The sequence below is a fragment of the Streptomyces sp. ADI95-17 genome (assembly GCF_003846175.1).
In the GTDB taxonomy this organism is placed as follows: domain Bacteria; phylum Actinomycetota; class Actinomycetes; order Streptomycetales; family Streptomycetaceae; genus Streptomyces; species Streptomyces sanglieri.
Window position 1 is genome coordinate 596274 of the sequence record NZ_ML123047.1, and the last position, 57671, is coordinate 653944.

The following is a 57671-nucleotide window of genomic DNA, read 5'->3' on the forward strand; positions in this document are numbered from 1 at the left end:
GCCATCAGGCTCCAGAGCGAGAGGATGATCTGGTGCGCGGCGATCTCGGTGTCGCCGAGGCGGGCGGCAACGGCCGTGGCGATCATCAGCACTGCGCGGAGCGACAGCGTGCGGACCAGCAGTGGTACGCCGGCCTGGGCGCTGGCCCTGATACCTGCGGCATCGGGACGCAGTGAGGCGCCGTGACGTCTGGCTCCCCGTACCACCACGATCAGATAGGCGACGGCCATCGAGACCTGTGCGATCACGGTGCCCCAGGCCGATCCGGCGATCCCGAGGCCGGCGCCGTAGACCAGTCCCGCGTTGAGGGCGCCGTTGGCGGCGAAGCCTCCGATGGCGACGTAGAGCGGGGTCCTGGTGTCCTGGAGCCCGCGGAGAACGCCGGTCGCTGCCAGCACCACGAGCATGGCCGGGATGCCGAGGCTGGAGATCCGCAGATATGTGATCGCGTAGGGGGCTGCTGTGTCGGAGGCGCCGAAGACATCCACCAGCCAGGGGGCCGTGGGGAGGGTGACGGCGATGACGGCGATGCCCAGCAGGATCGCCAGCCAGATGCCGTCCATGCCCTGCCGGATCGCGGAGGCCAGATCACCCGCCCCGACCCGCCGTGCCACTGCCGCGGTGGTGGCGTAGGCGAGGAAGACGAAGATGCTGACGGCAGTGGTCAGCAGGGCGGCGGCGACGGCCAGGCCGGCCAGCTGCGGGGTACCGAGATGTCCGACGATGGCGCTGTCGACCATGACGAAGAGCGGCTCGGCGACGAGTGCGCCGAAGGCGGGTACGGCGAGCGAGATGATCTCGCGGTCGTGCCGTCGACGACTGGGTGGCGGGGGCGCCGGGGCCTGGGCCATGGGGGTCAATCTAATCTTCCACAGGTAATAGATGCAATGGCTTAGTAGTCCTTACATTTGCTCACGCTCGGCGTTCTCCCGTGGGCCGTTTGTCGTGATCTTGTGCTGACTCGGAAAGTTTTTCTCCCCCACAGGCCGTGGATGGGGAAAGGCCAGGTCAGAGCGGTGATGGTGTAGGTGTTATGAGTTTGTCCACAGCGCTGTCCCCCGCTCCGTGCACAGGATCTGCGGAGTTCTCCACAGCATCTGGTCGGTCGTCCACATGCCCTGTGGATAACCAGATTGGCTGACGGTGCCGAGCGGCCTACCGTGGACCGGCGCCCGCACCCCGTTCCGGACCCGGAACCACTCAGAACTCGACCCGCCGGAACCGGAGTCGGGCGTCTTGTTTGTCGGTGCTGTGCCGTAAGAAAGAGTGGCATGGCGAGGTCCGCGGAGCGGACGGGAGGAGGTGGCCCGGTGAGCATTCCCGAGCCTTTGGACGACCCCTGGGCCGAGACCGGTCCCAGCGACCGTCTGCCCGTTTCCCGGCAGCGCCGCGGCGAGGGCAGGGACCGCGGCGAGCAGCACGAACGCGGCAGGGAGAGTGGCGGCTGGGAGGGCGGATCGCCCGGTTTCGAGCGGGTGCCGCCCCAGGACCTCGATGCCGAGCAGTCGGTCCTCGGTGGCATGCTCCTGTCCAAGGACGCCATCGCCGATGTCGTGGAGATCATCAAGGGCCACGACTTCTACCGCCCCGCGCACGAGACCGTCTACCAGGCGATCCTCGACCTCTACGCCAAGGGCGAGCCGGCCGACCCGATCACGGTGGCGGCCGAACTGGTCAAGCGCGGCGAGATCACCAAGGTGGGCGGGGCGCCGTATCTGCACACCCTCGTCCAGTCCGTACCGACCGCGGCCAACGCTTCGTACTACGCGGAGATCGTCCATGAGCGGGCGGTCCTGCGGCGGCTCGTCGAGGCCGGCACGAAGATCACGCAGATGGGATACGCGGCGGACGGCGATGTCGACGACATCGTGAACTCCGCGCAGGCCGAGATCTACGCGGTCACCGAGCAGCGCACCAGCGAGGACTATCTGCCGCTCGGCGACATCATGGAGGGCGCGCTCGACGAGATCGAGGCGATCGGTTCGCGCAGCGGCGAGATGACCGGAGTGCCGACCGGCTTCACCGACCTCGATGCCCTGACGAACGGCCTGCACCCGGGCCAGATGGTCGTCATCGCCGCCCGTCCCGCCATGGGTAAGTCCACGCTGGCTCTCGACTTCGCGCGGGCCTGTTCGATCAAGAGCAATCTGCCCAGCGTGATCTTCTCCCTCGAAATGGGGCGCAACGAGATCGCGATGCGTCTGCTCTCCGCCGAGGCCCGGGTGGCGCTGCACCACATGCGCTCCGGCACCATGACCGACGAGGACTGGACGCGGCTGGCCCGCAGGATGCCTGATGTCTCGGCCGCACCGCTCTACATCGACGACTCCCCGAACCTCTCCATGATGGAGATCCGGGCGAAGTGCCGTCGTCTCAAGCAGCGCAACGACCTCAAGCTCGTGGTCATCGACTATCTGCAGCTGATGCAGTCCGGCGGCTCCAAGCGAGCCGAGAGCCGCCAGCAGGAAGTCTCGGACATGTCCCGAAACCTCAAGCTGCTGGCCAAGGAGCTTCAGCTTCCGGTCATCGCGCTCTCTCAGCTGAACCGTGGTCCCGAACAGCGCACGGACAAGAAGCCGATGGTCTCCGACCTGCGTGAATCCGGGTCCATCGAGCAGGACGCCGACATGGTGATCCTGCTGCACCGCGAGGACGCGTACGAGAAGGAGTCCCCCCGTGCCGGCGAGGCCGACCTGATCGTGGCCAAGCACCGTAACGGTCCGACGGCGACGATCACGGTGGCCTTCCAGGGCCACTACTCGCGCTTCGTGGACATGGCGCAGACCTGACCGCGCCTGGAGTCGGCGAGGCTGCTCTTCGCCGATTTCGATCCCGCCCTGCGGTCCATCGTTGCCCAGAGGTCGTTTTCTCCCAGTGTTTTGTCCCGGGATCTGCTGTTTGGTCTGTGGTGTCGGGTCGCGCCAGGAGATGGCGGCTTCGCCGGTGAGGCGGCGGGCCATGAGGCCGGTCATGGCGAGGTGGATCATGGCTTCGGAGCGGGTGGGCAGGGTTTCGTAGTCGCGGGCCAGGCGGCGGCAGAGCATGAGCCGGCCGTAGGTCCGCTCGACCGCCCGCCGTCTTGGTATGGGGGTGGGCCCCTGTTCCGGGGGTGCGGGAACTGCTCGCCGATGAGTTCGGGGAGAGAGGAAGCACCTCGGGTGAAACATCCCGCCGTCCCCACCGCATCTAAATGGTGTAGGTGACTGGCCAAGGGGGAGGGCGGCGGATGAGACGGTCCCAGGAGAGTGCCTTCCGGGAGTTCGCGGCGGCCCGCATGGGGCATCTCTTCCGTTCGGCGTGCCTGTTGACCAGCGGCGACACCTATCTCGCCGAGGATCTGGTGCAGGAGACGCTGGGGCGGATGTATGTGGTGTGGGGTAGGTCGTCGAAGCTCGGCAATCCGGCGGCGTACGCGCAGACCGTTCTTGTGCGTGTCTTTCTGGCGCACCAGCGGCGGCGTTCGTCGGGAGAGCGGCCGAGCGACGAGATTCCCGAGGTCTCGGAGACGGCCGCGCAGGGTGACGCCTCGCTGCGGCTCATGCTCCTGGACGCGCTGCGGAAGCTGCCGGCGAAGGACCGGGCGGTGGTCGTACTGCGGTACTGGGAGGACCGGTCCGTCACGGAGACTGCGGACGTCCTCAACGTCAGCTCCGCAGCCGTACGCACCCGCAGCACCCGTGCACTCGCCCGACTGAGGGCGCAACTGGGCGACAACATCGGAGAGTTCGCCGCGCACTGATCAGCCCGACTGACTATTACGAGAAATGGTGGTGGTTTGGCATGTCTGGAACGCAGGAGGAGGACCTGGACGCGTTCGAAGGCGGGCTCGGTGACGCGCTACGCCGCACCGGGGAAGTCTTCTCCGTGGAGGGGCGCCCGCTGGTGGACGGCGGCGTCGTGCGCGGCCGGCGGGCGTTGCGGCGCAGGCGGGTCGGGGCCGTGACCGGCAGCGTCGCGGCGCTCGCCGTCGTGGGGCTCGGGGCGTCGTACACCACAGGGGCGTTCGGCGGCGGCTCAGGGCAGGGCGGGGCGGGCGTGGCCGCGCAGCCGAAGGCGCAGGAGACCAGCCCTTCGACGAAGTCGTCGCCCGGCAAGGGGCCGCAGCTCTCGGCGCAGCAGGTGATCGAGAGGTTGGAGGGGCTGCTGCCGGAGGGGAAGGTCAGCGGGCGGGCAGGGCGCGGTACGGCCGACCCGTTCGGGCCATCGGCGCAGCTCGTCTTCGACGATGGCAAGGGAAAAGCCGCGATCGGCGTGAGCGTCGGTGCCATCGACCCGGACGGCACGGAGGCGGAGCAACAGCTCGAATGCCCCGACAAGGTCTTCGTGCCGTACGACTCCTGCCGGAACGAGACGCTTGCCGACGGTTCGCGCCTGATGGTGTTGCGCGGGTACGAATACCCTGACAAGCGCGTGGACACCAAGCGGTGGCACGCCTATCTCGTGACCCCCGACGGATACACGGTCGATGCCAGCGAGTGGAACGCGCCCGCAGAGAAGGACGCCGCCGTTTCACGGGCCGAACCACCGCTCACTGTTGGGCAGTTGAAGGGACTCGTCATCTCCGACGAGTGGCGGCCCGTGATGAATGCTCTGGGAAAGGCGGCCCCGGAGCCGGTACGGCAGCCGTCGGCGCAGGGGCAGGACGGCCGGGCGATCCTGAGAAAGCTCAAGTCGCTGCTGCCTGCGTCCGCGAAGGTAGTCTCCGAGCGCGGTGACGATGGATTCGCGTACGTCGTCGTGAATGACGGCAAGGGCGCGAGCCTGGTGCAGATCAACGTGCAGCCGGACATGTCGGACGTGGAGGGGCAGCTGTTCGGGGCCGGGGCGGAGGTGCTGCCGGACGGGACGAAGGTCGTCACGCATCAGGGCCCGGGCGAGAAGGGCGGCGCGGGCGTGGTGATGTGGACCGCCGACACCATCCGTACGGACGGCCTCCGGGTCGTGGTGTCCGCGTTCAACTCCGGGTCCCAGAACACGAAGGCCACACGGCAGACACCCGCGCTGACCATGCAGCAGCTGAAGTCGATCGCTACGAGCGGGAAGTGGGCCGGAAAGTAGGGCCGTGGGCAACGCGCCTGCTGGCCCCGAATCATGAGTAGTCGCCCTCGGGTGGAGTCCGGGGGAAATGGGCTCGCCTCCGCCCGGTTCTGCGGGTAGTTGTTTGAGCATGACCTACTCAGCCGAACAGTTGCTTCCGGGGACGCAGCGCGCCCTGCTGCACCGCATCGCCACCGCTCAGTGGGAGGGCCGGGCGCCCTCGCTCGTCGCCGCCGTCCGGAGGCAGGGGCAGACTGTCTGGAGCGGTGCCCGCAGTTGTGTGGACGGACATGCCCCGGACGGCGACACGCAGTTCAGGATCGGCTCTCTCACCAAGACCTTCACCGCGGTGCTGGTGCTGCGTCTGCGTGACGAGGGGCTGCTGGACCTGGAGGATCCGCTGGAGAAGCATCTCCCGGGCACCGGGGTCGGCGAGGTGACGATCCATCAACTCCTGGGGCACAGTGCGGGACTCGGTGCCGAGTCGCCCGCGCCCTGGTGGGAGCGGACCCCGGGCACGCTGCGGCCCGAGTTGGCCGACGTACTCGGCGAGCAGACGCGGATGCACAGTCCGGGGCACCGTCACCACTACTCGAACCCCGGCTACACGCTGCTGGGCGCACTGGTAGAGAAGGTGCGCGGGGCGAGCTGGGCGGAGGTGCTCCGCAGCGAGATCCTGGAACCGCTCGCCATGCACCGCACCGGCCCCCAGCCGCAGGCGCCGCACGCGGGCGGCTGGGCCGTGCACCCCTGGGCCGACGTCATGCTGCCCGAACCGGCCGAGGATCTCGGACTGATGGCTCCGGCAGGGCAGCTCTGGTCCACGACCGATGACCTACTGCGCTTCGCGGCCTTCCTGGCCGAGGGCGACGACCGGGTGCTCCGTACCACCTCCGTGGAGCAGATGCGTGAACCGTCCGCGCCCGGCGAGCTTGGTGACTGGCAGTCCAGTTACGGTCTGGGCCTCCAGGTGGTGCGGAGCGGCAACCGCACGCTGATCGGCCATACGGGCTCGCTGCCCGGATTCCTGGCCGCCTTGTGGATCGGCGTCGAGGACGATGTGGCGGCCGTCGTGCTCACCAACACGACGGCGGGCCTGATGGTCGGTGGTGTCGCAGCCGACCTCGTGGACATCGTGGCCGAGGCCGAGCCCCGCATCCCGGAACCCTGGCGCCCGCTGCCGGAGGTGGATGCCGAACTGCTCGCGCTGACCGGTCCCTGGTACTGGGGCACGCGCGCGAACGTTCTGCGGATGGCCCCGGACGGTGGGCTGGAGCTTGGACCCCTGCAAGGCGTCGGCCGCGGCGCCCGGTTCACCGCTCAGCCGGACGGCACCTGGACCGGTCTCGACGGCTACTACGCGGGGGAGACGCTGCGCGTGGTCCGTAACAGCGACGGCAGCGTGAACCACCTGGACCTGGGGTCGTTCGTCTTCACGCGGGAGCCGTACGACCCGGCGGCAGCCGTTCCTGGCGGTGTGGACGAGGGCGGCTGGCGGGGTCTGTGAGGATCGGGCGTCATGTTTCACGTGAAACGGCGGAGCGCGGGTCGGCCCAGGCCGTCAACTCCCGTTCCAGCGGGGCGCGGAAGCGTGGAGTGACCCCGGCCTGACCCGCCCATCGCTAAAGCCGGGATGCTTCCGCCTCGATCGCGGCGGAAGCATCCCGGCCGATGTCGGACAGCATTCGCCGGGCCGGCGCGACATCCCACGGGCGCCCTCGGATCCCGGCTGCGGTCAGAGGGCGAGCTTGAAGCCCACATGGCTGGCGGTGAACCCGAGCCGCTCATAGAAGCGATGGGCATCGGTCCGGGTCGCATCGGACGTCAGCTGCACCAACTGGCAGTCCTGGCGCCGGGATTCGTTCACTGCCCATTCGATCAGCAGGGTGCCGAGGCCGCTGCCTCGCTCGTCGGCGTGGATGCGTACGCCCTCGATGACGGAGCGGGTCGAGCCGCGCCTGGAAAGCCCGGGAATCACCGTCAGTTGCAGGGTGCCGACGACGCGGCCCTCGCGCACGGCGACCATCAGGTGCTGGTTCGGGTCGTCCGCCAGTCGCTGGAACGCGGTGCGGTACGGGGCGAGATCGTCCGGCGACTCACGCCGGGCGCCCAGCGGATCGTCGGCGAGCATGGCAACGATCACCGGGATGTCGGTGAGGGTGGCAGGGCGTATCTCCAGATCACTCATGATCGGCAGGGTACGCAGACCGGCCGGGCGGTGCACGGGCCCGGCGGGCCCGGACGGGCCGAGGCCGGGCGGCTCACGCGACCGCTACGGGGACCTTCAGCGCTTCGACGGCCTCGACCAGCGGGGCCAGTTCGGGGTTCTTCGCGGCTTCGTCCAGCGCGGCACGCAGCGCGCTGTCGTTGGTCGGCCGGGCCTCGTCGAGCAGGGCCAGGCCGGCCTCGGTGACATCGGTGTAGATGCCGCGGCGATCGGTGTCGCAGAGATACCGCGTCAGCAGTCCGCGGTCCTCAAGGCGGGTGACCAGGCGGGTGGTGGCGCTCTGGCTGAGCACGACCGCGTCCGCGACCTGCTTCATCTGGAGATGCCCGCCGGGGCCGTTGTGCTGCCTGCTCAAAACGCCGAGCAGGGAGTACTCCCGCACGCTGAGCCCGTGCCCGGACTGCAGCGCCCGCTCGATACGGGCCTCGATCTTTCCGTGGAGCAAGGAGAGAGCGCACCAGCCCTGGGAGAGGGCGGTGAGTGCGGGGTCTGTCGCTGTCATGGGGTCTCTCCTCCGTGTCGGAGCCGCTTGCCTCCAGGATAGGCGACTATCGCAATAGCCCGCGCTTGCAATTAATCGGCGTCTGCAATTATTGTGGACGCTCGTAAGGCGCAGACGCAATCTTCAGGGAAGGTGAAACCCATGCCGCTGGCGCTTCTGGCCCTCGCCATCGGGGCATTCGGTATCGGGACCACCGAGTTCGTGATCATGGGGTTGCTCCCCGAGGTTGCCGCGGACTTCCAGGTCTCGATCCCCACCGCGGGATTCCTCGTCACGGGTTACGCCCTCGGCGTCGTCCTCGGGGCCCCGCTGATGACGGCCCTCGGGACCAGGGTCACCCGCAAACGCATGCTGGTACTGCTCATGGGGCTGTTCGTCCTGGGCAACGTCGTCTCCGCGGTCGCCCCGGTCTTCGGCGTGATGCTCGTCGGCCGGGTGATCGCCTCGCTCGCCCACGGTGCCTTCTTCGGCATCGGAACGGTCGTCGCGGCGGACCTGGTCGCTCCCCAGAAGAGGGCCGGCGCGATCGCCATGATGTTCACCGGCCTCACCGTGGCCAATCTCGTCGGCGTACCGCTGGGCACCTACATCGGGCAGAGCGTCGGCTGGCGCACCACGTTCTTCGTCGTCGCCGCGATCGGCGTCGTCGGACTTCTCGGTGTCGCCAGGCTCGTCCCCGAACAGCCGCGGAACGAAGGCGTGCGGCTCCGCGACGAACTGGCCGCGTTCCGCAATGTGCAGGTCCTGCTCGCCATGGGGATGACCGTGCTGGGCTTCGGCGGAGTCTTCGCCGCGATCACCTACATCACCCCGATGATGACCGAGATCGCCGGATACTCCACCTCGTCCGTCACCTGGCTGCTGGTCCTTCTCGGACTGGGCATGGTGGGCGGCAATCTGATCGGCGGCAAGTTCGCCGACCGTCACCTGATGCCCCTGCTGTACGTGTCGCTGGGCGCCCTCGCCGTGGTCCTTGCCCTGTTCACCCTGACCGCGCACAACAAGATCGCCGCAGCGGTCACCATCGTGCTGATCGGTGGCCTGGGCTTCGCGACCGTACCGCCGTTGCAGAAGAGGGTGCTCGACCAGGCGGCCGGTGCCCCGACCCTCGCGTCCGCGGCCAACATCGGCGCCTTCAACCTCGGCAACGCGCTCTCGGCGTGGCTCGGTGGCATCGTCATCGCGGCCGGTCTCGGCTACACCGCGCCCAACTGGGTCGGCGCAGCACTGGCTGCCTCCGCCCTGGCCCTCGCGGTTGTCTCCGGCGCGCTGGAACGCCGCACGGTCACGCCCAGCCGGCTCGTCGCCCGGCACAGCCCCGAGCCGGCCCTGACCCCCGCGTCCCGGAACTGACCCCGCTCACAGAGCGACAAGCAGGCCCCACCGCACCACGCAGAACCGCACCACGCTTCACCGCGTAGAACCGCACCACACAGAACCTCATCGCACCACAGCGCACCAAGGAGTCACCCCCCATGAGCACCACCACTGTCGCCGTCGCCCCGCTGACCACCCAGGACGCCGAAGCGCTCATCGACGCGGCCCGTGCCGCCGCAGAGGCCGCCGATGTCGCGGTCGCCGTCACCGTCCTCGACGCGGGCGGTCACCTGCTGGCCTTCCGGCGGGACGACCGGGCCGTCCTCATCGCCGGCGAGACCAGCACCCGCAAGGCGTACACGGCCCTTCAGCTCAATGCCCCCACGGCAGACCTGGTCGACGCGGTCCAGCCCGGCGGGCTCTTCCACACCCTGCCCACCGCCCTCGACCGGCCGTTGCTCTTCATAGCCGGTGGCGTTCCGGTGCACCGCGGCGGCCGGCTCATAGGCGCCATCGGTGTCGGCGGGGGCGCCCCCGACCAGGACCACGGCTTCGCGACGGCCGCAGTACGGTCGCTCGCCTGAAGCGCTCGCGTCGGCGGTCAGCCCATTGCCACGGTCAGCGGGGCGTAGCGACGGGTCCAGTCGCCAGGCAGGTCCGAGGCTCCATGTGCCATCACCGCGGTCGTGGAGTCGGACCGCAGGCCACACTCCTCGAACCAGTCGAGCAGCTCGGTATGGCGTGCGTCGATGTCCGCGCGCAGCGGCCGGTCCGTCGCCTCCGCGAGCGAGGAGACGAGCGCCCGGGCCGTGGCGGTGTCGCGCGCGACCAGGGGGCCGACCGCATGCGTCCGGTCGCTCGGCCAGGCGGCCGCGTAGCCGATGAGACGTCCTCCGTCCTGCGCCACCCGGATGTGGTCGGCGTACGCGGGCAGCCGGGCGAGGACATGGGTCCGGTCGGCGCCGAAGACATCCGCATCCAGCCGGACCATGGCCTGCAGGTCCTCCGCCGTGGCCGGGCGGACGGTCACGGCCGGGAGCCTGCCGCCGGCCGGCCGGAAGAAGCCGGTGACCCGCTGGGCGTGGCCCACGACCGAGAAGCCGAGCTGTTCGTAGAGCGGCTGCCCCGCGGCTGTCGCGTAGAGGCTGAGTGGTGTGTCCCCGGACTCGGCGAGCACATGGTGCATCAGCTGCCGCGCGACTCCCTGCCGCGCGTAGCGCTCCGCGACGAGCACCATGCCGATGGCGGCCAGCCGGGGGCCGTAGGAGGTCACCACGCAGCTGGCCATCAGGCCCTTGCCCTCGGGGTCGTCCACGCCGTAGCCGGTTCCGGCGGCGAGGAGCAGGCCCCATCTGTGCTCATCGCGTGGCCAGCCACGGTCTTCGCTGAGATCGGCGCAGGCGACCAGGTCGCCCGGTGTGAGGCGCCGGACAGGCAGTTCGGTGATCGGAAGGGGCAGTGAGCTGGGCATGAAGGTCAGGCTGTACGACCCGATGTTCGCTCGTCCACCCCTTTACCGACTCCGGACGAACGGCGCAGCCGCCGGCCGCGCCGGGTCGGTCCCCAGGGTTTCAGTACCGATATCGCGGTGACGAAGAGGTACGTCGCCGTCGCTACCGATGGTGCGACCACCAGGTCGATGTCGACGGCCCCTCGTGCCGCAGCCTCGTCGATGCCGGGCCGCAGGGAGAAGACGGACAGCGCCACGGTGATCAGAGTGAGCCAGAACTTCGTCCAGACCCACCGGTGCCTGGCCAGCCCCCATGGCGTGCGGAGTGCCAGGACGAGGCCGCTGACCAGTGAGAACAGGGCGATCGGCACGATCAGCCAGTCCCCGAAGATCTTCATGGCGCGGGTGGCGGCCTGTGCGGTGGCCGGGTCCCCGGTGGAGAAGGCCGCGATTCCGAGCGTCAGCAGTCCGACGGTCAGTCCCAGCCAGCTCACGGATACCGCGACATGCGCCACCAGGAGGCTTCGGCGGGCGGAGCGTTTGAGTGGTTTCACGTGAAACACGGTGCCGGGAGCGAGGCGATCGGGCGTCTGACGACGGGAGTAATCGCGCGTACTAGCCTCGGCGTACAGCACGTGTTCCTCTGTGGGCTTCCCTGCCAGGGCGGGTTTCTGTCTGCCCGGTGCTGATGCGCTCATGGGCGCCGGTCATCGGTTCACGACCCGCCCGTGTCCGGCGCAAGGCATGCTGGGCCGGGGGGTCGCGGGCGGTGGCCGTACGACGGGCCGTCAGCGGGGCCGGACCGCGTTCGCGGGCAGGGGGACCACGGGCCGTGCTGGTGCGTAAGGCGACCACGAGACGTACGAGGCGAGGCACAGCATGGATGCTCCGGCCACCGGGTGGACCGAAGACGGAACGGGCAGGTCCGCCGACGCGATCCTGATCCATCGCACCCTGACCGAGATCTCGCCCGTCGCGGACCAGGCGACCTCGTACTTCTACGCGCTGCTCTTCGTGCGCCACCCGGAGCTGAGGGAACTGTTCCCGGTCGCGATGGACGTCCAGCGCGACCGGCTCCTCCGGGCGATCCTCACCGCGGCCGATCGGCTGGACGATCCGCGGGCACTGGCCGAGTACCTCGGCGAACTGGGGCGGGGCCACCGCAAGTACGGCACGCGGCCCGTGCACTATCCCGCGGTGGGGGAGGCGCTCATGGGCGCGCTGAGCCGCTACGCGACCACCACCTGGGACGGGGAGACCGAAGCTGCGTGGGTGCGCGCCTACACCGCGATATCGCAGATCATGATCGACGCAGCCGCCGAGGACGAACAGCGGGCCCCTGCCTGGTGGTACGCGGAGATCGTGTCCCACGATCTCAGGACCCGGGACATAGCGGTGCTCACGCTCCGCCCCGGCCAGGCCTACCCCTTCCTAGCCGGTCAGTACACGGCCGTCGAGACCCCGTGGTGGCCGCGGAACTGGCGGCACTACTCCTTCGCCTCGGCACCCCGTCCCGACGGCCTGCTCACCTTCCACATCAAGGCGGTTCCGGCCGGCTGGGTCTCCAACGCCCTCGTGCACCGGGCCCGGCCCGGGGACATCCTGCGCCTCGGCCCTCCCACGGGCTCGATGACGGTCGACCACTCCACCCACAATGGTCTGCTCTGCCTGGGCGGAGGCACGGGCATCGCACCCATCAAGGCGCTCGTCGAGGACGTCGCGGAGCACGGCGACCGGCGCCCGGTGGAGGTCTTCTACGGGGCACGCAGCGATCACGACCTGTACGACATCGACACGATGATGCGGCTCCAGAGGACCTATCCCTGGCTCGCGGTCCGGCCGGTGGTCTCCACGGGCCCGGGAACGGGGGGAGGCCTGATGCGGGGGCTGCTGCCCGAGGCGGTGCGGGAGTGCGGCCCGTGGCCCGAGTACGAGGCCTATCTTTCGGGCCCGCCCGGCATGATCCGCAGCGGGGTGGACGTGCTCCGGGGCATCGGAATGCCGGCCGAGCGCATCCGGCACGACTTCTTCGACGGACTGGCCGCGACCGGCCCTGCCTGACCACGGCGCAGCCGCGGCCGCCACCGCAGCCCCGGACCACCGGACCCGGACCACCGGACCCGGACCACCGGACCCGGACCACCGGACCCGGACCACCGGCGGCGGTCAGCCCAGATCGGGTGCGTGCATCGCGCGTACGCCTTCGATGTTGCCGTCCAGATAGTGCCGCAGCGACAGCGGTACGAGGTGGACGGCGGCGATCCCCATCCGGCTGAACGGCACCCGCACGACGTCGTACTCCCCGCAGGGATCGTCGATCTCCGGGCCGTGCCGCCGGGACAGGTCCATCGAATCCAGCCGGCAGACGAAGAAGTGCTGGACCTTCACGCCCTTCACCCCGCCGCCCTCGATGTGCTCCACGGTGTCCACGAAGCAGGGCACCACATCGGTGATCTTGGCGCCGAGTTCCTCGTCCACCTCGCGGTGCAGGGCTTCGACGACGGTCGCGTCCTCGGGCTCGACCCCGCCGCCGGGCGTGAGCCAGTAGGGATCCACTCCGGGCTTGGTGCGCTTGATGAGGATCAGGTCATTGCCGTCGAGCAGGATGGCGCGTGCGGTGCGCTTGACCACGGGACGTTCGGTCATGGCAAGAGAGTGGCCCGCAGAACCGGTTCTGAAACACCGGACCGGTGCTGGGCGGCCCTGCGCTCACCAGTCGGCGGCAGCACGCAGCAGCCACTCGTGCGCCCGCGCGATGTGGGGCAGTGCGAGTGTGCCGGTCCGCACCGCCAGAAAGTAGGTGCGCAGCGGCGGAACCGGAGGATCGAGGAGGGCCACTACCTCGCCCCGCTCCAGCGCCCTCTCGCACAGATAGCGCGGCAGCACGGCCAGCCCGGCGCCCGCCGCGGTGCACTCCAGGACCGCCCGGAGGTCCGGCACGATGACGGTTCCCGCGAGTGCGGGCCGGCTCTCGAAGACGGCGGCCCAGTAGCGGGAGACGAGCGGCAGGCTCTCGTGGACCTCCACGACCGGCAGCTGCTCCAGTACCACGGGCCCCTTGTGCCGCAGCGCTCCTGGGCCGAGGCGCCCGGCCCAGCGTGGCGCGGCGACCAGTACATGCTCCTCGTCGCAGAGCGCGGTCGCGGCGAGCAGGCCACCGCGCGGACGGGCCGTCGCGATGGCCAGGTCATGGTGTCCGGCGGCCAGCCCCTCCAGCGCTTCCTCGGCGCCGGTGAAGAAGGAACTGCGCAGGGCCAGGCCCTGCGCGACGAGCGGGGTGAGGGCGGGCAGGGCGCGCATCGATGTGAACTCGGGCGGTCCGGCCAGATGCAGCGTCCGTACGCCCGACTCCTCGTCGAGCTCCGACTCGGCGATCTCGACCAGCGCGTCCAGATGGGGCGCCGCCCGGTGCGCGAGTTCGTCGCCGATGGTCGTCGGGGTCACACCGCGGGCCCTGCGCAGGAAGAGCGGGCGGCCCAGCTGCCGCTCCAGGGTCCGGATCTGTGAGGTGACCGCGGGCTGGGAGAGGCCGAGCAGGGCGGCGGCCCTGGTGAAGGAACCGGCCCGGTGCACCATGACGAACGTGCGCAGCAGGGTCAGGTCCATGCCCTGTCCCTCCCACCCTCGTGACGCTTCGGACCCGTACAACTATAAATATGTCGATAGGTCGCTGTCGCTACTGTGATTGGACACTGACGGAGAGTCAATTAGCCTTGTTCGGGCGGTTCTTCGCAGGGGGAACCGGGGTGGTCCGAGCCACGAGGGGGGAGGCTCGGACCACCCGTACCACCGGTCGGTCAGCGCTCACCCATTGCCGCGTCGAGTGCCCGTTCCACATCCGCGACCAGGTCGGCGGGGCTTTCCACGCCGACCGAGAAGCGGATGAAGCCCTCGGGCACCGCGTCACCGCCCCAGCGCGCCCGGCGCTCGGCGGTGGAACGTACACCGCCGAAGCTCGTCGCGTCGTCGACCAGCCGCAGCTCGGTCAGGAAGCGCTCGGCCCGTTTGCGGTCGGGCAGCACGAACGACACCACGGAGCCGAAGCGCCGCATCTGCCGCACGGCCTTGGGATACGAAGGGTCGGAGGGCAGCCCGGGATAGCGCAGCCCGGTCACCTCCGGCCGCCTGCCGAGCACCTCCGCCAGCGTCAGCGCGGTGGCGCACTGCCGGTCGATCCGCAGCTCCAGCGTGGCCAGCGACCGGTGCGCGAGCCAGGCCTCCATGGGGCCGGGGATGGCGCCGACCACCTTGCGCCAGCGCCGTACCCCCGCCGCCAGCTCCGGATCACGGCAGGTCACATGGCCGAGCAGGATGTCCCCGTGCCCGGTCATGCCCTTGGTGTCACTGGCGACCGAGAAGTCGGCCCCCAGCTCCAGCGGACGCTGGCCGAGCGGTGTGGCGAGGGTGTTGTCGACGGCCACCAGCGTGCCGGCCGAATGCGCCGCCTCGACGAGCCGGCGCACGTCGCAGACGTCGAGCCCCGGATTGGACGGGGTCTCGATCCACAGCAGCTTGGCGCCTTCGAGCACAGCCAGCTGGGCATCGTCGCCGGTCGGCGCGGTCCGCACCTCGACGCCGTACATCTCCAGCTGCTCGCGCACCAGCGGCAGGGCCTGATAGCCGTCGTCGGGCAGCACGACCACATCGCCGGTGCGTGCCTGGGACAGCAGCACGGCCGAGATCGCCGCCATTCCGGAGGCGAAGACCGTGGTCTCGACGGGCTCCCCCGGTGCCTCCAGCTCACCGATGGCCCGTTCCAGATGGGTCCAGGTCGGGTTGGTGTCCCGGCCGTAGGTGTACGGGCCGGTCGGCTCACCGGAGAGATGGAAGTGTGCGGCGAAGACCGGCCCGGGCAGGGTGGGCTCGAACTGCTCCGGTTCGGGCAGCCCGGCCCGTACCGCCCGGGTTCCGTCACCCATGGTGCTCATACCGCTTCCTCGCTTCTCTCCCCGGTACTTCTCTCTCCGGTGTGCCACCGGCCTGAACTGCACTGTCTCAGGAGGCGTCGGGTCAGTCCTCGTCGGGCAGGATCACGTTCAGTGCCCACGACACGATGGAGATGATCAGGCCGCCGAGCACGGCGGTCCAGAAGCCCTCGACATGGAAACTCAGGTCGAACAGACCGGCCAGCCAGGACGTCAGCAGCAGCATGAGCGCGTTGACCACCAGCGTGATCAGCCCGAGCGTGAGGATGAAGAGCGGCAGGGTCAGCAGCTTCACGACCGGCTTGACCACGAAGTTCACCAGGCCGAAGAGCAGGGCCACCACGATCAGGGTGAGTGCCTTGCGTCCGGTGCTGCCCCCGGTCAGCGTGATGTCCTGGATAAGCCAGATGGCCACGGCCAGCGCACCTGCGTTGGCGATCGTCTTGACTACGAAATTCTTCATGTGTCTGATCGTGGCAGACCTGATCGGTGGCGGACACCGGCAGTACAGAGGCAAGGGGCGGACAGGCCATGAAGGCATTCAGACTGGACGAGCTGGAGGCGGAACGGGCCGCCAACGACGGCGCGTATCTGCAGTTCGTGAAGGAACGGAACATGTCCGTCGGCCTGTACGCACTGGATGCCGGTGAGCTCGACCCGCAGCAGCCGCACAATCAGGACGAGGTCTACCTCGTCGTCAGCGGCCGCGCCTCCATCACGGTCGGCATGGAAACCACGCAGGTGGGCAGAGGGAGCGTGGTGTACGTACCGGCCGGCGCCGCTCACAAGTTCCACCACATCACCGAGGACCTGCGGGTGATGGTGGTCTTCTCTCCCCCGGAGAGCTGAGCGGATCCGCCGGGAGGGCCGAGCGGTCCTCCGGAGGCGCTGGGCCGATCCGCCGGAGGGCGGGGGTCCGGTCTCAGGGATCCCTCAGGGGTCGATCAGGGGACTTCAAGGGCTGCGAGCCCCCCATCGGCCCCCTCCGCGCCTCTAGCATCGAAGCAGGAACTCATGGAGACGAGGTAAGGACGATGGCCGTGCGGGAGATATTCACGGGGATGCCCTGGTGGGTGAAGTGGATCGCGGTGCCGGTCATCGCGATCGTCGTGTTCGGAGGCCTGATCGCCAGCGTGATCGGGTTCGTGATCGGACTGCTCTTCAAGGTCCTGATCTTCGTGATCCTGGTCGGGGGTCTCGTCTTCGTCGTACGCAAGTTCATGTCGTCGTCCTCGTCGCGCGGCGACTGGTAGGACGATCGGAAGCAGGCCGGGGCATTAGCCCAGCTGAGCTAAGCGAAAGACGAAACGACGCCCCTCGCGGACCCGGCGGATAAGGTGGCAGTTCGCTGCCACCACCTGGGAATTAACAGGCTGTCACCACGCTGACCAGTGGTTTGTACGGCGTTCGGCATCCGGACCCCAGCCGTGCGGCAGCCCGTGGGGGCGGCCCCCACAGGCGGGCTGACCACCCGTCACCATGCCTGGGGGTGACTGTTGACCACGGCATCGAGCACTGCTGCCCCGACGCTGATCGGCTCGGTACAGCGAGCGCTGAGGCTGCTGGAAGCCGTGGTGGCCCATCGCGACGGGGCGCCCGCGAAACAACTGGCCAGGGAAGCGGGCCTTCCTCTTCCCACGGCCTACCACCTGCTGCGCACCCTGACGCACGAGGGATATCTGCGCCGGGAGAACGGCGTCTTCCTCATCGGGACCGCGGCGGAACGCCTGGTCGGCGAAAGGGCGTTGCGGAACCGTCGCGGCGGAATGGCGGAGTCGCTGGGCCGCTGGCGCGACATCATCGGCACCCCCGTGTACTGCGCCGTCTACCGCGAGGGCGAGATCGAACTCATCGCAGTCGCGGACACCCCCGCCATCCCCGCCGTCGACGAGTGGGCGTCCTTCCGGGAGACCGGTCATGCCCACGCGATCGGCCAGTGCCTGCTGAGCCAACTCGACGAGAAGGCCCGTGAGGACCACCTCGACCGTCACCCTGTGCGTCCGCTGACCCGCTACTCGGTGAAGGACCGCGCGACGCTCCTTGAGCGGCTGCGGTCGCTGAAGCGGACCGAACCTGTCATCGAGCGACAGGAGTACGCCCTCGGAACGGTCTGTGCGGCCATCCCGATCACGGCCGGATTCACCGCTGCCGCGATGGCGATTTCGGTACCCCTGGAGCAGGAAAGCCGGTTGCTCCCCGCAGTCGAACAACTACGTGGCGAAGTGGCCAACCTCTTGCGTTCGTTCGTGTTCTCTATCAGTATCTGAAAAATCACTCCTTGTGATCTGCTATCGCGTGCACCACGATGGCGTCAATAGGGCCACGGGGGATCATTCCTGGCCAGATTCATCTACTGCGGGGTTGAACGATGCGCGAGTCGGTTCAAGCTGAGGTCATGATGAGCTTCCTCGTCTCCGAGGAGCTCTCTTTCCGGATCCCGGTGGAGCTCCGGTACGAGGTCTGCGATCCGTATGCGATCCGGATGACCTTCCATCTGCCCGGTGACGCCCCCGTCACCTGGGCATTCGGCCGTGAGCTGTTGCTCGACGGCCTCAACAGCCCCAGTGGCGACGGCGATGTGCACATCGGCCCCACTGAGCCCGAGGGGTTGTCCGATGTACATATCCGGCTCCAGGTCGGCGAGGACCGGGCTCTCTTCAGGGCCGGTACCGCACCACTTGTGGCGTTTCTCGACCGGACCGACAAGCTTGTGCCACTCGGGCAGGAGTGCACGCTGGGTGACTTCGAGGGCAATCTCGAAGACGCTCTGGGCCGGATTCTTGCCGAGGAACAGAACGCCGGCTGAGCACAACGGCGCCGCCGACCGGTTCGCCGGTCGAACACGGTACCTGCCGAATGGGTGAATTGTGCTCACCTGCGGAGACGCTCAGGGCTTCGTCCTACGACGACGGCCCCTCCCGGTCCGTACGGGTGCCGAAGCTCCGGCTTCCGCGCCGAGCCCTGTGCGGTCCGCGGAGACGACCAGCGCGGCGAGCACCGTCGTCACCGGCACCGAGGCGACCAGTCCGATCGATCCGACCAGCGTGCGTACGATCTCCTCCGCCACCAGCTCGCTGTTGGCCACCGTCCCCACGCTGCTCTGCGCGATGGAGAACAGCAGCAGCAACGGCAGTGCCGCGCCCGCGTAGGCGAGCACCAGCGTATTGACGACCGAGGCGATGTGGTCGCGCCCGATCCTGATCCCTGCCCGGTAGAGCCCCCGCACACCCAACGTCGGGTTCGCCTGGTGGAGTTCCCAGACCGCCGACGTCTGGGTCACGGTCACATCGTCGAGGACCCCGAGCGAACCGATGATGACACCGGCCAGAAGCAGGCCGCTCATGTCGATGTGCGGGTACAGGCCATGGATGAGGCCGGTGCTGTCGTCGGTGTTGCCGGTCAGGCTCGCCCAGCCGATGAAGAGCGATCCGAGCAGTCCGATCAGCAGCAGCGAGATCAGTGTGCCGATCACCGCGACCGAGGTACGGGCGGTCAGGCCGTGGCACATGTAGAGCGCGATCAGCATGATCGCACTGGCCCCGACCACCGCGACGAGCAGCGGATTCGAGCCCTGGAGTATGGCCGGGAGGATGAACAGGGTCAGCACGGCGAACGAGACCGCGAGCGCGACCAGCGCCATCACCCCGCGCATGCGGCCCACCGCGACCACGACGAGAGCGAAGATCCCGGCCAGCAGGGCCATCGGGAACTTCCGGTTCACATCCGTCACCGAGTACTGCAGATCACGGGGCGCGTCGGGGGCGTAGGCCACGACCACGCCCTGACCGTCGCGCAGCTGACGCGGTGTGTCGGGCTGGATGATCTCGATGAACGTCCGGCCCTTGTCATGACCGGTCGTCACCTCGATCCTCGCCTTCTTGCACAGCCCTTGCCCGCTTTCCGACGGAGGCGTGGTGTCTCCGTCGATGGGCGTCCGGGCCGCGTTCACCTCCTTGCAGTCCACCTTGTCGATGTTCACCACCTTTCCCTGCTGGGTCTGCCGGTCGAATCCGACGCCGGTCCGTTCGTGCGGCGGCGCACCACCCGGCCAGAGGGCCACCAGACCGACGAGGACGGCGGTGGCGAACGGGATCAGTACGGCCGCGATGACCTTGCGCAGATGCTTGGAGACGGGTGCGGCAGGGCCATGGCTGTGCGAGTGACCGTGCTGATGGCTTTGTGGTTGGTGGTCGATCAGGGGGGACGTCACCGGCCGATCATCGCAAGAAGAGACGGGCCCACTGTTCAGCAGGCGGGACGGGGCGCTAGCGTGGAGGAACCTTTGCACACGCGGGAGCTCGGAGCACCGGGCTGAGAGGGCGCTGATCTCCGTACGTCCGTACGGGACAGGCTGCGCCGACCGCCGAACCTGTTACCGGGTAATGCCGGCGTAGGGAGTAGGTCTCATGACCACATCGGACGCACGCACGCCTGCCTCGAACCAGAGCGACGAGGCCGGGAAGTCCATCGGCTGGCACAAGGGGTACGTCCGGGGATCGCGCCCGGACCTCCAGGTGCCGGTCCGTCAGGTGCACCTCACCAACGGCAAGGACGTGACGCTGTACGACACGTCGGGTCCGTACACCGATCCCACCGTCGAGACCGATGTCCGTCGCGGGCTCGCACCGCTGCGGGAGAACTGGATCGTCGCCCGCGGCGACACCGAGGAGTACCCGGGCCGCCCCGCCCGCCCCGAGGACGACGGGCTCAAGCACACCTCGCCGCGTGGCGGGCTGCGCAACCTCGACGCGGTCTTCCCCGGCCGCCCGCGGCTGCCGCGCCGCAGCCGGGACGGACAGCCGGTGACCCAGCTCGCGTACGCCCGCCGGGGCGGGATCACCCCGGAGATGGAGTACGTGGCCATCCGGGAGAACGTCGAGCCCGAGTTGGTGCGCGAGGAGATCGCGGCCGGCCGGGCCGTGCTGCCCGCCAACGTCAACCACCCGGAGATCGAGCCGATGATCATCGGCAAGCGGTTCCTGGTGAAGGTCAATGCCAACATCGGCAACTCCGCGGTGACGTCCTCCATCGAGGAGGAGGTGGAAAAAATGACGTGGGCGACGCGTTGGGGCGCCGACACCGTCATGGATCTGTCCACCGGCCGCAACATTCACACCACCCGTGAGTGGGTTCTGCGTAACTCCCCGGTGCCGATCGGCACCGTCCCGCTCTACCAGGCCCTGGAGAAGGTCGACGGCCGGGCGGAGGAACTGACCTGGGAGATCTACAAGGACACGGTCATCGAGCAGGCCGAGCAGGGCGTCGACTACATGACCGTCCACGCCGGCGTGCGCCTGCCGTATGTACCGCTCACTGCCCGTCGCAAGACCGGAATCGTCTCGCGCGGCGGCTCGATCATGGCGGCTTGGTGCCTCGCGCACCACAAGGAGTCGTTCCTGTACGAGCACTTCGAGGAGCTCTGCGAGATCCTCGCGACCTACGACGTGACGTACTCACTGGGTGACGGGCTGCGTCCCGGATCGATCGCCGACGCCAATGACGAGGCGCAGTTCGCCGAACTGCGCACGCTCGGCGAGCTGAACGCGGTCGCCAAGCGGTTCGGCGTCCAGACCATGATCGAGGGCCCGGGCCACGTCCCGATGCACAAGATCAAGGAGAACATCGACCTCCAGCAGGAGATCTGCGAGGAGGCGCCGTTCTACACGCTCGGCCCGCTGACCACCGATGTCGCGCCGGCGTACGACCACATCACCTCCGGCATCGGCGCGGCGATGATCGCGTGGTGGGGCACGGCGATGCTCTGCTACGTCACGCCGAAGGAGCACCTGGGCCTGCCCAACCGGGACGATGTGAAGACCGGCGTCATCACCTACAAGATCGCGGCGCACGCGGCGGACCTCGCCAAGGGACACCCCGGGGCGCAGGACTGGGACGACGCGCTCTCCGACGCCCGGTTCGAGTTCCGCTGGGAGGACCAGTTCAACCTGGCCCTCGACCCGGACACCGCACGGGAGTTCCACGACGAGACGCTGCCGGCCGAGCCGGCGAAGACGGCCCACTTCTGTTCCATGTGCGGTCCGAAGTTCTGCTCGATGAAGATCTCCCAGGACATCCGGCGCGAGCACGGCGGCTCGCAGGCGGAGATCGAGGCGGGCATGGCGGAGAAGTCCAAGGAGTTCGCGGCGGCCGGCAACCGGGTCTATCTGCCGATCGCGGACTGATCCGGACGCGTCGCCGCCCCGGAGGCTCGCGCTTCCGGGGCGGCGTCGACCGGGAGCCGGTCAGTCCGGTTCGTGCTCGGGGCCGCCGAAGTCGGGGCTGGTGAAGTCCGGTGAGGTGAACGTCGGCCGGGGGCCGGCTGCCGGGCCGTCGTCCGGGCTGGAGAAGTCCGGCGGGCTGTAGCCGATCTTCGGGATGCGGTTCGCGGAGCGGACCGGGGTGCGCGAGGCGGGACCGGCGTCGGGGTCGGCGAGCGCGTCCCGCAGGAACGGCAGGATGCCACGTTCCAGCAGGGCGTGACGCCACGCCTCCCTGGCCCGCGCCACGTCCTCCGGCAGCTCCTCCTCGTCGTCCTCGACGGGCTGGGCCGCCGATCCGTTGCGCAGTGCCGTGATGAGCAGCCCGACGGCGGCGACCAGGATCGCGGCGGCTGTGACCGCGGCGAAGAACCAGCCCGCCGAGACCATCGTGGAGGCGAAGGACGGCGCCGGGTCGAGCAGCTTCAGCAGGTATCCGGCCAGCAGGAATATGAACGCCGCGGTACCGGCGAGCACTGGCGCCAGGACCGTGACGACGGCTCCTATGCCGGCGCCCGACTGATGCGAACGGCCCGTTCCGGGGCCGGGGTTCGCATCCTGGTCCGTCCCGTCGGCGGGGCCGCGAAGTTCCTCGCGGGCCTCCACGTAGTGCTTGTACTCGGTGACGGCCGTCGCGGTGATCAGCTCGGTGGCGTCCAGCGCCATGGTGCGCAGCTGCACGGCATTGAGCCGTTCGCCGACCGCGGCCAGATCCGGCCGTTCATGGGCATGGCGCAGTGCGTCGTCGAGGATCCGTTCGTACTCGGGTCGGTCCTCGGCCAGCAGGTGCGGAGCGCTGTTCATGTGCATCCCCCGATGCTCCGTCGTGCCTGAGTGCCCGCTGAAGGCGAGCAGTTGGGCGGAAACGGAGGAGAGCCTGCTACTGATACGCCGATGGTAGAGCGCCCACGGCACGGGGTGACAGGGGGTTTCCGTAAATAGGCCCAGCGGTCGGCGTGGTCAGGTCGTGGGACCGTCTTCCCGGAAGTGCGTCAGTCATGCAGAGGCAGTTGGACGACCAGTAGCTTTCCGGCCATGGTCACTCCGCCGTCCATGGCGATGGCGAGCCCGTCCGCGTACACGTGCGGACCCTCGACCACGGGGCCGGAACCGTCCTCGCCGTCCTCCGAGCCGACCTCGCCCAGGAGGTACGGAATGGGACTGTGACCATGGACGATGCGCTGTCCGCCGTAGGCCGACATCAGCTCCCGGACGGCCTGCGGACCGGACTCGTCGCGGAAGGCGAACCTCTTGGTGAGCTTCCGGAAGAGGTCCCAGCACTCATCGGCGTCGTTACGCGTGAGAATGGCGTGCACGGTGTCGTTGACGTCCTCGATGGTGCTGCCGTATTCGAGGTACGCCGTCGTGTCGGAGTGCATCAGCAGATGCCCGTCCTCCTCGACGACCGCGTCGAGCCGGGACATCCACTGGAGGTGGACGTCCTGGAGGCGCTCCATGTCGTTCTTCTGGCCGCCGTTGAGCAGCCAGGCCGCCTGGAAGGTGGCGGTGCCCGCACCGGAGTTGACCGGGGTGTCGCTGAAGCGCTTGGCGCCGAGGAGCAGCAGTTCGTGATTGCCCATCAGGGCCTTGCAGTAGCCACCGGCGGCCGCGGCCTCGGCGGACAGGCGCATCACGAGGTCGATGACCCCGATGCCGTCCGGGCCCCGGTCGGTGAAGTCGCCGAGGAACCAGAGCCGGGCGTTGCCCGCCGACCACTTGCCGTCGGCGTCGATGAGGCCCTGCTCGGCGAGGGCGGCGTGGAGCTCGTCCAGATAGCCGTGGACATCGCCGACGACGTACAGCGGTCCGCGGCCCTGCTCCGGGACGGGGCGCGGGTCGGGGACCGTCGGGACCTCCACGGTGTCACCGCGGTTGATCACCGGAAGATCGCGCGCGGTGGGCGTGTACCCGTCCGGCGGCACGTCGCCGGGGACGGCGTTGCCCGGGTGCGCCGAAGGCGGCGGCACCGGGCTCTGGGCATAGGGCGGTACGCGGAAGTCGCGCAACGTCGCAGTCCGCACCACGGGTTCCTGACCGGCCCCCTGTGTCATCGACCCCTCCACCACCGTCGCGCCGCCGTACACCTGACGGGCCCTGCTGGTCGGGGCGGTCCGCGGTGTCGTGCGCCCATCATAGGAATGCGGATCGTGCTCTGTGACGCACCAGGGGTGGTGAATCCGGACGCACGTCGGGTTCACCGTCCGTTTGGTCCGAAATCCCCTGATCAATCCCCTGCCGGAGAGCGGGGCGCGCTGACCGTGGTGCGGGGTGGACGGCGTTGCGAGGAGGTCCGCACGATGAGTTCGGTCGGTATGACCTGCTCCACCGGTCCGTCGTGGTCCACGCCCTCGATGGCGTCGATCAGGAGCTGGACGACCGCGGTGCCGATCCTGCGCGGCTTGAGCGAGAGGGTGGTGATGGGGGGCTCGGTCGTCGCGTACACGGTGGACTCGCTGCAGCAGACCAGCAGCAGGTCCTCGGGGACGCGCAGGCCGTACCGGCGGGCCGCCGCCAGCAGATCGGTCCCGTTGGGGTCGAAGAGCCCGTAGACGGCGTCGGGGCGGTCGGGGCGGGCGAGCAGCCGGTCGGCGGCGACCGCGCCCGCGCAGGGGTCGTGGGCGGGGTACGACTCGTACACCGGGTCCTGACCCACGCGCTCGCACCAGTGGAGGTACGCGGTGGTGGAGAGGCGGGTGTACGTGTCGGTGGTGGTGCCGGTGAGCAGGCCGATGCGGCGGGCCCCGGCGGCGGCGAGATGGTCGAGCAGGTCGAGCACGGCGGCCCGGTGGTCGTTGTCGACCCAGGCGGTGACCGGGAGCGTTCCGGCCGGGCGTCCGTCCGAGACGACGGGCAGCCCCTGGCGCACCAGCTCCGTGACGACCGGGTCCTGGTCGGACGGGTCGATCACGACGGTGCCGTCGAGGGCGACGTTCGACCAGACGTCGTGGCGCGAGGTGGCCGGCAGGATGACGAGGGCGTAACCGCGGGCGAGCGCGGCGGAGGTGGCGGCTCTGGCCATCTCCGCGAAGTACGCGAATTCGGTGAAGGTGAAGGGTTCGTCCCCGTAGGTCGTCACGGTCAGGCCGATCAGGCCGGACTTGCCGGTACGGAGGGTTCGGGCCGCGGCGGAAGGGCGGTAGCCCAGGCGCTCTGCGACCTCGCGGACATGGCGGCGGGTGGCGTCCGGGAGCCTGCCCTTGCCGTTGAGCGCGTCGGAGACGGTCGTGATGGAGACCCCTGCGGCGGCGGCCACGTCCCGGATTCCCGCTCGTCCCTGCCGGCCGCCGCGCCGGGGTGTGTCCGTCCGGCTCACCTGGTGCTTCCCTGCTGCTGTCATGGCGAGCCGATAGTAGGGCTCGGAGGGCTGGTTGGCCTGGTCGCATATTCACTCGTTGACAGGCACGTTTTTGCATGATCATCAAAGGTCAAATGCCTTGCAAAACAAGGGTGTTGAAGGGCTTGACCGTAGTGTGTCATGCGTCGAACCCGATGGGCCTACTAAATGGTCGATGTCTCGAAGAGGTCTCATCTCACCTCTTCGAGGGACGCGCGCCACGGAGTGAGCCACCGGCGCGCGACGGACCGAAGGGCGCTCCCCCCATTCCCGGTCGCACCGGACGATTGGGCGCTCCGGCCATTCGCAGCGGCGCCCAATCCTCATAAGGTGAGCAGTATTGATGTGTACAGACGATCGAGGAGGACCTGCGGTGAGCGAGACGAGCCCCAAGCTGCGTGCCGAGCTGGACGGCGTCCCCGCCTATGTACCGGGCAAGCCGGCTGCCGCCGGTGGACCGGTCGCGTTCAAGCTGTCCTCCAACGAGAATCCGTATCCGCCGCTGCCCGGGGTGATGGAGTCCGCCCTGGCGGCGGCCGCGAACTTCAACCGCTACCCGGACATGGCCTGCACCGGCCTGATGAACGAGCTGGCCGACCGTTTCGGTGTGCCCCTCTCGCACCTCGCCACCGGAACCGGTTCGGTCGGTGTGGCGCAGCAGCTGCTCCAGGCGACGTCGGGCCCGGGCGACGAGGTCATCTACGCCTGGCGCTCCTTCGAGGCGTACCCGATCATCACGCAGGTCAGCGGCGCGACCTCGGTGAAGGTGCCGCTGACCGAAGGTGAGGTGCACGACCTCGACGCGATGGCGGACGCGATCACGGACCGCACCCGGATGATCTTCGTCTGCAACCCGAACAACCCGACCGGCACCGTGGTGCGCCGGGCCGAGCTGGAGCGGTTCCTGGACCGGGTGCCGGGCGATGTGCTGGTGGTGCTCGACGAGGCGTACCGGGAGTTCATCCGCGACGCCGAGGTGCCGGACGGCATCGAGATCTACCGGGACCGGCCCAATGTGGCGGTGCTGCGGACCTTCTCCAAGGCGTACGGCCTGGCGGGTCTGCGGGTCGGTTTCGCGGTGGCCCACGAGCCGGTGGCGGCCGCGCTGCGCAAGACGGCGGTGCCGTTCGGGGTCAGCCAGCTCGCCCAGGACGCGGCGGTCGCCTCGCTGCGTGCCGAGGACGAACTCCTGGGGCGGGTGGGCTCCTTGGTGTCCGAGCGTGAGCGGGTGCAGCGGACGCTGACCGGCCAGGGGTGGACCGTGCCGGAGTCCCAGGCGAACTTCGTCTGGATGCGGCTCGGGGAGCGTACCGGCGACTTCGCCGCGGTCTGTGAGCGGGCCGGAGTGGTGGTCAGGCCGTTCGCGGGCGAGGGTGTGCGGGTCTCGATCGGGGAGGACGAGGCGAACGACCTGTTCCTGAAGGTGGCCGAGTCGTACCGCAAGGATCTGTAGAGCGACCGCGCAGGCCGTCCGCGCGACGAAGGGCCCGGGCCCCGCACCTCGTTCGTCGAGGTGCGGGGCCCTCTCGCTGCTGGGGGCCGGGGCGTCTGGTTCGGGTGGATTGATCGGAACGTCCCGAGAGGGGTACCCCGCCCGAACGTCCCGAAAGTCTGTGCGCCATAATGCTTGTGAATGTGAACGCGTTCACAAGCGTGTCCTATTTCCTCCCATGATTAGTCGGATTTAAAGGGCAAACTGCCGGTGTGACTACGGCGACGTAAGGAGAAGACGACGTGGAGCTAGCTCTGGCGCCGGAAACCCTGGCGCGATGGCAGTTCGGTATCACCACCGTCTATCACTTCCTGTTCGTCCCCCTGACGATCTCGCTCGCCGCGCTCACCGCCGGCCTGCAGACCGCCTGGGTCCGGACGAACAACGAGAAGTACCTCAGGGCGACGAAGTTCTGGGGCAAACTCTTCCTGATCAACATCGCCATGGGCGTCGTCACCGGCATCGTCCAGGAGTTCCAGTTCGGCATGAACTGGTCCGACTACTCGCGGTTCGTCGGCGACATCTTCGGCGCTCCACTCGCGTTCGAAGCACTGATCGCGTTCTTCTTCGAGTCGACGTTCATCGGTCTGTGGATCTTCGGCTGGGACAAGCTGCCGAAGAAGATCCACCTCGCCTGCATCTGGATGGTCTCCATCGGGACGATCCTGTCCGCGTACTTCATCCTGGCGGCCAACTCCTGGATGCAGCACCCGGTCGGCTACCGGATCAACAAGGAACGCGGCCGGGCCGAGCTCACCGACTTCTGGCACGTGCTCACCCAGAACACCGCGCTCGCCCAGTTCTTCCACACCATCACCGCGGCCTTCCTGGTCGGCGGCGCGTTCATGGTCGGCATCGCCGCCTTCCACCTGGCGCGCAAGAAGCACATCCCGGTGATGCGGACCTCGCTGCGGCTCGGACTGATCACCGTGGTGATCGCCGGACTTCTCACCGCCATCAGCGGCGACCAGCTCGGCAAGGTCATGTTCAAGCAGCAGCCGATGAAGATGGCAGCCGCCGAAGCGCTCTGGGAGGGGCAGGACTCGGCGCCCTTCTCGATCTTCGCGGTCGGCGACGTGGCCAAGGGCCACAACACCGTGGAGATCTCCATCCCGGGGATACTGTCCTTCCTCGCGGACGACAGCTTCACCTCGTACGTCCCCGGCATCAACGACATCAACAAGGCCGAGCAGGAGAAGTTCGGCCCCGGCGACTACCGCCCCAACATCCCGGTCGCGTTCTGGAGCTTCCGCTGGATGATCGGATTCGGGATGGCGTCCTTCGCCCTCGGCATCCTCGGACTGTGGCTGACCCGGAAGAAGTTCATGCTCCCGCCGGGACTGCGGACCGGTGAGGACGAAGTGCCGCACCTGGTCCTCTTCAAGAACAAGGCACTCAGCCCGAAGCTCACCAAGTGCTACTGGATCGTCGCGCTCTGGACCCTGCTCTTCCCGCTGATCGCCAACTCCTGGGGCTGGATCTTCACCGAGATGGGCCGCCAGCCCTGGGTCGTCTACGGAGTGCTCCAGACCCGTGACGCGGTCTCCCCCGGTGTCTCGCAGGGCGAGGTGCTCACCTCGATGATCGGCTTCACCCTGCTCTACGCCGTGCTCGCGGTCGTCGAGGTCAAGCTGCTCGTGAAGTACATCAAGGCAGGTCCGCCGGAGCTGACCGAGGCCGACCTCAATCCGCCCACCAGGATCGGCGGCGACCATGACGACGCCGACCGGCCGATGGCCTTCTCCTACTGAGAGCAGAGGAGCTGAGAGATGGAACTCCACGACGTCTGGTTCGTGCTCATCGCCGTCCTCTGGACCGGCTACTTCTTCCTGGAGGGATTCGACTTCGGGATCGGCGTCCTCACCAAGCTGCTGGCCCGCGACCGCAAGGAACGACGGGTCCTGATCAACACGATCGGGCCCGTCTGGGACGGCAACGAGGTGTGGCTGCTCTCCGCGGGCGGTGCGACCTTCGCCGCCTTCCCCGAGTGGTACGCCACCCTGTTCTCCGGCTTCTACCTGCCGCTGCTGATCATCCTGGTCTGCCTGATCGTGCGCGGGGTCGCCTTCGAGTACCGGGCCAAGCGGTCCGGTGAGAAGTGGCAGACCAACTGGGAACACGCCATCTTCTGGACCTCGTTGATCCCGGCCGTGCTCTGGGGCGTGGCCTTCGGGAACATCGTGCGCGGCGTGAAGATCGACGCCGACATGGAGTACGTGGGCAACTTCTGGGACCTGCTCAACCCGTACGCCATTCTCGGCGGACTGGTCACGCTCTTCCTCTTCACCTTCCACGGCGCCGTGTTCGCGGGGCTCAAGACGGCCGGGGACATCCGGGAGCGGGCGGGCAGGCTGGCGCTGAAGCTGGGGATCGTCACCGCGGTGCTCGCGCTCGGCTTCCTGATCTGGACCCAGCTCGACAACGGGGACGGCTGGAGCCTGCTGGCGATGATCGTCGCCGCGGTGGCGCTGGTCGCCGCGGTCGCCCTGATCGCGGTGGGACGCGAGGGCTGGTCGTTCGCGTTCTCCGGTGTGACCGTCGCGGCCGTGGTCGCGATGCTGTTCCTGACGCTCTTCCCGAACGTCATGCCGTCCTCGCTGGACGACGCCTGGAGCCTCACGGTCACCAACGCCTCGTCCACCCCGTACACGCTGAAGATCATGACCTGGTGCGCGGGGATCGCCACCCCCGTCGTCCTGATGTACCAGGGCTGGACGTACTGGGTGTTCCGCAAGCGCATCGGTACGCAGCACATCGCCGAAGCGCACTGAACGCAGCTGGGGCCAGACCGGCGGATCACGTCCGGGGTCGCGACGCCGACCCTGATCCGCCGGGCGGACCCCGGTCCGACGACCGAGACCGCTAGGGGCTGTTTCACGTGAAACCGATCGACCCGCGTCTGCTCCGCTACGCCCGCGCCACCCGCCTCTTCCTGGCAGCCGTGGTGGCGCTCGGAGTTGTCGGGGCGGCGCTGGTCATCGCCCAGGCCATGCTCATCGCCGAAGTGGTGGTGGGCGGGTTCGAAGACGGACTGACGGTCTCCGGGCTGCGGACCCCGCTGATCCTGCTCGCCGCGGTCGCGCTCGGCCGGGCCCTGGTCGCCTGGCTGACAGAACTGGCCGCGTACCGGGCCAGCGCGGCGGTCAAGTCCGAACTCCGCGGCCGGCTGCTGGAACGGGCCGCGGCGCTCGGGCCCGGCTGGCTGAGCGGCCAGCGCACCGGCTCCCTCGTGGCGCTCGCCACCCGTGGTGTCGACGCGCTCGACGACTACTTCGCACGCTATCTGCCGCAGCTCGGACTCGCGGTGGTCGTGCCGGTGGCGGTCCTGGCCAGGATCGTCACCGAGGACTGGGTCTCGGCGGCGATCATCGTGGTCACGCTGCCGCTCATCCCGCTCTTCATGATCCTGATCGGCTGGGCCACCCAGTCGCGGATGGACCGCCAGTGGCGGCTGCTGTCCCGGCTCTCCGGACACTTCCTAGACGTGGTCGCCGGGCTGCCGACGCTGAAGGTCTTCGGTCGTGCCAAGGCGCAGGCCGAGTCCATCCGTACGATCACCTCGCAGTACCGCCGGGCCACGCTGCGCACCCTGCGGATCGCGTTCCTGTCCTCCTTCGCCCTGGAGCTGCTGGCGACACTGTCGGTGGCCCTGGTGGCCGTCACCATCGGTATGCGGCTGGTGCACGGCGAACTCGACCTCTACACCGGCCTGGTGGTGCTGATCCTGGCGCCCGAGGCCTATCTGCCGATCCGCCAGGTCGGAGCGCAGTACCACGCCGCCGCCGAGGGGCTCTCGGCCGCCGAGGAGATCTTCGCGGTCCTGGAGACCGAGCCCCGGCAGGCCGGCACGGCGGACGTACCCGCTTCGCTCCGGCTGGAGCTGGAAGGGGTGACCGTACGGCACGAGGGCCGTACCGAACCTTCGCTGAGCGAGGCCTCATTGGTGGTGGACGAGGGGGAGACCGTGGCCCTGGTCGGCCCCAGCGGCGTCGGGAAGTCCACCCTGCTCGATGTGGTCCTCGGCTTCACGGCGCCCGACGAGGGACGGGTACGGATCGGCGGCGCCGATCTGGCGACGCTCGCCCCCGAGCGCTGGCGGGAACGGATCGCCTGGGTACCGCAGCGCCCATACCTCTTCGCGGGCACCATCGCGGAGAACGTACGGCTCGCCCGGCCGGACGCCGACGACAGCGCGGTGACGGCCGCACTGCGGGACGCCGGGGCACACGATTTCGTGGCGGAACTGCCGGACGGAGCACGGACGCTCATCGGCGAGGACGGCGCGGGCCTCTCCGCCGGACAGCGCCAGCGGCTCGCACTGGCGCGGGCCTTCCTCGCCGACCGCCCGCTGCTGCTGCTCGACGAACCGACCGCGAGCCTGGACGGCGAGACGGAGGCGGGGATCGTCGAGGCGGTGCGGCGGCTGTCCGTGGGCCGGACCGTGCTGCTGGTCGTGCACCGCCCGGCGCTGCTCTCGGTGGCCGACCGGGTGGTGACCCTGGAGCCGGGCGCGACCGCGCGGCCGGCCGGGCCCGATTCGTCCGCAGCCGTACCGCGGCCGACGGGCGCACCTTCCGCCCCCGCCGGAGCGACGCCGGAGCCCGAGGCGTTGCGGGAGACCACGGCCCGCTCCGGACGGGTCCTGGGGCGGGTCAGGGAGGCCGCCGGGGCACAGCGCGGCCGGCTGGCGCTCGCACTGCTGCTGGGCAGCCTCGCCCTCGGTTCGGCCGTCGGGCTGATGGCCGTCTCCGGCTGGCTGATCGCCCGCGCCTCCGAACAGCCCCCGGTGCTCTATCTGATGGTCGCGGTGACCGCTACCCGTGCCTTCGGGCTCGGGCGGGCCGTCTTCCGTTACGCCGAGCGTCTGGTGTCGCACGACGCGGTGCTCAAGATGCTCGCCGAACTGCGCGTCGCGGTCTACCGGGGGCTGGAGCGCGTCGCGCCCGCCGGACTCCGCCGCACCCGGCGCGGGGACCTGCTGTCCCGGCTCGTCGCCGATGTCGACGCCCTGCAGGACTACTGGCTGCGCTGGCTGCTGCCCGCCGCGACCGCCGTGGTCGTCGGCACGGCGGCCGCCGGGTTCGTCGGCTGGCTGCTGCCGGCGGCGGGCGTGGTGCTGGCCGCCGGGCTGCTGCTGGCCGGGGTGGGAGTGCCGCTGGTCAGCAGCGCCTGCTCCCGCCACACGGAACGCCTGCTCGCCCCCGCCCGCGCCGATCTGGCCACCCGGATCACGGACCTGCTCGGCGGGACCGCGGAACTGACCGTCGCGGGTGCCCTGCCCGCCCGTGCGGAACGGACCCGGGACGCCGACGGTGTGCTGACCCGCATCGCCGCCCGCGCGGCCACCGCCACCGCGCTCGGCGGCGGCCTCATCGCCCTGGTCGCCGGGCTCACCGTCGTCGCCACCGCACTCGTCGCCCTGCCCGCCGTGTACGACGGCCGGCTCGCGGGCGTGGAACTGGCGGTGGTGGTGCTCACCCCGCTGGCCGCTTTCGAGGCCGTGGTCGGCCTGCCGCTCGCCGTGCAGTACCGCCGCAGGGTCGAGCGGAGCGCGGAGCGGGTGTTCGAGGTGCTGGACGCGCCGGTGCCCGTGCATGAGCCCGAGAGCCCGGCCGAGGCGCCCGCGTCGCCCTTCCCGCTGGAGGTACGGGGACTGTCCGCGCGGTACGCGGGAGCGGCGCGGGACGCCCTCGACGGCATCGACCTGACGCTGACGGCGGGCCGGCGGATCGCCGTCGTCGGGCCATCCGGCTCCGGCAAGACGACCCTCGCCCAGGTCCTGGTCCGCTTCCTGGACGCACGGGCCGGGACGTACCGGCTCGGTGGCGTCGAGGCCGGTGCGCTGGAGGGGGACACGGTCCGGCGGTTCGTCGGGCTGTGCGCCCAGGACGCCCATGTCTTCGACAGCTCCATCCGGGAGAACCTGCGACTGGCCCGGACCGGCGCGACGGACGAGGAGCTGCGGGACGCGCTCGGCCGGGCACGGCTGCTCGACTGGGCCGACGCCCTGCCGGACGGGCTCGACACCCTCGTCGGCGAACACGGCGCACGCCTCTCCGGCGGCCAGCGCCAACGCCTCGCCCTGGCCAGGGCGATCCTCGCCGACTTCCCCGTGCTCGTCCTGGACGAACCCGCCGAACATCTCGACCTGGCGACCGCGGACGCCCTGACCGCGGACCTGCTGGCCGCCACCGAGGGACGTACGACCCTCCTGATCACCCATCGCCTGCAAGGTCTCGAAGCCGTCGACGAGGTGCTGGTGCTCGACGGGGGCCGGGTCGTCCAGCGCGGCCCGTACGCCGCTCTCGCCGCCGGGGAAGGCCCGCTGCGCCGGATGCTGGAGCGCGAACGCGAGACCACGACGCGGGTACCCGAGCGGGCGGCCGGAGAGGCCGTGGGCGCGCCTGCGTGATCCGGGCGGGCCCGACAGTCGACTTTCCTCCCCAATCGGGACTAACTACTCTCGGGGTATGCCGGAGCAGGACCCGAAGGACTCACTCGAAGCGGCTACCCAGGCGACCCGCAGCCTGCAGGGCCTGTCCACCGAAATCACCGCCCGCATCCCGCAGCTGCTGGAGGCCATGCGCTCCGTCGGCGCGGGCCTGGAGCTGCACTCCACCCTCGACCGGATCTGCGAGACGGCCGCCGAACTCGCCCACTCCCGCTATGCCGCCATCGGCGTCGTCGACGAGGAGGGCGAGGGGCTCTCCGACTTCGTGACCTACGGGGTGCCGGACGAGGTGGCGGACGAGATCGGTCGCCGCCCCGACGGGCACCGGGGGCTGCTGGGCGCGCTGATCCACGACCCCGCGCCGGTGCGGCTCGCCGATCTGACGGCGGATCCGAGGTTCGCCGGCTTCCCGCCCGGCCATCCCCCGATGCGGACCTTCCTGGGCGTACCGATCCGGGTGCAGGGGGAGATCTTCGGGAACCTCTATCTGGCCGAGAAGGACGACGACGGCGAGTTCAACGACTACGACCTGCACATGGTGCGGGTGCTCGCCACCGAGGCCGGGATCGCCATCGGCAACGCCCGGCTGTACGAAGCGGCACGCCAGCGCGAGCGGTGGATCGACGGCTCGGTGGCCGTGACCACCGCGCTGCTCTCCGGCGGGGACGCCGACGACGCGCTCTCCGTCGTCGCCGAACAGGCACGTCGCCTCGCCGACTCCGCCGCCGGGATCGTGCTGCTGCCCACCGAGGACGGCGGGCTGGAGATCGTCGCCGTCTCCGCCGACGACCCCACCTCCTCGCTCGGGGTGATCATCGGGCCCGAGAGCCCGGTGGCGGCGAAACTGCTGGGCGGCGAGGCGGTCTTCGTGGACGATTCGGCCACCGACGCCCGCATGGTCACCAGGCTGGCCTCTCGGTACGGCCCGAGCATGCTGCTGCCCCTGCACAGCGGCGGGCGGGTGCTCGGCGCGCTCGCGACTCCCCGCGCTCGCGGCGGCCGGCCGTTCACGGAGACCGAGCGGACCCTCGCCACCCAGTTCGCCTCGCAGGCGGCGCTCGCGCTGATGATGGCCGAGGCACAGCGGGACCGGGAGCGGCTGGCGGTCTACGAGGACCGGGACCGGATCGCCCGTGATCTGCACGATCTGGTCATCCAGCGGCTGTTCGCCACCGGGATGATGCTGGAGAGCGCCCAGCGCCGGTCGGTGGTGCCCGAGGTGCAGACCGGCATCGGCCGGGCGGTCGACGAACTGGACGTGACCATCCAGGAGATCCGTACCGCGATCTTCGCGCTCCAGCAGGAACCCGCCGAGGCGCCGTCCGGGCTGCGCACCCGGGTCCTGCGCGAGATCAACATGGCGGCGGTCCCGTTGGGTTTCAAGCCCTCGCACCGCTTCCTCGGCCCGGTCGACGCGCTGGTCGGCGAGCTCACCGGCAAGAACCTGATCGCGGCATTGCGGGAGGCACTGTCCAATGCCTTCCGGCATGCCGAGGCGTCGCTGATCGACGTGGTCGTCGACGCGACCGCCACGCTGCCCGACGGGAGGGACGCGGTACGGCTGTCGGTCGCCGACGACGGGGTGGGCATCTCCGCGGGCGGCCGGCGCAGCGGACTGCGGAACCTGGCGCGCCGGGCGGAGTCGCTCGGCGGCGCGAGCTGGTTCGGACCAGGGATCGGGGAGGACGGAGGTGGCACGACGGTGGTGTGGGAGGCGCCCCTCTGAGGCGTTCCTCTGAGACGTCCCTCCGAGACACCTGTCCGAGACGCCTGCTCACGCATGCGGTGTCGGCTGTCCGGGCTCAGCGCCCGGTGTCGGCTGCCCTGCGCTCGGCGATGATCCGCTCGATGACGACCGCGACGCCGTCCTCGCCGTTGGTGACGGTCCGGCCGGTGGCGGCGGCGAGCGCGGCGGGGTGGGCGTTGCCCATCGCGTACGAGGTGCCCGCCCAGCTCAGCATCTCCACGTCGTTGGGCATGTCCCCGAAAGCGACGACCTCGGCGGGCGAGATGCCGCGCTCGGCACAGCAGAGCTCCAGCGTGCTGGCCTTGGAGACCCCCGGGCCGCTGACCTCCAGCAGGGCCGTCGGGCTGGACCGGGTGAAGGAGGCACGGTCGCCGGCCGTCGTACGGGCCAGGGCGAGGAAGTCGTCCGGGGCCAGCGTGGCGTGGTGGGCGAGGAGCTTCAGCACGGGGACACCGGTGCCGGGCGTCTCCTCGTGCAGCAGTTTCTCGGCGACGGCGACCGTGGCGCCCGGGTCCAGGTGGAACGGCGGATAGTCCGGCTCGTAGTGGATTCCGGTGGCCAGCTCGACGGCGAAGGTGGTGCCGGGCGCGGCGGCGCGCATCGAGCGGACGACATCGAGAGCGATGGCGCGCTCCAGCGGCCGGACCTTGACCAGCTCGCCGCCGGCGTGCAGATCGGCGACCGCCGCGCCGTTGGCGCAGATCGCCAGGCCGTGGCCGTGCACGTGGTCGCTGACGACATCCATCCAGCGGGCCGGGCGTCCGGTGACGAAGAAGACCTCGATACCGGCCTCCTCGGCAGCGGCCAGCGCGGCGACGGTGCGGTCGGAGACCGTCTTGTCGTCGCGGAGCAGGGTGCCGTCCAGGTCGGTGGCGATCAGCCGGATTGCGGCAGGCGAGGGCGAGTCGGTAGCTGAGGTCACCCGTCCATTCTCACGTACGAGGGTGCACGGGCGTGCGGAGGGGCGCACATCTGAGGATGCGCGCCCCTGACCAGGTGAACATGCCTGGTGCATATGCCAGCGGTTCTGTGGACCGGTTCCGGCGGGCCGGCTCCGGCGGCGGCCGGGTCAGTGACCGAGCTGGGCCAGGCCCTCGGTGGCGATGCGCTCGAAGACCTTCTCGTCCGCCGCGAAGTCGGAGTCGGGGATCGGGTTGTGGATGACGATCTCGGTGAAACCGAGCGCGAAGTGGGTGCCCGCGAAGTCCACGAAGGCATCGAGCGACTGGAGCGGGCGGTCCGGGGTGAAACCGGTGAGAAGGATCTTGTCCAGCTCGGCGGCGTCCCGGCCGGTGGACTCGCAGGCGGTGCCCAGCCTGGTGAGCTGCCCGCGGATGGCCTCCACGGATTGTTCGGGGGTGCCCGTCTCGTAAAGCTTCGGGTCGCCCGTGGTGACCCAGGCCTGTCCGTACCGGGCGGCGAGCTTCATTCCGCGCGGGCCGGTGGCGGCCACCGCGAACGGCAGCCGGGGCCGCTGCACACAGCCGGGAATGTTCCGGGCCTCGTTCGCCGCGTAGAACGTGCCCTCGTACGTCACCGAGGGCTCACGCAGCAGCTGGTCGAGCAGCGGTACGAACTCGTCGAAGTGGTCGGCCCGTTCGCGCGGCGTCCACGGCTGCTCGTCGCTCCGGCGCAGTGTCGTGGCGTCGAAGCCGTTGCCGCCGGCGCCGATGCCGAGGGTGAGACGCCCGTCGGAGACGTCGTCGAGCGTGATGAGGTCCTTGGCGAGCGTGACGGGGTGCCGGAAGTTGGGGGAAGTGATGAACATCCTTCGGCCCGAGTTCGACACCGAGGCCGGATCCATCCCGACCGGCAGCTGACGATCCTCGTGGCCGACCGGAACCTCAAGACCCGTCCCAAAGGCCCACAGCCCGCGCCCCGGCTAGCTCCTCACCCCCCTCACGGAGAAACCGATCGTGATGCACGACCGCCACCCCATCAGCACCCCCCGGCACACGTCCGTCGCCGGCGAAGTCGTCCAGGATCTTGGACCGTTTGCGGCAGGCGTTCGGACGGGCTGCCCCGGGCGGAGCCAGTAGTACCCCGAGTCCGACTCAAGGCCGGTCCTCGGGGATCTCCGCCCCGGGGGTGGCGGAGACGGCCCAGCGCCAAGGGGCGCCTGGCCGGGAGGTCGGGACCGAGGGCAGCCCCGACCAGGACGAGCTCCACGCCGTCCAGCAGCAGATCCTTCGCCCCGCACATGCCACCGAACCGGCGGCCGGCGAACGAGCACCGCAGAGCGTGCAGCCGACGATTCGCCGCTTCACCGGCACCAAGCGGACCGTCCGTGTCGGACCGTTGCGCTTCACCGGCGACGAGCACGCCGCGCTCCAGGAGGCCGCAGCCGAGCACGGCTATAAGGGGGAATCCGGCTTCACCGCGGACATCGCTCTCGCCTTCATCACCGGCCGGTTCACCGCCAACCTGCCGCTGTCCGAGGACCGCCGCCGCACCCACATGTTCCGCGCCCAGGTGCTGCGCGAACTCAACCGCATCGGTGTCAACGTCAATCAGATCGCCCGCGCCCTCAACAGCGACCTCACCCCGCCCGACGTACGTGACCGCCTCGACGAGCTGCACCACCTGCTGAACCTGATCGCCGAGGCCCTGCGCGAACCGACCGACACCGAGAAGGAGCAGGCCGCGTGATAGCCGCCATCAAACCGGCCGGAGCCAACACCCGTGGCCTGCTCGCCTACCTCTACGGACCCGGCCGCCACGACGAACACCTCGACCCGCACATCGTCGCGGGCTTCGCGATGCTCGGCATGCCCGACCCCGGCCGGAACCCGGACGCCACGCTCACCCAGCTCGCCCACCACCTGGACGAGCCGGTGCATCTCCGGAATAGCGAGTTCGGGAAGAAGATCACCGACCACGTCTGGCACTGCCCCGTCCGCGCAGCACCCGAAGACCGGCACCTCTCCGATGCCGAGTGGGCCGACATCGCCCAGCGCATCGTCGAAGCCGCCGACATCGCCCCTCCCGGCGACGACCTCGGCTGCCGGTGGATCGCCGTACGCCACGCGGACGACCACATCCACATCCTCGCCACCACCGTCCGCGAAGACGGCCGCCGCCCCAAGCTCCACGGCAGCGGCATCCGCGTCGGCGACGCCTGCCGCCAGATCGAGACCGACTACGGCCTGCGCCAACTGAAGAAGGGCGACCGCACCGCCGGAAAGCGCCCCACGCAGGCAGAGATGCACAAGGCCGAACGCCTCGGCTGGGACCAGACCAGCCGCGACTGGCTCCAGGACCGCATCCGCGCCGCCATCCCCCACGCCGGCAACACGGAAGAACTCCTCGCCTACCTCGAAGCCGACGGCATCGCGATCAAACCCCGCCGCGGACCGTCCGGAGACCTCCTCGGCTACGCCGTCGGCCGCCCCGGCGACCTCAACAAGGACGGCGAACAGATCTTCCATCCCGGCGGAAAGATCGCCCCCGACCTCACCCTCCCCAAGCTCAAGGCCCGCCTGGAAACCACTGCACCCGAGGAACACCCCACCGCACGCCGACAGCGCCCCACCACCCCCTGGCACCAGGCAACCGACGCCCTCGACACCCTCCACCAGGGCATGACCGACGCCACCCACGCCCAGGCCCACATCACGGCACGCGGCGAACTCATCGAGGCCACCGCCCAGAAAGCCCCTGCCCCTTCCGAGCCGAACTACGAACCGCTAAAAGGACATTCGCCCGCGCCCAGCGCTCCCAGATCCGAGCCGAGAACCAGGCCGCCCACACCCTGCGCCGCGCGGCCCGCGACATCGCCCGCACCGCCACCGCCCCTGACGGCAGCACCTTCGCCGCCCTACTCGCCGCCCTCGTCTGGGCCACGATCATCGCCGCCCGCTGGCACGAGACAAGGAACCACGCCCACCAAGCCGAAGCCGCCCGCCAAGCCCTGCACCACCTCCAGACAGCCGCCGACCACGCCCTCGTCCCGGTCGTCGACAGCCTCGCCGCTCGTCAGCCGAGCGACCTGGCCCGCCGAACCCTGGCCAATGACGTCCGGGCCGCCGTCCCCGACCACGCCGACCACATCCTCACCGACCCCGCCTGGTCGGCCCTCGCCGCCGTCCTCGCCGATGCCGAAGCAGACGGTCACAAGCCACACCAGCTCCTCAAGGAAGCCGCTGCTCGTCGCGAACTCGGCACCGCACACAGCCCGGCCCGTGTCCTGATCACCCGCATCCAGCACACCAGCCGCAACCCCGCACCCAACTTCCGAGCCGAAGCCGCCCGCCTCCGCTCGACCCTCGTGTCCACGCGCAGCACACACCAGACCCAAACGCCTACCAAGGCATTTGCGCCCGTCACCGATCAACGCCGCCAACGCCGCTGACAGCTGGAAGGGACAAGTCCGGCCCGGCTTGGCTGCTATTGCTCGTAGGCCCACGCCTGGCCGGTCTGGCGGTACTCCTCCACGGGGATGGGAGCGACGCCCGTCCGCATCTGTGCGGTGTAGAGCAGGCCGTCGAGGTGGTCGATCTCGTGGTGGACCAACCGGGCGAGCCCGCGTTCGTAGGTAGTGGAGACCAGACGGCCCTCCAGCGTGGTGGTCTCCACTGTGATCCACAGCGGCCGAGGGACCATGCCGCGAACGTCGAAGAACGACAGGCAGCCCTCGTACTGCTCGTCTTCCTCGCTGGAACGGTCGGTGATTCGGGGGTTCAACAGGACAATTGCCGGAGCCTCGGGGGCGTGGGGCTGGACAACGGCGGCGGCACGGCCGATGCCGATCTGGGGCGCCGCGATGCCCATGCCTTTGGCGAAGGGGTGGACTTGCCCGATCCGCTCCATCGAGGAGAACAACCGCTCAATGGCCTGCTCGGCCGCCTCGCGCTCAGTCGGCAGGTCGAAGACGCGCGCCCGCTCAGCAAGAACGGGGGCCCCGCGCTGCACGACGCCGAGGTCCCGCATTTGTTCACTGGGTCGCATCTGGATCACCTGAACTCCCCGTTATCCGCTTCATGTTCGGGACTTGCCCGGAACCGCCACTCCAAACGGTATCGGGCGTGGAGCGCGGGTGCGGAAGTGCTCCAGGCGAAGACGCGCACCCCTCCCTCCTCGCGCTGGACCGGCGCCGTTCGCAGCGGAGCCGCTTCGGCGGTCATGGACGTCTCGGTGCCCCACACAGCGGGGTCGAGTTCAGCAGGAAAAGCGAGTTCAACCACCAGATGCTCGGTAGGCAGGCGGACGGCGCGCTGGAACCAGCGGCCCCACTTCTCCTCGCCCACCGAGTAGGCGTACTCGATCCACACCGACTCACCCGGGTAGAGAGGGAAGCGGCCCTGCTCGTTCTCGAACAGCAGCCACACCTCCTTGAAGGCGTCGCGGTCGTGCTTGGCCTGCCAGCGCATGGCCTCCCCTCGACAGGTCGCGGTCAGCGAGAGCTCGTCCCAGGTCAGCGGATGCTCGCGATAGTGGGCGTTGGACTGTTCCGGCTCGCCCGGGTAACGGTCGACGCTGATGCGGATCAGATAGCGGGTGATGGGCTCACTGCCGGTGTTCCGCAACAACCGACGCATCGTGAGCCGGTGGAGGCACCCGTCGTAGTCAAGGCGGGCAGCATCGTGCTCGACAACGATCGCCGAGCCGGTCGCATACGGCTGCTCGGAACGGCGAGGGGCGGGTACGACCGCCGCCGGCGCCACAGGAGCCCTGGCCGTCTCGTACTCCAGCCAGCGCTTCCAGATGGCCTTGCCCGCGTTCAGAGCCTCCTCCGCACGACGGGCGAAGTCCTCGGTCGGCTTGTGCCGACCCAACTCGACGTGGCTTACGTAGGACGGGTCGAAGCCCATCCTTCTGGCCAACTCCCGCTTGGCCAGTCCCCGTACCTCACGCCAGTAGGCGACCTCAGCCGCGAACGCCTCGGCGGTCTGCTCAACCGTCAAGGCATCGTTCCGCGCATCCATCAAAGCCCCCGCCCCGGCCATCGGATGAGATGAATGAACCGTGAGTGATCTCGATTCACCATTCTGTCACGGTCCCGTCCGCCAGTTTCCTTCCTCTACCGGCCCAGGTCGACCCCCGGGCCTCAACGAGGAGGACCCCAGCGATGCGCGTGCTGTATCTGCTCAACGTCTCCAACTCCAGTCAGCTGTCCGCCGATTCCGGCTACACCTTCGCCGACATGCTCGCCCCGGCCCTGACCGACGCCGGGGCAGAGGTGACCGTGGCCTCGCCCGTCCCGGTCGGCGACACCCGCGTGCACTTCGCGCTTACCACCTCGCCGTCCACCAAGTACCGGGCCCGCTTCGATCCCGGCATGGACGCCCTGGTCGCCCTGATCCGCGACCGGCGGCCCGAGGTCGTGGTGGCCAACCAGATCGAGGCCGCACCCGCGATCCGGGCCGCGCTCCTGGAAGCAGGGGTGGACGCGCTGATCGCGGGCTACTGCCACTACCTGCCGTTCTCCTTTACCGGCACCGGCGTCCTGGAGCTGGCCCCCGCGATGAACGACCGGGGCCTGGGCCGCAGCGTGCTGTTGGCCTTCGCCGCCGGCCTCGGGGCCTGCGACCGCGTCCTCGTCCACTCCTCCACCGCCGCCTCCTGGACCACCGCAGCCGCCCGTACCGGCGTCGAACTCGGTGACAAGCTGTACGTCGTCCCCGCCCCCAGGGACGTACGGCTGGTACGCGACCCAGCCGATATGACCCCGCCTCAGGGCAGGGCCACCGGCATCTACAACCACCGCCTGTACAGGCACTACGGCACCGCCCGCTTCACCCAGCTCGCCCGGCGTCTCGTCGCCGATGCCCCGGTGCGGCTCCAGGTGATGGACCTGTTCGGCACCCGCAGCCCCGAGCGAATCCGCCTCGACCCCAGCCCCGAACAGCACCTGGAGGAGCTGGCGACCACGGACGGCGTCACCATCGCCTCCGACCGCGGCGACCGCATCCGCTACCGCAACCTGCTGGCCGGCGCCCACTTCGGCATCGCCCCCTTCCGCCTGGGCTGCCCCTGGTCCATGTCGGTGATCGACTGCCAGGCGATGGGCCTACCGGTGATCGGCCCACGCACCGGCTGGCTGGCCGAGCACATCGACCACGAGCTGCTGTTCGACACCGACGAGCAGGCCGTCCAGATCGCCGAGCGCCTCGCCACCGACGCCGAGTTCTACCTGGTGCACGCCAAGCGCGCCTACGCCTCCACTGCCGACCTCACGCCCGCCGTGGTGGCAGCCCGTTACCTGGAGGCGATCAAGTGACCGGCTTCGAGGCAGTGCAGCTCTCGTACGACGAGCCGCTGGCCGGCTCTCTGCACACCCGCCTCACCCGGGTACTGGGCGGCACCGTCAAGCGCCTGCACGGAGTCCGCGGGATGCGACGCGCCTACCGACTCACCGCCGAGCTGGTAGACACCGAGCAGTTCTTCCTCGCCGATGGTGACTTCGCCATCGACCCCGAGTTCTCCACCGCAGCGGTCCAGCCTCTGGCCGACGGTGTGGCGATGCGGGTCTGGCAGGCGGTCAACCCGGTCAACGGCCTGACCTACGGCTACGGCGGCCTCAAACTGATCCGCCGCTCGGCGCTCAGGGAGATGGGCCAAGCCGTCGACGTGCTGGCCGCACTGCCCGGCCGCGTCGAGTTCTGCCGCCGGACCGCCGGGGTCACACGGTTCAATCAGAGCCCGTTCCACGCGTGGAAGGCAGGCTTCCGAGAGTGTGCGATGCTCGCGCGCGGCAGCGAGTACGGCATGACCGACGCCTCCGCCCAGGAACGCATCGCCGCCTGGACGGCTAGCCGCGACGGCGAATTCGCCGCCTATGCGGCGGCCGGCGCCCGTGACGGACTCGGCTTCGCCAAGGCTGCTGCCCGAGATGCTCCGCGCTTCGAGGCTCTCAATGACCCGCCCTGGCTGCACCAGCACTTCACCACGCTGTACGGCGAGCAGGCGGTCACCGGATGAACACCGCTCCCGGGCCGCTGGTGCTGATCGAGCCGTACGCACACCGGGGCGGCGGACACCACCAGCGCACGCTGGCGGCGCTCGCTGCCGTACGGCCGGGCAGCCTCGTCATCGCCCCCGGCGGACTGAGCGAGGACCTGGCCCCGCTGGTTCGGTCGGGCGCCCGAGTCGCTGCCGGTCCGGCCGGACCGGCAGCGAGGATCCTTCTGGCCGTCGCGCGGGCGGTAGTCCGCGTCGCTGGCGCCGGTCAGCGGGTCTTCGCCTCCCGGAGCTGGCCGCAGACGGTCCGCAGGTCCCCGCACCAGGTCACCCTTTTCGCCCGGTGCCTGACCGAGGCCGCCTGCCTTCGCACCGCACGCCGCCTCGCCCCGCGAGCCTCGTCAGTGGTGATCCTCAGCGCGAGCGAGGCCCTGCACGGTGCCGCCGCCCTGCTCGGCGGCGCCCCGCACCTGCGGTTCGTCCACGAGGCGGTCACCACCGAAGACCGTCCCGTCCGGTGGCTGAGCCGGCTCGCCCGCAAAGGCGAGAAGCGGGTGATCGCGCTGTACCCAACCGCCGCCGTCCGTGACCAGGTCGGACCGCACTTCCCTCACCTTCCCGGCGAGGTGCGGGCGTTCGCGGTTGATGACGGACGCCCGCTTACCGACTCCGAGCGCGGCGGAGCCCGCAGCGCCTTCACGATCCCCGCAGACGCGAAGGCAGTGTGCGTGGTCGGCGGCTGGTGGCTGTACAAGGACATCCCCACCGTCGATACGGCCCTCGCCCGCCTCACCGCCCCGCTTCACGTCCTGGTGTGCGGCACCCCACTGGACGACGCCGTCTTCACACGCTGGCACCAGCTCCCCAACGTCCACCTGCACACCGTGCCCGGCCCGGTCGGCGACCAGGTCTTGCGGCTCGTGTACGCCGCTGCCGACGCGGCCCTCGTCGCCCGGAAGTCCGGCGTGGGCAAGGAATCAGGACTGGTCATGGACGCCGTCCGCCTCGGCGTCCCTCTGATCGTTTCCGCGCACGACCCCGAGCTGACCGCCCGCCTCGCCGGGGAACCCTGGACCCGGCTCTTCCCGGCCGGTGATCCGGACGCCCTCGCCAACGCGCTGGACCAGCTCACGGCAGATGTTCCCGCCCGCCCGGGCCCGTCAGCGTGCGGGGCTCTGGACATGAACTCGGCGGCCGACCAGGCCACCTTCCTCACCGACACCTACACCCGCCTGACCAAGGAATACCGATGAAGACGCCCGTCTCTCCAGCCCTGGTCGCGGTGGTGGGCCCGGTCGAACCGGCCCTACTGGCCGCCTGGACCGCCCACTACCGCCGGCTCGGCATCGAGCGGTTCCACCTCGCTTTCCACTTCCCCGACCACATCCACGACGCCTGGCGGCACCAGCTCATCGCGGCCAGCCACGACCTCGGCATCGTCCCTGCCCGGATCAGCACCGGACCCTGGCACGAGCACACCAACACCCAGCTCCGCGACTTCCTGCGCGAGCAGGCGGGCCCCGGCTGGCACCTGATCGCCGACTCCGACGAGTTCCAGACCTACCCCGCCCCACTCACCGAGATGATCGCCCGGGCCGAGTCCGCCAAGCACAAGGTGACCGGCGGGCTGATGCTCGACCGCGCCACGAACGACGGCCGTCTGGCGCTCTGGCGCCCCGAAACCGGACTGGACCGGTCCTTCCCGCTCGGCGGGCACCTCACCCACCGGCTCCTCAAGGGCGACCCCCGAAAGATCGTCCTTGCCCACTCCTCGGTAGCCGTTGCGTCCGGCAACCACCGGGCACCGGGCCACAAGCCAGACCCGGACACGCTCGCATGCGTGCACCACTTCAAGTGGCGCTCGGGCGTCCTGGACGACTTGCGCCGACGGGTCGACCGGTTCACGTCCGGCGAGTGGGCCGAGCGCACCCCGGCCGTCCGCAGCGAGGCGTCCCGCCTGTTGCAGCACATCGACCGCCACAACGGCCGGATCGATGTCGCCGACCCGCGTCTGGCCTTCCGTCACGTCACGCTTGATCGGCTGCCGAGAGACTGGGCCGTCGAAGCCGCCAAGATCACAGCCGTCTGGCGCCCGCACACGGCTCAGAGCCAGCCCGGCTCCACGATCTCCTCGCCCTCGTCCTGAGGCTCCTCGAAGCGAGCAAAGAAGTCGTCCAGTGCCTCCGGGGTCACGACCAGCGCGTTGGCGTCTTCCCGCTCATTACGCTCCGCCAGCCTGCGTAGCAGCTCGTCGCGCTCCACCGGAAAGTACAGCAGCCGCCACCGGCCGCCGGCCGCCTCCACCAGATCCTTCATCGTGTCGCGGTCCTTGCGCGGCCACAGCCCGTGGTCCCACACCACGTCCCGGCCCTCGGCGACCAGCTCGGCGAGCCGCTCGTGCAGCTCGGCGACGACCGGAGCCTCCTTCTCGAAGTAGGTGTTCTCCGGGTAGTCGACGCCGTACCGACCGTGCCGCTCATGGACGACCTCGTCCACCGACAGCCGCACAGCGCCCTCCGGCTCCAACTTCCGCTGGGCATAAGTGGTCTTCCCAGAGCCGGTGAGCCCCACCAGCAGGAATACCACCGGAGTGCGCTCGGTCACCGCCAACTCCCTTCAACACCACCAGCGTCCCTTGGTCAGTCTGCCACCGTCGGTCGGCCCAAGGCCCCTTTCCTCCTCACCACCACCCGAAGGAGCCGCCCGTGTCCGCCTCCGCACTCGCCCGCGCCCTGCGGGCCTACGTCCGCTACGCCCCAGGAACGGTGGGCAAGGCCCGGCTCGTCGGCCGCTTCCTCGACGAACACCTGCGCACCCACCCCGTCCACACCACCGTCAGGCTGCGGTCCGGCGACAAGATCGGCGTCACCACCAGCGACGTCATCCAGCGCTACCAATACCTGTTCGGCGAGTGGGAACCGAACCTGAGCACCTTCTTCCGTGACCGGCTCCGCCCCGGAGACACCTTCATCGACGTCGGAGCCCACCGAGGCGCCTTCAGCCTCCTTGCCTCCCACGCCGTCGGCCCCCACGGCCACGTCATCGCCGTAGAACCCTCCCCGAGGTTCCACGACGACCTGACCGCCGCGATCACTGCCAACTGCCGCACCAACATCCAGTCGATCCGATCGGCAGTCTCCGACACTCACGGCAGGCAGACCCTGTACCTGGCGGACCCCACCAACTTCGGCCACACCACCGCCGTACGGCCCCGCCACGCCCACATGTCCTTCGATGTACCGACCGCGCCCCTTGCCAGCCTCATCAGTAACGCCCAGTTCGCTACCACGCGGATCATCAAGATCGACATCGAAGGCGCCGAAGCAGCAGCCGTCCGCGGACTGCTACCGGCGCTCGCGCACTTGCCGGACGACGCGGAACTTGTCGTGGAGGTCACCCCTCGGCTCTTGGCGAAGCAGGGCGAGAGCGCCACCGGGATCATCGACATCCTGCGCGAGAACGGCTTCCATGCGTACACGCTCACCAATGACTACGACCCGACCCCCTATCCCAGGACCATGCGGCACCCGCAGCCGCCCGTTCGATGCACCACGGTCCCCGAGGAGATGACCGACCTGGTGTTCTCGCGGACCGATGCGGACCACCTCGCGTCGGGGCGTTGAAGGCGCCCGCGCTCCAAGAGGGAGCTGGCACCCCGGATGCCCGCACGCCCCCGATGAATCCGAAGCACGTCGACAAGGAGCGGACACGGTGAGCAACAACAGCGTGATGAACAGTCGCAATGTGGTCTGCGTGATCGTCCACGACAAGAACACCGACACGGTCGCATCCCTGCTCTATGGGGCCCGTAGCTGGTCCCCGCAACCGGTCTGGACCCTTCCCGGCGGCAAGGCCGAACCCGGCGAACCCCTCGACGAAGCCGCCGCCCGCGAACTCAAGGAAGAGACGGGCCTTCTCGTCGACCCGGCCGACCTTTCACTCGTCCACGTTGTTCACGTCGAGCAGGGCTGAGACCGGTCTGGGTAGTTCGTGCTCTTCGCCTTCGCCACCGACACATGGACTGGTGAACTGACCAACGCCGAACCGGACAAACATCTCGCAGCCCAGTGGCTCGCGGCCGAACGCCTCCCCGAGCCCGCGTTTCCGACGGCCGCACAAGCCCTGGCTGCGTACAGGGATGGTGGCCCGTCCTTCTCCCGCTACGGATGGCCGGCCACCATCACGGAGGGAGTCGTCTCGCTGTTTTGGGCGGCCGCACGGCACCGCGCCTGATCAGTGGGGACTCGCCTACGTCGAGCCGCGACCAGGAACGCGCTCGACGTAGGCTCACCGGCATGAACCTGCGTCTGAGCACCGTAATCCTTCCTGTCGACCGCTGGCACGAGGGAGGCCGCGCCAAGTGGCAGCGCGCCGAGGAACTCGGCTTCCACGCCGCGTACACCTACGACCATCTCTCCTGGCGCAGCTTCCGTGACGGCCCGTGGTTCGGCGCCCTGCCCACCCTCACCGCCGCCGCCACGGCTACGGACCGCTTGCGCCTGGGCACCTTGGTTACGTCGCCAAACTTCAGGCACCCAGTGACGCTCGCCAAGGAACTGATCTCGCTCGACGACATCTCCGGCGGACGCGTCACCCTAGGCATCGGCGCCGGCGGCAACGGCTTCGACGCCACCGCGCTCGGCCAGGAGGCGTGGACACCGAAGGAGCGGGCGGACCGGTTCAGCGAGTTCGTGCCGCTGCTCGACCGCCTGCTCACCGAGGGCGCGGTCTCACAGAAGGGCGACTTCTACACGGCCGAGGAAGCCCGCAACCTCCCCGGCTGCGTACAGCGGCCCCGACTGCCGTTCGCAGTGGCGGCGACCGGCCCACGCGGCCTGAAGCTCGCCGCGCGACATGGGCAGGCGTGGGTGACGACGGGTGACCCGAAGCTGTACGAGACAGGCACCCCGGAGCAGTCTGTGGAGGCGCTGCGCGGACAGATCGAGAGGCTCGGCAAGGCGTGCGCCGAGGCCGACCGGGACGTGGCCGACCTCGACAAGATCCTTCTCCACGGCTTCACCCCCGACCGGAACCGGCCGCTGGAGTCCGTAGACGCCTTCGTCGACTTCGCCGGCCGACACCGCGACCTCGGGTTCACCGAAATCGTGGTCCACTGGCCCATCCCCGACTCTGACTTCGCAGCGGACCTGGCCGTCTTCGAGCGCATCGCCACCCAGGTGCTAAAGCAACTCAGCTAATGGACGCACTGAAGGGGCCGAACCAAAGATCCAGCAGTCACATGGCTCAGATCGTAGTTGGGCCGTCTGCCAAACAAGCTGCCGCCGAGTCACGCAGGAGCCCACTCCGAGTCGGACGTCGCGTACTCCACCACAAGGGGACTCGCCACAACACACCGAGGTGTGGCACTGGTGCTGGGAAGAATTCCCGTGACACGGGCGTACCCAGTCATCATCGCGGACACGTCGATGTTGTCGTCCTCATCATCCAGCGCGTCGAGCAGCTCCTGCACACCGCGGCCATGCAATCGCATCTCCGTCCGGGATGACGTCTGCTCTGCTGGCAACGGATCCCGATGGCTGGTGAGCACATCTACGACCTGGCCGACTCTGGTGACGAATGCAGCCCCCAGGCTAGAGACTGAGCTCTCCGCCTCCAGCGCGGGTCCGTCCACCGACATCGGGGTCCAGCTCCTCAGATGACGGACCGACCCATGCATGAGTAAACGGCAGAGGCCGTCAGCAACAGGGTCTGTTCCTCTTCCGCCTGCGGAGTCCACAAACAGTACGAGATCTTGGTGAGCTCCGCTGAGCGTTACGCAACGAAGGGGTACCTCGAACTGCACCCACTGACCAGGTCGCAAGTCGGGCGACGCATACCAACCAGCCACGAGCTCAACATGCTTGTGCACGTCACGCAGATGCCGCAACTGCCCCTGTTCCACATCTGCCGCTGGCGCGTCCATGTCGATGCCGCCAAGTGGAGTGGTCAAGCGGAGAGCACCAGTACGTGGGACACGTCTCGGCTCAGGCAGGAACTGTCGCAGCTTGCTTTCTGACAAGTAAACGATCTCACGCAAGGGGCGCTCCTGTCCGATCGGCTGGTCACGTGACACGACATACTGCCACCCCCCACCGACAGTGGCCGAAACAGCTCAAGAACGGTGCAAAACAAGCCATTTGCCGACCGCATGCTCCGACGGCGTCGACAATGGGTCGTCAGTCACTGCACGCGGCGATGACCTCGGGGGACGTCATGGAAGATCGACTTGAGCCGGATTCGGCACTGCACCAACTCGGCGAACGAATCGAAGGAGTAGAGAAGGGGCAAGGGCGTCACGAGGAGACGCTGGACGGATTCCGGGATGGGCTGCGTGGCGTGCGAGCGGACGTCGTGAGGCTCAGCGGCGAGGTCACCAATGTGAGGCAAGAGATCGCGGGGCTGGAGAGCGCGGTCACCGACACACGCCAGACTCTCGACACCTTCATCGAGCAATATGGACGCGACAGGGAAGTTTCCAAGGCTCAGGCCGAACTGTCTCGCCTGACAACCGAGTGGCACGCCAACTTCGCCCAGCGCAAACAGACCCGTGCCCTGGCTCGTGGCCTGGTGCACACCCTCACCGCGCAGGCGGTGTACAGAAACATGGTGAACACAGCCACTGTGCGCGCCTGCTCTGAAGAACGGTTGCTTCTCGAACCAACCTACTGGCTTGCGCCTGCCACCTTGGCGGTCGCGGCCAATTTCCGTGACGAGGAAGAGCAGGCGGAGCGTGCTCAGTCACATGCCTTGATCTTGGATGCCGCCAAGGCGAACCTCTTTCTTTCGTTGACATATTCTCGCCTCGGAGATGAGGCCAAAGCTGGCGCATGGATCGACCTCTATCTCCAGTCGCTCGACCCAGACGAACTAGGGCAAGACTTCCTTGTCGTTCTGGACGCGATTGCGAGCAGGGAGCTGGGTGAAAAGGCACTTGGGTACGCTCAGCAGACCATGGCCGGGTGGAATCCAGACAGCTCCGGCTACTCGGTCGACACGCACAAAAGGATCAATGCGCACGATGGTACTTCCCTGACGTCCCGAATGTTAAGCCTACGTAGCCGCATCGCCGAGAAACGGTATACAGATCTACGCGAGACATGTGGAGACCAGTGGGAAGCGCTCCGGGTCGGTTGGGAGCTCGCGACCGTGTCTGGTGAGACCTTGGCCTATCTCAGACGTATGTTCCCGGACGGAGCCGAAGGGATCGCATCGGTCGGTACCGGCCGCCACGTGGAGAGCGCCCTGGAACGCCTCATCGATCAACTTGAACCAGATGAAGCGGACATGCGCGAAAAGATGCGGCGACTTGAGCGCGTGATCGAGCATGGGGGAGACCTAAAGGCAGCCGATCGAGCACACGAGGTTTCACTCACGCCTGACGCCACCCCAGTCTCGCTCATGACGCTCCTTGACCAAGCCATTTTCGAGCCGGACGAAGTGCGGCTCGGCCAGCCGGCCCGCCGCATGGCCTTACATGCCATTTGGCCTGCGCTGGAAAGCGCCGCGCAGCGATTTGTCGCACTCTCCCGACAGGGCCTTCCTCATCACATCACGTTGAGGGTCGCAGGTTGGTCCTGCACCGTCGCGACGGACCCGCGAATTGTGGTGGAGCCGGGACCACTTGTCGAAGAGCTCGCCACGCACATCGAGCAAAAGACCCAGGTTCAGTCGGACGCCGTGGTGCGCAGATGGCCCCGCGTGATTCTTGCCCTTGTGATCGGCATTCTCACCGGGGTGCTCGTAGTGCCGTTTGTCGACGGCATGTCACGGTGGATATATCTCCTACTCACGTTCGGTATGTTCACGTGGATGATCTGGGAGATATGGAGCGTTCCGCTCCGCAAGAAGCACGTACGCGATCAGGGAAACCGGTTGCGAAATGATGCTGTCACGACGCTGAGCAAGGCACTACGCCAGTCTGAGGATTTTTTCGAGGACTGGTATGAGGGAATGGGGAAACTGACTTCCCTCGTTCAATGGGGAGGGCAATTCAAACAGAACTGATCGCAGGGTAACCCGAGTCGACCAGGAACGGAAAAGGGGCCAGATGGACACCTCCAAACTGATTGGCGGCCGTTTCAAGGCGACGGATGATGGGCCTGTCAGTGGTGCCATGGGCGACGTATGGCCAGCCGAGGACACAAAGCTGGGCCGGACAGTCGCTCTGAAGTTCCTTGCCCGGCGACGCCTCCGCCAGCAGGGAGCCCTCACAGAGTTCACCGATTGGATGGTTAAGAGGTTTGAGCGCGAGAGCTTTGCGATGGCACGGGTCAACCATCCTCACGTCGCGCACATCTATGACACTGGCGAACATGACGGCGAGCTCTACATCGTCATGGAGTACGTCCGAGGCAAGTCGCTCACCAATCACTTGAAGACGGGGCCCACCCTCACACTTGAGCGAACCGTGCGATGGACACGCGAAATCTGCGAGGGCCTCGACGCCGCGCACTCGTGCAAGGTTTTCCACCACGACATCAAGCCCGACAACATCATGATTACAAACCAGGGCGAGGTGAAGATCGTGGATTTCGGGTTGGCGTCTTTCGCCGATGTCACTCAGTCTCATACGGGCGTGGGCACCCCGCTGTACAAGGCACCAGAGCGGTGGAACGGTAAGCCGGGCAGCGCGCGCAGTGACCTGTACTCAGTGGGCTGCGTCCTGTACGAGATGCTGACTGGGCGCCCACCCTTCGGCACCCCTCGGGACGACCCGATGACCGTGGGCAGAATGCACCAGGATGACGCGCCGGCACCGCCGAGCGCCCATCGCCCCGGCGTTCCCGACCAGCTCGACTCCATTGTCCGGATCCTCCTGGCCAAGGACCCGGCGCATCGACCGCGAAGCGCCGGAGCGGTTGCGGAGGTGATGAGGGATGTCCAGGGCTCTCTGGATATTGAGGACCTGGTTGATGCGGGCGGACGCGCAACCCTGTCTGGCGCGGTGGACAACGGTGCTCGCCATTCGGAGGGAATCCGGGCGTTGGATCGCCGCATCTTCGAATTGGAGCTCCGGTTCGGTCCAGACCATCAGGCAGTGATCGAGGCGCGCACAGAGCACGCTGAGCTCACCGGCCAATCGGGCGATGCACGAGGGGCCGCAGCTCTATACAACCGTCTTGGCCGTGATTGTCAGGACTTCTTCGGCCCTTATGACACACAGGCGATCAACGCATTCGAAGGTGTCGCACGGTGGATCACGAGATCGAGTACAAATTGACCAGCACGCGCATGGGGGGATTATCTGGTCCTGGTACTGCCCGAATCTGATTCACGATTTTCTCTCCGCCAATCAGTCTCAGTAGAGCTGCCTTACCAAAACCGCCATCCTGCATACCTTTGCAGCTCGGGCTGCGATAGATGAAGGAATCCTTGGCTCCGACGACATCCTCCTGCGTGCGCCACAATCCTTGCAGTTTGAGTGACGATCGGGGGCCCGAACTTGCTCGAGGAGGGCATGCCGGAGCAGTCGGTGAAGGCGCCCTCGGCTCCCTTGGCACCTTCGTCGACGGCTACCGCGACCTCGGCTTCATCGAGCTCGTGATCCACCAACCCCCAACTCCGACTTCACCGCGAGCCAGGCTGCCTTCGAGAGGATCACCACGGAAGCCTTCCTGCAGCTCGGCTGAGCCGTTTTGGGCCGATTGGTAGGCCAAGAGGGCCTCAGCAGGATCGCCGGAGGCGTCTCACACGCCCATCGAGTACTGCGCCATAGGCGGCCTGTCAGTACCTACCGGCAGCATGGAGCCAGAGGCGAAAATTGGGAGGCGCTTGTGAAGTACTGGCTGATGGTCACCGGGGACAAGTCGGTGCCCTCCGGAGCAGCACGCAGCCTGGAAGCGTGGGACCCCTCCCTGTCCACAGTCACCAGTCACAACCTCGAGGAGGGTGACCCAGTCCTAGTGTGGCGCGGTGGTCGCGGAGGCGGGGTAGTCGCGATAGGCGAGATCACCAGCACCAGCGTAGTCCCCCAGGGTGACTTCCTGAGTCTCGCCAGGTCGCAGCGCGACGAAGACGGTTCGGTTCCAGCACTCACGAGAGCTGTACTGAATCTTGGGAAGCTCATGTTGGCCACGCCGATCTCGGCCAACACGCTGCGTGCAGCGGGCATCACACGAGTGATACGGCAGGTGCGATCGGCCGGAGGCGACCACAAACTCGTGCCTCTCGAGCTGCCCGAGAAGCATTGGCGTGAGGTTATCCGGCTTGCCGAGTACCCGGAGGCACCCACCGAGTGGCCGGCCGCATGGAACATCTCCCCTGGTTCCGTCGTGAGACGTGCCAAGCTGCATGAGGTCTACGGTGGCAACCCGAGATGCACTGTTGGCTCCAGCGCGAAAACACCAAACGCACTACTCTTTGTCGACGGCAGCCGTTCGGGTGAGCTGGCACCTCAATGGAATGGTTCCGTACTACTGGCTCCCGGGCAGGGGCAGCGGAGCAGTGACGGAATCTCGCTGGAGAATCTGGCAGTGCTTGCGCATCTACAGCGTGGCGTACCCGTACGGCTCTTCCTAGTACGAGGAGCTGACTGTTTGTACGTCGGCGAGTTCGGCATCGATCTCAAGCAGCCGATAGAGCGCTGGGTAGTAACCGGTGAACGGGAACTTCAGTATCTTGACAGCGTGCTCCGTTGGGACATTAAGACTCCGATCTTTCGGCTTCGTCTCCTTAATGGTGCACGTGCCCTCCTGGATGACACCGACCCGTTCCGGCAAGCTCCTCGGATGAGGCTCAGCCTGCATCCAACGAGTGATCAGCCGGTCGCCACCGCGATTCGCGGGCTGCTAGCCGTAATGGAGAATGACCCCGCCGTCGCTGCCTCGTTGAGCGAGCTTAGCGAGGCACAGCTGCTCGCAACTTTGACTCAACGCGCGAGGCGACAGGCAGATTTGGTCGAGCTTCGTGCAGCGGCCGAAGACTCTGCTACCAGCGAGGGCGACCTGCAAAAGCTTGTTCAGCGCATGACGTGGATTTTCGGCGGCGAATTCCTACCGGGCACCGCCCGTCGCAACCTCACTCTGAGAGACCAGCTTGACCTGACTCTGCTCCGGCCTGACGGCACTCTGCACGGCGTCGAGCTCAAGAAGGCCAACATTGACCGCCTCGTGACCGTGCAGCGCAACCACTTGATCGTGGGACACGAGATCAACAAGGCCGTGGGTCAGGCCATGAACTACCTACGGGAACTCGACGAGAAGCGCTCCCAACTCCTGGTCGACCTCGGCATCGACGCCCGCCGCGCCTCGATGACTGTGGTGATCGGGCACAGCACGTTCGTCACCAATGGCGCCAGTTCCGCGCAGATCGACGAGACCATACGCACGTATAACTCTCACCTCACCCGGGTGAGCGTAACCACGTACGACCGTCTGATCGGAAACGCGCAGCGAACGCTTGACCTGACGGCGGCCCCAGACATTTAGGGCTGTGACAACGGCGGCGGACCTCTCGAACGGTGGCCTGGACACAGCGGCACGCGCCAACTGCACCGCCAAATGCGGCACAGCCGAACCGATCTACCTTCCCTTCTTACGCGTTTTTGGGCTCTCGGCAACCGAGTTTCTGCAGGTCAGCACGTGATGTGCGAAAAAGGCTTGACTGATGTGAACTCGTGCCTCCTGGCTCCCTCATTTGGATGGTCCACCTGGGACTCAAGGTGGCGGTCATATCTCGTTCAGGTCGGTGACTGAAGCGTTACGCCCAGACCCTGGTGAGTGCCGCGATGAGGTCGGTGTCGGCCGGTGCCGCGGGCCACCATCCGCCCTCGTCGTCCGGGAGGTGGGATACGAGCAGCGCCATGGCCGTCCGGTGTCAGCCCGAGGTCGCTAGTGTTGTCACATGGGCGTGTTGGATACGGCTGGGCTTGAGGCCATGATCGAAGAGGCGACTGTCGATGCCTACAACTACGACGAGCAGCTGACCGGTCTGTTCACCATGCTTGAGGAACACCTCGGCCTGCCTTTCACCACCGCGGTTCTCGGCGGCGAGGTAACCGTGGACGGCATCGACCTCACGCCGGACGGACGGATCGTCGCCCTATGCTCTCGCGGCGGCATTCGGCAATCGATCGGAATCCTGGAGCTGCCGTTGCCCAGCCCGGCGCCCGAGGGCGCGGAGTGGATCGAGGCGTACCGTCACTGGGCCGGTTGAGGTCGGGCACCTCACACCCCGCGCGGGACCGCTTGTCTGGGAGGGCTGAACGTGGCTGACGCCGTACATGGCACGCAGCAGGACGCTGGCGAACCGTCGCTGACCGACCTCATCGAGCGCAGTGCCGAGTTGAAGGGGCAGCTTGTTGCCTTCGGGCAGAGCGCCCGCTTTGACCGGTGGCTGACGCCCCTCCTGCTTGAGGCCGCAGGGCCTGAGCGGCAGCTGGACGAGGGCGAGGCGATCCGGATCATTGACCACTTCATCCTGCGGTACCGCCTGCCGGACGGTGCGACCGTGGCGGACCGTCCGGCAGGCGGAAGGACTTGACCGCGGTCGACCGGGAGACGCTGCTCGGTTGGCGTGACCCGGTCGAGGGCATCTTCGAGATCCAGCGTAAGGAAGGGGATGCCGTCGTCCTGCTGAACTTGGTCGACGACCTGGAGTACCACACGTACTCGAATGTCGGGCGGACGGCGTTCCGTGGAGTGTCCAAGGGGTGCTTCCTCCACACCTGCCTGGTACCGGTCCACTCGGCCGGCGGGGCGTGGCTGGTGTCCGGGGCGATGTCGAGCTACCCCAAGTCCAGCGCCGCCGAGATCGCCCAGGCCGCTCTCCACCTGGCCACCAGCCAACCCGAACTGGTTTTCCGCAACCCCGAAAAGCTTGAGCAGGGATGGCAGCGAATGCGGGAGGACCGGGCCGCGTTTGTCGAGTTCTGCGGCGGCGACGAACTGGTTCTGCCACCTGCCGAAGCTGAGGACCTCCTCAATGGCTACTACCGCCACCGCCAAGAGGCCGCCGTCGCCGGACAGCCCGACCGTACCCGGGGCAGACGGCTTCCCGGTCTGGACCTGCCGTTTTTCGAGCTGCCGCGAGAACTCGCGGAGCCGGACACCATCGGCATCATCTACGACGAGGTCGACGGGCTCAACTTCTACGCGGACTACGGGATGCTGCGGGACCTCTTCGCAGCCCCGGCCCTCGCGGGCCACAGACAGCACCAGGACCTGTTGCGCGCGTACCTGCGCGAGGAGTCGATCGCGCCACTGCCGATCCGCCGACTTGCCGCCGCCCATCCGGAGACGGCCGACGCGGTGTTCCGGAAGCTGCTGCGGAAGCCCGGATTCACCTGGAGCGAGCACGGTGAGGCGCTGCTGTGCCGACGCAAGCCCTGGTACTACGCGAACAAGCCGCGCCCTGGTGTCTCCGTAATCGGCGACCGTCTCAGTGCGCTTGCCGTCGGCCGCTGACAGTCACCGTTTACGAGGGCGGCGCGGTGGGCCTTGGTGGTAGGCAGTCGCCTCGGCGGCGCTCTGCGAAAGGCTCCGACACCCGGCTCATCGGACGCCGGCCGGGGCGATAACTGCCGTCTTCGGTTGCCTCATGGCACGTCAGCCCAGGTCAGGGAGGCGTCCCTGGGGAAGGTGCAGGCTCGTTGGTGTCGCCTTCCAGCAGACGGGCGGCGCGTGTGGTGGTGTCGACCGTGAGGCGTTCCGGGTCCGTGGCGGACGGGCCGCCGGCGACGGGCAGCGCGGCGGTGTGGGGATGGCGCGGGGAGGCCGCGCAGCCCGGGGGTGTGCTCGGCCAAAAGACCACATGCGGACCTTGGTGTAGAGGAAGGCCAGCCAACTGCGAAGCTAGCTCCGCAGCCTGACGGTGTGTATGATTTTGAGTATCGAAGCTCGGGCGTGCTTGGGCTACGTGTGTGGTGGCGGGGTGGGAGAGGTGTGTCGCTTCCTGTCCGGCGCCGCGGGCAAGACCCTCTGACACATAACCACCGCACCACCCCGCATGGTTTGCAGGCCCGGCAGGGCGGTGCGGCTATACCGTTCCCACGCAGTGCGCGGGGACAGGAAGGACAACCGATGAGGATTGTCAACGTTCATCATGCATGGTCCCTGCCGCCCCGGACCAGGGGAGTCGTGCTGGTTCTCCTGTGGACCATCGTGGTAGCTGTGGCGTGTGCTTCGTTCATGGGGCATGGCACGGCTGTACTGGTCGTAGTCGCTACCGCTCTCTTGACTGTCGTGGTGGAGGAGCTGGTGCGTACCGCGATGCGGTACTGGCTGCACACTGTCTGACCAACCGGGGTTGGGTGGGGGAGCCATGCGCGTACAGCTCCCCCACCTACAGAAGCAGAGAAATTTGGCATGAGGGGAAGAAGGACGGAGACGCTGTGCGAGTAGACGACACATCGCCGGCTCACGGTGAGCAGATTCCGCTCGGGAGTCTCTGTGAAGTGACGGCTGGCCCATCCGGGTCGCTGCTGGACACCCTGCACGACGGCCCTGACGGGGTGCCGGTGATCTCGCCGCCAGATCTCACCGATCACCACACGGTGGACACCCGGCGGCTGCGCCGGGTGCCGTGGGGCGAGGCCAAGCGGCTCTGCCGGTTCGCGCTGCGGGAAGGCGACCTCCTCGTCGTGCGGCAGGGGACACTCGGTCGGCTGGCGTTGATCGAGGCAGAACACGCCGCATGGTTCTACGGCTCGTCCTGTCTGCGCCTCAGGCCCCGGCGCGAGTTCGTCCTGCCCGCGTACCTCGTGTCGTATCTGTCCTATCCGCCCGTGCAACGGGCCTTGCTGGGACAGTCCCTCCCGGGTACGGTCCCGTCGCTCAACTCGACGATGCTGAACGAGTTGCCGGTCACTGTTCCGCCGCTGGACCGGCAGCGCTCCATCGTCGAGGCCCTGGCCGATGTCGACGCGCGGATCAGGATTCAGCGGCAGATGGCCGACCGCCTTGAGGCACTACGGCCGGCCATCTTCGGAGAGCTGGTTCAAGGAACGAGGCACACGTGAGTCCCCTTACCGTCGCGCAGTTGGCAAGGGTCCTCTTCGGCGCCGCCGACATCCTGCGGGGCAGAATGGACGCCTCG

General features: G+C 68.4%; 50 protein-coding genes, 3 pseudogenes and 1 riboswitch (2 of these 54 cut by a window edge). Of the genes and pseudogenes, 34 read left to right on the forward strand and 19 right to left on the reverse strand.

Features of this window, described 5'->3' with window-relative positions; all coding sequences use genetic code 11:
* Nucleotides 1-851 carry the 5' portion of an MATE family efflux transporter gene (locus tag EES42_RS21685; protein WP_124719896.1) on the reverse strand. 487 nt of this gene lie to the left of the window's left edge, so the window shows 851 of its 1338 coding nt (coding positions 1-851); it begins with the start codon at nt 849-851; its stop codon lies off the left edge, out of view.
* Nucleotides 852-1328: 477 nt separating this feature from the next.
* Between EES42_RS21685 and dnaB the strand changes: the two genes are divergently transcribed.
* Nucleotides 1329-2789, forward strand: coding sequence for a replicative DNA helicase (dnaB, locus tag EES42_RS21690; RefSeq protein ID WP_206433546.1), 1461 nt, complete (start codon nt 1329-1331; stop codon nt 2787-2789).
* 123 nt (nt 2790-2912) lie between these two features.
* On the opposite strand, the pseudogene EES42_RS21695 reads toward dnaB, so the two are convergent.
* Nucleotides 2913-3101, reverse strand: a pseudogene (locus tag EES42_RS21695) (transposase); the annotation flags it as partial.
* 125 nt (nt 3102-3226) lie between these two features.
* On the opposite strand from EES42_RS21695, the gene EES42_RS21700 reads away from it, so the two are divergent.
* The 3 genes from EES42_RS21700 to EES42_RS21710 all read left to right on the forward strand — a co-directional run bounded on the left by EES42_RS21700 (nt 3227) and on the right by EES42_RS21710 (nt 6544).
* Nucleotides 3227-3739, forward strand: coding sequence for a SigE family RNA polymerase sigma factor (locus EES42_RS21700; RefSeq protein WP_124719898.1), 513 nt, complete (start codon nt 3227-3229; stop codon nt 3737-3739).
* A gap of 41 nt (nt 3740-3780) precedes the next feature.
* On the forward strand, nt 3781-5058 hold the full coding sequence (locus EES42_RS21705; RefSeq protein ID WP_124719899.1) for a hypothetical protein: 1278 nt from the start codon (nt 3781-3783) through the stop codon (nt 5056-5058).
* A gap of 109 nt (nt 5059-5167) precedes the next feature.
* A complete protein-coding gene (locus EES42_RS21710) occupies nt 5168-6544 on the forward strand; it encodes a serine hydrolase domain-containing protein (protein WP_124719900.1) in 1377 nt (458 codons plus the stop codon).
* 228 nt (nt 6545-6772) lie between these two features.
* On the opposite strand, the gene EES42_RS21715 is transcribed toward EES42_RS21710, so the two are convergent.
* Entirely contained in the window at nt 6773-7225 is a 453-nt protein-coding gene (locus EES42_RS21715) for a GNAT family N-acetyltransferase (protein WP_124719901.1), read from the reverse strand.
* A 73-nt stretch (nt 7226-7298) separates the two neighbouring features.
* Nucleotides 7299-7766 (reverse strand): MarR family winged helix-turn-helix transcriptional regulator, encoded by a 468-nt coding sequence (locus EES42_RS21720; protein ID WP_124719902.1) that lies wholly within the window; start codon nt 7764-7766, stop codon nt 7299-7301.
* Nucleotides 7767-7907: 141 nt separating this feature from the next.
* Between EES42_RS21720 and EES42_RS21725 the strand changes: the two genes are divergently transcribed.
* Together EES42_RS21725 and EES42_RS21730 are read left to right on the forward strand one after the other, a co-directional pair.
* Complete coding sequence (locus tag EES42_RS21725) at nt 7908-9119, forward strand: MFS transporter (protein WP_124719903.1); 1212 nt, start codon at nt 7908-7910, stop codon at nt 9117-9119.
* A gap of 122 nt (nt 9120-9241) precedes the next feature.
* Nucleotides 9242-9667, forward strand: a complete 426-nt coding sequence (locus EES42_RS21730; RefSeq protein WP_124719904.1) for a GlcG/HbpS family heme-binding protein — start codon at nt 9242-9244, stop codon at nt 9665-9667.
* Between the two features lie 17 nt (nt 9668-9684).
* On the opposite strand, the gene EES42_RS21735 is transcribed toward EES42_RS21730, so the two are convergent.
* Together EES42_RS21735 and EES42_RS21740 are read right to left on the reverse strand one after the other, a co-directional pair.
* Entirely contained in the window at nt 9685-10554 is an 870-nt protein-coding gene (locus tag EES42_RS21735) for a GNAT family N-acetyltransferase (RefSeq protein ID WP_206433529.1), read from the reverse strand.
* A gap of 5 nt (nt 10555-10559) precedes the next feature.
* Nucleotides 10560-11087 carry a DUF2269 domain-containing protein gene (locus tag EES42_RS21740; protein WP_124719905.1) on the reverse strand — a complete coding sequence of 176 codons (528 nt, stop codon included), beginning with the start codon at nt 11085-11087 and terminating at the stop codon, nt 10560-10562.
* 325 nt (nt 11088-11412) lie between these two features.
* Here EES42_RS21740 and EES42_RS21745 point away from each other — a divergent pair, with 325 nt between their 5' ends.
* Nucleotides 11413-12594: a globin domain-containing protein gene (locus EES42_RS21745; protein WP_124719906.1), complete on the forward strand. Its 1182-nt coding sequence runs from the start codon at nt 11413-11415 to the stop codon at nt 12592-12594.
* 105 nt (nt 12595-12699) lie between these two features.
* Here the strand turns inward: EES42_RS21745 and EES42_RS21750 are convergent, their stop codons facing one another.
* From EES42_RS21750 to EES42_RS21765, 4 genes are all read right to left on the reverse strand, one after another.
* The gene (locus tag EES42_RS21750; RefSeq protein ID WP_124719907.1) at nt 12700-13179 is read right to left on the reverse strand and encodes an NUDIX domain-containing protein; all 480 of its coding nucleotides are present in this window, start codon (nt 13177-13179) and stop codon (nt 12700-12702) included.
* Nucleotides 13180-13242: 63 nt separating this feature from the next.
* Nucleotides 13243-14139, reverse strand: a complete 897-nt coding sequence (locus EES42_RS21755) for a LysR family transcriptional regulator (protein ID WP_124719908.1) — start codon at nt 14137-14139, stop codon at nt 13243-13245.
* Between the two features lie 191 nt (nt 14140-14330).
* Nucleotides 14331-15461, reverse strand: coding sequence for a cystathionine gamma-lyase (locus tag EES42_RS21760; protein WP_124719909.1), 1131 nt, complete (start codon nt 15459-15461; stop codon nt 14331-14333).
* Nucleotides 15462-15543: 82 nt separating this feature from the next.
* On the reverse strand, nt 15544-15921 hold the full coding sequence (locus EES42_RS21765) for a phage holin family protein (protein WP_124719910.1): 378 nt from the start codon (nt 15919-15921) through the stop codon (nt 15544-15546).
* Between the two features lie 68 nt (nt 15922-15989).
* Between EES42_RS21765 and EES42_RS21770 the strand changes: the two genes are divergently transcribed.
* From EES42_RS21770 to EES42_RS21785, 4 genes are all read left to right on the forward strand, one after another.
* Nucleotides 15990-16307, forward strand: coding sequence for a cupin domain-containing protein (locus EES42_RS21770; RefSeq protein WP_124719911.1), 318 nt, complete (start codon nt 15990-15992; stop codon nt 16305-16307).
* A 191-nt stretch (nt 16308-16498) separates the two neighbouring features.
* Nucleotides 16499-16711, forward strand: a complete 213-nt coding sequence (locus tag EES42_RS21775) for a DUF5326 family protein (protein WP_124719912.1) — start codon at nt 16499-16501, stop codon at nt 16709-16711.
* A gap of 243 nt (nt 16712-16954) precedes the next feature.
* Complete coding sequence (locus EES42_RS21780) at nt 16955-17725, forward strand: IclR family transcriptional regulator (RefSeq protein WP_164495284.1); 771 nt, start codon at nt 16955-16957, stop codon at nt 17723-17725.
* A 101-nt stretch (nt 17726-17826) separates the two neighbouring features.
* Nucleotides 17827-18264 carry an SsgA family sporulation/cell division regulator gene (locus EES42_RS21785; protein WP_072488197.1) on the forward strand — a complete coding sequence of 146 codons (438 nt, stop codon included), beginning with the start codon at nt 17827-17829 and terminating at the stop codon, nt 18262-18264.
* Nucleotides 18265-18345: 81 nt separating this feature from the next.
* On the opposite strand, the gene EES42_RS21790 is transcribed toward EES42_RS21785, so the two are convergent.
* Nucleotides 18346-19668: a YibE/F family protein gene (locus tag EES42_RS21790; protein ID WP_124719913.1), complete on the reverse strand. Its 1323-nt coding sequence runs from the start codon at nt 19666-19668 to the stop codon at nt 18346-18348.
* Between the two features lie 70 nt (nt 19669-19738).
* Nucleotides 19739-19872: riboswitch (TPP riboswitch) on the forward strand.
* Between EES42_RS21790 and thiC the strand changes: the two genes are divergently transcribed.
* A complete protein-coding gene (gene thiC / locus EES42_RS21795) occupies nt 19865-21640 on the forward strand; it encodes a phosphomethylpyrimidine synthase ThiC (RefSeq protein WP_124719914.1) in 1776 nt (591 codons plus the stop codon). It overlaps the preceding riboswitch by 8 nt.
* A 60-nt stretch (nt 21641-21700) precedes the next feature.
* On the opposite strand, the gene EES42_RS21800 is transcribed toward thiC, so the two are convergent.
* The 3 genes from EES42_RS21800 to EES42_RS21810 form a co-directional block, all read right to left on the reverse strand.
* Nucleotides 21701-22525, reverse strand: a complete 825-nt coding sequence (locus tag EES42_RS21800) for a hypothetical protein (RefSeq protein WP_124719915.1) — start codon at nt 22523-22525, stop codon at nt 21701-21703.
* Between the two features lie 182 nt (nt 22526-22707).
* Nucleotides 22708-23766 (reverse strand): metallophosphoesterase, encoded by a 1059-nt coding sequence (locus EES42_RS21805; protein ID WP_124719916.1) that lies wholly within the window; start codon nt 23764-23766, stop codon nt 22708-22710.
* A 173-nt stretch (nt 23767-23939) separates the two neighbouring features.
* Complete coding sequence (locus EES42_RS21810; RefSeq protein ID WP_124719917.1) at nt 23940-25052, reverse strand: LacI family DNA-binding transcriptional regulator; 1113 nt, start codon at nt 25050-25052, stop codon at nt 23940-23942.
* 370 nt (nt 25053-25422) lie between these two features.
* On the opposite strand from EES42_RS21810, the gene hisC reads away from it, so the two are divergent.
* The 5 genes from hisC (at nt 25423) to EES42_RS21835 (ending at nt 34718) form a co-directional block, all read left to right on the forward strand.
* The gene (hisC, locus tag EES42_RS21815) at nt 25423-26502 is read left to right on the forward strand and encodes a histidinol-phosphate transaminase (protein ID WP_124719918.1); all 1080 of its coding nucleotides are present in this window, start codon (nt 25423-25425) and stop codon (nt 26500-26502) included.
* Nucleotides 26503-26783: 281 nt separating this feature from the next.
* A complete protein-coding gene (locus tag EES42_RS21820) occupies nt 26784-28292 on the forward strand; it encodes a cytochrome ubiquinol oxidase subunit I (RefSeq protein WP_124719919.1) in 1509 nt (502 codons plus the stop codon).
* Nucleotides 28293-28310: 18 nt separating this feature from the next.
* Nucleotides 28311-29312, forward strand: a complete 1002-nt coding sequence (gene cydB / locus EES42_RS21825; protein WP_124719920.1) for a cytochrome d ubiquinol oxidase subunit II — start codon at nt 28311-28313, stop codon at nt 29310-29312.
* Between the two features lie 107 nt (nt 29313-29419).
* Nucleotides 29420-32953 (forward strand): thiol reductant ABC exporter subunit CydD, encoded by a 3534-nt coding sequence (gene cydD, locus EES42_RS21830; RefSeq protein ID WP_124719921.1) that lies wholly within the window; start codon nt 29420-29422, stop codon nt 32951-32953.
* Nucleotides 32954-33011: 58 nt separating this feature from the next.
* A complete protein-coding gene (locus EES42_RS21835; protein WP_124719922.1) occupies nt 33012-34718 on the forward strand; it encodes a sensor histidine kinase in 1707 nt (568 codons plus the stop codon).
* A 76-nt stretch (nt 34719-34794) separates the two neighbouring features.
* On the opposite strand, the gene EES42_RS21840 is transcribed toward EES42_RS21835, so the two are convergent.
* The gene (locus EES42_RS21840) at nt 34795-35661 is read right to left on the reverse strand and encodes a Cof-type HAD-IIB family hydrolase (RefSeq protein WP_241196501.1); all 867 of its coding nucleotides are present in this window, start codon (nt 35659-35661) and stop codon (nt 34795-34797) included.
* Nucleotides 35662-35808: 147 nt separating this feature from the next.
* A pseudogene (locus EES42_RS21845) lies at nt 35809-36501 on the reverse strand (LLM class flavin-dependent oxidoreductase); the annotation flags it as partial.
* 326 nt (nt 36502-36827) lie between these two features.
* Here EES42_RS21845 and EES42_RS21850 point away from each other — a divergent pair.
* Both EES42_RS21850 and EES42_RS21855 read left to right on the forward strand, forming a co-directional pair.
* Nucleotides 36828-37388: a MobC family plasmid mobilization relaxosome protein gene (locus EES42_RS21850; RefSeq protein ID WP_124719924.1), complete on the forward strand. Its 561-nt coding sequence runs from the start codon at nt 36828-36830 to the stop codon at nt 37386-37388.
* Nucleotides 37385-39090: pseudogene (locus EES42_RS21855) on the forward strand (mobilization protein). Before EES42_RS21850 ends, EES42_RS21855 begins: the two are co-directional and overlap by 4 nt.
* 35 nt (nt 39091-39125) lie before the next feature.
* On the opposite strand, the gene EES42_RS45630 reads toward EES42_RS21855, so the two are convergent.
* Together EES42_RS45630 and EES42_RS45635 are read right to left on the reverse strand one after the other, a co-directional pair.
* Complete coding sequence (locus tag EES42_RS45630; protein WP_241196502.1) at nt 39126-39668, reverse strand: peptide deformylase; 543 nt, start codon at nt 39666-39668, stop codon at nt 39126-39128.
* Between the two features lie 23 nt (nt 39669-39691).
* Nucleotides 39692-40663, reverse strand: a complete 972-nt coding sequence (locus EES42_RS45635) for a helix-turn-helix domain-containing protein (protein WP_206433531.1) — start codon at nt 40661-40663, stop codon at nt 39692-39694.
* Between the two features lie 143 nt (nt 40664-40806).
* Between EES42_RS45635 and EES42_RS21865 the strand changes: the two genes are divergently transcribed.
* The 4 genes from EES42_RS21865 to EES42_RS21880 are packed head-to-tail and all read left to right on the forward strand — an operon-like array spanning nt 40807 to nt 44784.
* Nucleotides 40807-41958 (forward strand): glycosyltransferase family protein, encoded by a 1152-nt coding sequence (locus EES42_RS21865; RefSeq protein ID WP_124719925.1) that lies wholly within the window; start codon nt 40807-40809, stop codon nt 41956-41958.
* A complete protein-coding gene (locus EES42_RS21870; RefSeq protein ID WP_124719926.1) occupies nt 41955-42659 on the forward strand; it encodes a hypothetical protein in 705 nt (234 codons plus the stop codon). The genes EES42_RS21865 and EES42_RS21870 overlap by 4 nt, the downstream gene beginning before the upstream one ends.
* Nucleotides 42656-43891, forward strand: coding sequence for a glycosyltransferase (locus tag EES42_RS21875; protein ID WP_124719927.1), 1236 nt, complete (start codon nt 42656-42658; stop codon nt 43889-43891). Before EES42_RS21870 ends, EES42_RS21875 begins: the two co-directional genes overlap by 4 nt.
* Nucleotides 43888-44784: a glycosyltransferase family 2 protein gene (locus EES42_RS21880; protein ID WP_124719928.1), complete on the forward strand. Its 897-nt coding sequence runs from the start codon at nt 43888-43890 to the stop codon at nt 44782-44784. Before EES42_RS21875 ends, EES42_RS21880 begins: the two co-directional genes overlap by 4 nt.
* Here the strand turns inward: EES42_RS21880 and EES42_RS21885 are convergent.
* Nucleotides 44742-45242 carry a P-loop nucleotide/nucleoside kinase family protein gene (locus tag EES42_RS21885; RefSeq protein WP_206433532.1) on the reverse strand — a complete coding sequence of 167 codons (501 nt, stop codon included), beginning with the start codon at nt 45240-45242 and terminating at the stop codon, nt 44742-44744. The two genes, EES42_RS21880 and EES42_RS21885, sit on opposite strands and share 43 nt — an antisense overlap.
* Nucleotides 45243-45343: 101 nt before the next feature.
* On the opposite strand from EES42_RS21885, the gene EES42_RS21890 reads away from it, so the two are divergent.
* The 11 genes from EES42_RS21890 to EES42_RS21935 form a co-directional block, all read left to right on the forward strand.
* Nucleotides 45344-46261 (forward strand): FkbM family methyltransferase, encoded by a 918-nt coding sequence (locus EES42_RS21890; protein ID WP_124719929.1) that lies wholly within the window; start codon nt 45344-45346, stop codon nt 46259-46261.
* A gap of 88 nt (nt 46262-46349) precedes the next feature.
* Entirely contained in the window at nt 46350-46610 is a 261-nt protein-coding gene (locus EES42_RS46280; RefSeq protein WP_241196503.1) for an NUDIX hydrolase, read from the forward strand.
* Between the two features lie 323 nt (nt 46611-46933).
* On the forward strand, nt 46934-47836 hold the full coding sequence (locus tag EES42_RS21900) for an LLM class flavin-dependent oxidoreductase (protein WP_124719930.1): 903 nt from the start codon (nt 46934-46936) through the stop codon (nt 47834-47836).
* Nucleotides 47837-48851: 1015 nt separating this feature from the next.
* A complete protein-coding gene (locus EES42_RS21905; protein ID WP_124719931.1) occupies nt 48852-50642 on the forward strand; it encodes a hypothetical protein in 1791 nt (596 codons plus the stop codon).
* A gap of 43 nt (nt 50643-50685) precedes the next feature.
* The gene (locus tag EES42_RS21910) at nt 50686-51858 is read left to right on the forward strand and encodes a serine/threonine-protein kinase (protein ID WP_124719932.1); all 1173 of its coding nucleotides are present in this window, start codon (nt 50686-50688) and stop codon (nt 51856-51858) included.
* A 1315-nt stretch (nt 51859-53173) separates the two neighbouring features.
* Nucleotides 53174-54064, forward strand: coding sequence for a Shedu anti-phage system protein SduA domain-containing protein (locus tag EES42_RS44810; RefSeq protein WP_164495285.1), 891 nt, complete (start codon nt 53174-53176; stop codon nt 54062-54064).
* Between the two features lie 415 nt (nt 54065-54479).
* Nucleotides 54480-54791 (forward strand): hypothetical protein, encoded by a 312-nt coding sequence (locus EES42_RS21920; RefSeq protein ID WP_124719934.1) that lies wholly within the window; start codon nt 54480-54482, stop codon nt 54789-54791.
* 51 nt (nt 54792-54842) lie between these two features.
* On the forward strand, nt 54843-55118 hold the full coding sequence (locus tag EES42_RS46285; protein ID WP_241196504.1) for a hypothetical protein: 276 nt from the start codon (nt 54843-54845) through the stop codon (nt 55116-55118).
* A complete protein-coding gene (locus EES42_RS21925; RefSeq protein WP_241196505.1) occupies nt 55115-56041 on the forward strand; it encodes a hypothetical protein in 927 nt (308 codons plus the stop codon). Before EES42_RS46285 ends, EES42_RS21925 begins: the two co-directional genes overlap by 4 nt.
* 641 nt (nt 56042-56682) lie before the next feature.
* Nucleotides 56683-57594: a restriction endonuclease subunit S gene (locus EES42_RS47310; protein ID WP_124719935.1), complete on the forward strand. Its 912-nt coding sequence runs from the start codon at nt 56683-56685 to the stop codon at nt 57592-57594.
* On the forward strand, nt 57591-57671 hold the 5' portion of the coding sequence (locus EES42_RS21935) for a type I restriction-modification system subunit M (protein WP_164495287.1). Its footprint extends 1926 nt past the window's final position; only the first 81 of its 2007 coding nucleotides appear in the window; the start codon lies at nt 57591-57593; the stop codon falls past the right edge of the window. The genes EES42_RS47310 and EES42_RS21935 overlap by 4 nt, the downstream gene beginning before the upstream one ends.

What these genes read in the sequence shown, in the direction of transcription:
- EES42_RS45630 (WP_241196502.1), bottom strand. Translation starts at nt 39,668, where the DNA reads ATGCGGGACCTCGGCGTCGTGCAGCGCGGGGCCCCCGTTCTTGCTGAG.
- EES42_RS21710 (WP_124719900.1), top strand. Translation starts at nt 5,168, where the DNA reads ATGACCTACTCAGCCGAACAGTTGCTTCCGGGGACGCAGCGCGCCCTG.
- EES42_RS21715 (WP_124719901.1), bottom strand. Translation starts at nt 7,225, where the DNA reads ATGAGTGATCTGGAGATACGCCCTGCCACCCTCACCGACATCCCGGTG.
- EES42_RS47310 (WP_124719935.1), top strand. Translation starts at nt 56,683, where the DNA reads ATGGTCCCTGCCGCCCCGGACCAGGGGAGTCGTGCTGGTTCTCCTGTG.
- EES42_RS21705 (WP_124719899.1), top strand. Translation starts at nt 3,781, where the DNA reads ATGTCTGGAACGCAGGAGGAGGACCTGGACGCGTTCGAAGGCGGGCTC.
- EES42_RS21750 (WP_124719907.1), bottom strand. Translation starts at nt 13,179, where the DNA reads ATGACCGAACGTCCCGTGGTCAAGCGCACCGCACGCGCCATCCTGCTC.
- EES42_RS21835 (WP_124719922.1), top strand. Translation starts at nt 33,012, where the DNA reads ATGCCGGAGCAGGACCCGAAGGACTCACTCGAAGCGGCTACCCAGGCG.
- EES42_RS21755 (WP_124719908.1), bottom strand. Translation starts at nt 14,139, where the DNA reads ATGGACCTGACCCTGCTGCGCACGTTCGTCATGGTGCACCGGGCCGGT.
- thiC (WP_124719914.1), top strand. Translation starts at nt 19,865, where the DNA reads ATGACCACATCGGACGCACGCACGCCTGCCTCGAACCAGAGCGACGAG.
- EES42_RS21735 (WP_206433529.1), bottom strand. Translation starts at nt 10,554, where the DNA reads ATGCCCAGCTCACTGCCCCTTCCGATCACCGAACTGCCTGTCCGGCGC.
- EES42_RS21810 (WP_124719917.1), bottom strand. Translation starts at nt 25,052, where the DNA reads ATGACAGCAGCAGGGAAGCACCAGGTGAGCCGGACGGACACACCCCGG.
- EES42_RS21765 (WP_124719910.1), bottom strand. Translation starts at nt 15,921, where the DNA reads ATGAAGAATTTCGTAGTCAAGACGATCGCCAACGCAGGTGCGCTGGCC.
- EES42_RS21800 (WP_124719915.1), bottom strand. Translation starts at nt 22,525, where the DNA reads ATGCACATGAACAGCGCTCCGCACCTGCTGGCCGAGGACCGACCCGAG.
- cydB (WP_124719920.1), top strand. Translation starts at nt 28,311, where the DNA reads ATGGAACTCCACGACGTCTGGTTCGTGCTCATCGCCGTCCTCTGGACC.
- EES42_RS21865 (WP_124719925.1), top strand. Translation starts at nt 40,807, where the DNA reads ATGCGCGTGCTGTATCTGCTCAACGTCTCCAACTCCAGTCAGCTGTCC.
- EES42_RS21920 (WP_124719934.1), top strand. Translation starts at nt 54,480, where the DNA reads ATGGGCGTGTTGGATACGGCTGGGCTTGAGGCCATGATCGAAGAGGCG.
- EES42_RS21725 (WP_124719903.1), top strand. Translation starts at nt 7,908, where the DNA reads ATGCCGCTGGCGCTTCTGGCCCTCGCCATCGGGGCATTCGGTATCGGG.
- EES42_RS21910 (WP_124719932.1), top strand. Translation starts at nt 50,686, where the DNA reads ATGGACACCTCCAAACTGATTGGCGGCCGTTTCAAGGCGACGGATGAT.
- EES42_RS21720 (WP_124719902.1), bottom strand. Translation starts at nt 7,766, where the DNA reads ATGACAGCGACAGACCCCGCACTCACCGCCCTCTCCCAGGGCTGGTGC.
- EES42_RS45635 (WP_206433531.1), bottom strand. Translation starts at nt 40,663, where the DNA reads ATGGATGCGCGGAACGATGCCTTGACGGTTGAGCAGACCGCCGAGGCG.
- EES42_RS21880 (WP_124719928.1), top strand. Translation starts at nt 43,888, where the DNA reads ATGAAGACGCCCGTCTCTCCAGCCCTGGTCGCGGTGGTGGGCCCGGTC.
- EES42_RS21730 (WP_124719904.1), top strand. Translation starts at nt 9,242, where the DNA reads ATGAGCACCACCACTGTCGCCGTCGCCCCGCTGACCACCCAGGACGCC.
- EES42_RS21770 (WP_124719911.1), top strand. Translation starts at nt 15,990, where the DNA reads ATGAAGGCATTCAGACTGGACGAGCTGGAGGCGGAACGGGCCGCCAAC.
- EES42_RS21700 (WP_124719898.1), top strand. Translation starts at nt 3,227, where the DNA reads ATGAGACGGTCCCAGGAGAGTGCCTTCCGGGAGTTCGCGGCGGCCCGC.
- EES42_RS21745 (WP_124719906.1), top strand. Translation starts at nt 11,413, where the DNA reads ATGGATGCTCCGGCCACCGGGTGGACCGAAGACGGAACGGGCAGGTCC.
- EES42_RS21900 (WP_124719930.1), top strand. Translation starts at nt 46,934, where the DNA reads ATGAACCTGCGTCTGAGCACCGTAATCCTTCCTGTCGACCGCTGGCAC.
- EES42_RS21785 (WP_072488197.1), top strand. Translation starts at nt 17,827, where the DNA reads ATGCGCGAGTCGGTTCAAGCTGAGGTCATGATGAGCTTCCTCGTCTCC.
- EES42_RS21760 (WP_124719909.1), bottom strand. Translation starts at nt 15,461, where the DNA reads ATGAGCACCATGGGTGACGGAACCCGGGCGGTACGGGCCGGGCTGCCC.
- EES42_RS21875 (WP_124719927.1), top strand. Translation starts at nt 42,656, where the DNA reads ATGAACACCGCTCCCGGGCCGCTGGTGCTGATCGAGCCGTACGCACAC.
- EES42_RS21905 (WP_124719931.1), top strand. Translation starts at nt 48,852, where the DNA reads ATGGAAGATCGACTTGAGCCGGATTCGGCACTGCACCAACTCGGCGAA.
- EES42_RS21805 (WP_124719916.1), bottom strand. Translation starts at nt 23,766, where the DNA reads ATGACACAGGGGGCCGGTCAGGAACCCGTGGTGCGGACTGCGACGTTG.